Origin of the sequence: Streptomyces sp. Ru73, from assembly GCF_002920575.1 — a bacterium.
Taxonomy (GTDB): domain Bacteria; phylum Actinomycetota; class Actinomycetes; order Streptomycetales; family Streptomycetaceae; genus Streptomyces.
Map to the genome: position 1 here is coordinate 1 of NZ_PQSQ01000032.1, position 56771 is coordinate 56771.

51 protein-coding genes and 5 tRNA genes (1 of these 56 running past the window's edge) are annotated in these 56771 nt (G+C 71.4%); 39 read left to right on the forward strand and 17 right to left on the reverse strand.

What is annotated here, in order from left to right:
- Positions 1–277 precede the first annotated feature (277 nt).
- Positions 278–661, forward strand: a complete 384-nt coding sequence (locus tag C3486_RS16275) for a VOC family protein (RefSeq protein WP_103833435.1) — start codon at positions 278–280, stop codon at positions 659–661.
- Between the two features lie 215 nt (positions 662–876).
- Positions 877–1866 carry a PRC and DUF2382 domain-containing protein gene (locus C3486_RS16280; protein ID WP_103833436.1) on the forward strand — a complete coding sequence of 330 codons (990 nt, stop codon included), beginning with the start codon at positions 877–879 and terminating at the stop codon, positions 1864–1866.
- Positions 1867–1952: 86 nt separating this feature from the next.
- On the opposite strand, the gene C3486_RS16285 is transcribed toward C3486_RS16280, so the two are convergent.
- Positions 1953–3626 (reverse strand): cytosine permease, encoded by a 1674-nt coding sequence (locus C3486_RS16285; protein ID WP_258052813.1) that lies wholly within the window; start codon positions 3624–3626, stop codon positions 1953–1955.
- A 196-nt stretch (positions 3627–3822) separates the two neighbouring features.
- A complete protein-coding gene (locus tag C3486_RS16290; RefSeq protein ID WP_103833437.1) occupies positions 3823–5067 on the reverse strand; it encodes a helix-turn-helix domain-containing protein in 1245 nt (414 codons plus the stop codon).
- Between the two features lie 202 nt (positions 5068–5269).
- Here C3486_RS16290 and C3486_RS16295 point away from each other — a divergent pair, with 202 nt between their 5' ends.
- Together C3486_RS16295 and pruA are read left to right on the forward strand one after the other, a co-directional pair.
- A complete protein-coding gene (locus C3486_RS16295; protein WP_103833438.1) occupies positions 5270–6196 on the forward strand; it encodes a proline dehydrogenase family protein in 927 nt (308 codons plus the stop codon).
- An 83-nt stretch (positions 6197–6279) separates the two neighbouring features.
- Positions 6280–7911 carry an L-glutamate gamma-semialdehyde dehydrogenase gene (gene pruA, locus C3486_RS16300; RefSeq protein ID WP_103833439.1) on the forward strand — a complete coding sequence of 544 codons (1632 nt, stop codon included), beginning with the start codon at positions 6280–6282 and terminating at the stop codon, positions 7909–7911.
- Between the two features lie 85 nt (positions 7912–7996).
- Here the strand turns inward: pruA and C3486_RS37295 are convergent, their stop codons facing one another.
- Positions 7997–8134, reverse strand: coding sequence for a hypothetical protein (locus C3486_RS37295; protein ID WP_181138572.1), 138 nt, complete (start codon positions 8132–8134; stop codon positions 7997–7999).
- A 373-nt stretch (positions 8135–8507) separates the two neighbouring features.
- Between C3486_RS37295 and C3486_RS16305 the strand changes: the two genes are divergently transcribed.
- Both C3486_RS16305 and C3486_RS16310 read left to right on the forward strand, forming a co-directional pair.
- Positions 8508–9131: a TetR/AcrR family transcriptional regulator gene (locus C3486_RS16305; protein WP_103833440.1), complete on the forward strand. Its 624-nt coding sequence runs from the start codon at positions 8508–8510 to the stop codon at positions 9129–9131.
- 8 nt (positions 9132–9139) lie between these two features.
- Complete coding sequence (locus tag C3486_RS16310) at positions 9140–10180, forward strand: NAD(P)-dependent alcohol dehydrogenase (protein WP_103833483.1); 1041 nt, start codon at positions 9140–9142, stop codon at positions 10178–10180.
- Between the two features lie 9 nt (positions 10181–10189).
- Here C3486_RS16310 and C3486_RS16315 read toward each other — a convergent pair whose 3' ends face one another.
- Positions 10190–11809: a metallophosphoesterase family protein gene (locus tag C3486_RS16315; RefSeq protein WP_181138573.1), complete on the reverse strand. Its 1620-nt coding sequence runs from the start codon at positions 11807–11809 to the stop codon at positions 10190–10192.
- A 128-nt stretch (positions 11810–11937) separates the two neighbouring features.
- Here C3486_RS16315 and C3486_RS16320 point away from each other — a divergent pair, with 128 nt between their 5' ends.
- Both C3486_RS16320 and C3486_RS16325 read left to right on the forward strand, forming a co-directional pair.
- On the forward strand, positions 11938–12978 hold the full coding sequence (locus C3486_RS16320) for a 3-isopropylmalate dehydrogenase (RefSeq protein ID WP_103833441.1): 1041 nt from the start codon (positions 11938–11940) through the stop codon (positions 12976–12978).
- 273 nt (positions 12979–13251) lie between these two features.
- Positions 13252–14361, forward strand: coding sequence for a branched-chain amino acid aminotransferase (locus tag C3486_RS16325; RefSeq protein ID WP_103833442.1), 1110 nt, complete (start codon positions 13252–13254; stop codon positions 14359–14361).
- An 89-nt stretch (positions 14362–14450) separates the two neighbouring features.
- Here the strand turns inward: C3486_RS16325 and C3486_RS16330 are convergent, their stop codons facing one another.
- Positions 14451–15881, reverse strand: coding sequence for a cytosine permease (locus C3486_RS16330; RefSeq protein WP_103833443.1), 1431 nt, complete (start codon positions 15879–15881; stop codon positions 14451–14453).
- Between the two features lie 177 nt (positions 15882–16058).
- Between C3486_RS16330 and ureA the strand changes: the two genes are divergently transcribed.
- From ureA to cimA, 6 genes are all read left to right on the forward strand, one after another.
- Positions 16059–16760: an urease subunit gamma gene (ureA, locus tag C3486_RS16335; protein ID WP_103833444.1), complete on the forward strand. Its 702-nt coding sequence runs from the start codon at positions 16059–16061 to the stop codon at positions 16758–16760.
- The gene (locus C3486_RS16340) at positions 16757–18463 is read left to right on the forward strand and encodes an urease subunit alpha (RefSeq protein WP_181138574.1); all 1707 of its coding nucleotides are present in this window, start codon (positions 16757–16759) and stop codon (positions 18461–18463) included. Before ureA ends, C3486_RS16340 begins: the two co-directional genes overlap by 4 nt.
- A gap of 160 nt (positions 18464–18623) precedes the next feature.
- Positions 18624–19688, forward strand: a complete 1065-nt coding sequence (locus C3486_RS16345; protein WP_103833445.1) for an agmatine/peptidylarginine deiminase — start codon at positions 18624–18626, stop codon at positions 19686–19688.
- A gap of 34 nt (positions 19689–19722) precedes the next feature.
- The gene (locus tag C3486_RS16350) at positions 19723–20349 is read left to right on the forward strand and encodes a TetR/AcrR family transcriptional regulator (RefSeq protein WP_103833446.1); all 627 of its coding nucleotides are present in this window, start codon (positions 19723–19725) and stop codon (positions 20347–20349) included.
- Between the two features lie 74 nt (positions 20350–20423).
- The gene (locus C3486_RS16355; RefSeq protein ID WP_103833447.1) at positions 20424–21731 is read left to right on the forward strand and encodes an MFS transporter; all 1308 of its coding nucleotides are present in this window, start codon (positions 20424–20426) and stop codon (positions 21729–21731) included.
- Positions 21732–22052: 321 nt separating this feature from the next.
- Complete coding sequence (cimA, locus tag C3486_RS16360; RefSeq protein ID WP_103833448.1) at positions 22053–23669, forward strand: citramalate synthase; 1617 nt, start codon at positions 22053–22055, stop codon at positions 23667–23669.
- Between the two features lie 256 nt (positions 23670–23925).
- On the opposite strand, the gene C3486_RS16365 is transcribed toward cimA, so the two are convergent.
- The gene (locus C3486_RS16365) at positions 23926–24543 is read right to left on the reverse strand and encodes a YceI family protein (protein WP_103833449.1); all 618 of its coding nucleotides are present in this window, start codon (positions 24541–24543) and stop codon (positions 23926–23928) included.
- 266 nt (positions 24544–24809) lie between these two features.
- Between C3486_RS16365 and C3486_RS16370 the strand changes: the two genes are divergently transcribed.
- The 4 genes from C3486_RS16370 to C3486_RS16385 all read left to right on the forward strand — a co-directional run bounded on the left by C3486_RS16370 (position 24810) and on the right by C3486_RS16385 (position 29867).
- Complete coding sequence (locus C3486_RS16370; protein ID WP_103833450.1) at positions 24810–25331, forward strand: hypothetical protein; 522 nt, start codon at positions 24810–24812, stop codon at positions 25329–25331.
- 2 nt (positions 25332–25333) lie between these two features.
- Positions 25334–27748, forward strand: a complete 2415-nt coding sequence (locus C3486_RS16375; RefSeq protein WP_103833451.1) for a polysaccharide lyase 8 family protein — start codon at positions 25334–25336, stop codon at positions 27746–27748.
- A gap of 270 nt (positions 27749–28018) precedes the next feature.
- A complete protein-coding gene (locus C3486_RS16380) occupies positions 28019–29602 on the forward strand; it encodes an acyl-CoA carboxylase subunit beta (protein WP_103833452.1) in 1584 nt (527 codons plus the stop codon).
- Between the two features lie 52 nt (positions 29603–29654).
- Entirely contained in the window at positions 29655–29867 is a 213-nt protein-coding gene (locus C3486_RS16385) for an acyl-CoA carboxylase epsilon subunit (RefSeq protein WP_103833453.1), read from the forward strand.
- Positions 29868–29932: 65 nt separating this feature from the next.
- On the opposite strand, the gene C3486_RS16390 is transcribed toward C3486_RS16385, so the two are convergent.
- On the reverse strand, positions 29933–31231 hold the full coding sequence (locus C3486_RS16390) for an MFS transporter (protein ID WP_103833454.1): 1299 nt from the start codon (positions 31229–31231) through the stop codon (positions 29933–29935).
- A gap of 200 nt (positions 31232–31431) precedes the next feature.
- Here C3486_RS16390 and C3486_RS16395 point away from each other — a divergent pair, with 200 nt between their 5' ends.
- Positions 31432–33192 carry a dihydroxyacetone kinase family protein gene (locus tag C3486_RS16395; RefSeq protein ID WP_103833455.1) on the forward strand — a complete coding sequence of 587 codons (1761 nt, stop codon included), beginning with the start codon at positions 31432–31434 and terminating at the stop codon, positions 33190–33192.
- Between the two features lie 132 nt (positions 33193–33324).
- Here the strand turns inward: C3486_RS16395 and C3486_RS16400 are convergent, their stop codons facing one another.
- The 8 genes from C3486_RS16400 to C3486_RS16435 all read right to left on the reverse strand — a co-directional run bounded on the left by C3486_RS16400 (position 33325) and on the right by C3486_RS16435 (position 43723).
- On the reverse strand, positions 33325–33903 hold the full coding sequence (locus C3486_RS16400; protein ID WP_073447656.1) for an ATP/GTP-binding protein: 579 nt from the start codon (positions 33901–33903) through the stop codon (positions 33325–33327).
- The gene (locus C3486_RS16405; protein ID WP_103833456.1) at positions 33884–34498 is read right to left on the reverse strand and encodes a DUF742 domain-containing protein; all 615 of its coding nucleotides are present in this window, start codon (positions 34496–34498) and stop codon (positions 33884–33886) included. The genes C3486_RS16400 and C3486_RS16405 overlap by 20 nt, the downstream gene beginning before the upstream one ends.
- 84 nt (positions 34499–34582) lie before the next feature.
- Entirely contained in the window at positions 34583–34996 is a 414-nt protein-coding gene (locus tag C3486_RS16410; protein ID WP_030257992.1) for a roadblock/LC7 domain-containing protein, read from the reverse strand.
- A gap of 10 nt (positions 34997–35006) precedes the next feature.
- On the reverse strand, positions 35007–38180 hold the full coding sequence (locus tag C3486_RS16415; RefSeq protein WP_103833457.1) for a nitrate- and nitrite sensing domain-containing protein: 3174 nt from the start codon (positions 38178–38180) through the stop codon (positions 35007–35009).
- A gap of 330 nt (positions 38181–38510) precedes the next feature.
- The gene (locus C3486_RS16420; RefSeq protein ID WP_103833458.1) at positions 38511–39089 is read right to left on the reverse strand and encodes an ATP/GTP-binding protein; all 579 of its coding nucleotides are present in this window, start codon (positions 39087–39089) and stop codon (positions 38511–38513) included.
- Complete coding sequence (locus C3486_RS16425; protein WP_052864977.1) at positions 39070–39477, reverse strand: DUF742 domain-containing protein; 408 nt, start codon at positions 39475–39477, stop codon at positions 39070–39072. The genes C3486_RS16420 and C3486_RS16425 overlap by 20 nt, the downstream gene beginning before the upstream one ends.
- A gap of 79 nt (positions 39478–39556) precedes the next feature.
- Positions 39557–39970 (reverse strand): roadblock/LC7 domain-containing protein, encoded by a 414-nt coding sequence (locus tag C3486_RS16430; protein ID WP_030257979.1) that lies wholly within the window; start codon positions 39968–39970, stop codon positions 39557–39559.
- 9 nt (positions 39971–39979) lie between these two features.
- Positions 39980–43723 (reverse strand): nitrate- and nitrite sensing domain-containing protein, encoded by a 3744-nt coding sequence (locus C3486_RS16435; RefSeq protein ID WP_103833459.1) that lies wholly within the window; start codon positions 43721–43723, stop codon positions 39980–39982.
- A 371-nt stretch (positions 43724–44094) separates the two neighbouring features.
- On the opposite strand from C3486_RS16435, the gene C3486_RS36950 reads away from it, so the two are divergent.
- From C3486_RS36950 to C3486_RS16485, 12 genes are all read left to right on the forward strand, one after another.
- On the forward strand, positions 44095–44277 hold the full coding sequence (locus tag C3486_RS36950; protein ID WP_146075006.1) for a hypothetical protein: 183 nt from the start codon (positions 44095–44097) through the stop codon (positions 44275–44277).
- Positions 44278–44315: 38 nt separating this feature from the next.
- Positions 44316–44501, forward strand: a complete 186-nt coding sequence (locus C3486_RS16440; RefSeq protein WP_103833460.1) for a hypothetical protein — start codon at positions 44316–44318, stop codon at positions 44499–44501.
- A gap of 120 nt (positions 44502–44621) precedes the next feature.
- A complete protein-coding gene (locus tag C3486_RS16445) occupies positions 44622–45383 on the forward strand; it encodes a fumarylacetoacetate hydrolase family protein (protein ID WP_052864974.1) in 762 nt (253 codons plus the stop codon).
- A complete protein-coding gene (gene gltX, locus C3486_RS16450) occupies positions 45376–46857 on the forward strand; it encodes a glutamate--tRNA ligase (protein WP_103833461.1) in 1482 nt (493 codons plus the stop codon). Before C3486_RS16445 ends, gltX begins: the two co-directional genes overlap by 8 nt.
- 91 nt (positions 46858–46948) lie before the next feature.
- Positions 46949–47260 carry a hypothetical protein gene (locus C3486_RS38550; RefSeq protein ID WP_308461246.1) on the forward strand — a complete coding sequence of 104 codons (312 nt, stop codon included), beginning with the start codon at positions 46949–46951 and terminating at the stop codon, positions 47258–47260.
- Entirely contained in the window at positions 47260–47517 is a 258-nt protein-coding gene (locus C3486_RS38555; RefSeq protein ID WP_308461247.1) for a Uma2 family endonuclease, read from the forward strand. Before C3486_RS38550 ends, C3486_RS38555 begins: the two co-directional genes overlap by 1 nt.
- A gap of 27 nt (positions 47518–47544) precedes the next feature.
- On the forward strand, positions 47545–48267 hold the full coding sequence (locus C3486_RS16460; RefSeq protein ID WP_103833462.1) for an HAD family hydrolase: 723 nt from the start codon (positions 47545–47547) through the stop codon (positions 48265–48267).
- 87 nt (positions 48268–48354) lie between these two features.
- Positions 48355–48426, forward strand: a tRNA-Gln gene (locus C3486_RS16465).
- Positions 48427–48485: 59 nt separating this feature from the next.
- Positions 48486–48558 (forward strand) — tRNA-Glu (locus C3486_RS16470).
- A 64-nt stretch (positions 48559–48622) separates the two neighbouring features.
- A tRNA-Glu gene (locus tag C3486_RS16475) sits at positions 48623–48695 on the forward strand.
- A gap of 34 nt (positions 48696–48729) precedes the next feature.
- Positions 48730–48801: transfer RNA gene (locus tag C3486_RS16480), tRNA-Gln, on the forward strand.
- Between the two features lie 45 nt (positions 48802–48846).
- Positions 48847–48922 (forward strand) — tRNA-Glu (locus tag C3486_RS16485).
- Positions 48923–49057: 135 nt separating this feature from the next.
- Here C3486_RS16485 and ndgR read toward each other — a convergent pair.
- On the reverse strand, positions 49058–49774 hold the full coding sequence (gene ndgR, locus C3486_RS16490) for an IclR family transcriptional regulator NdgR (RefSeq protein ID WP_103833463.1): 717 nt from the start codon (positions 49772–49774) through the stop codon (positions 49058–49060).
- 172 nt (positions 49775–49946) lie between these two features.
- On the opposite strand from ndgR, the gene leuC reads away from it, so the two are divergent.
- From leuC to C3486_RS16515, 5 genes are all read left to right on the forward strand, one after another.
- Positions 49947–51377 carry a 3-isopropylmalate dehydratase large subunit gene (gene leuC / locus C3486_RS16495; protein WP_103833464.1) on the forward strand — a complete coding sequence of 477 codons (1431 nt, stop codon included), beginning with the start codon at positions 49947–49949 and terminating at the stop codon, positions 51375–51377.
- A 5-nt stretch (positions 51378–51382) separates the two neighbouring features.
- Positions 51383–51976 (forward strand): 3-isopropylmalate dehydratase small subunit, encoded by a 594-nt coding sequence (gene leuD / locus C3486_RS16500; protein ID WP_103833465.1) that lies wholly within the window; start codon positions 51383–51385, stop codon positions 51974–51976.
- Between the two features lie 136 nt (positions 51977–52112).
- Entirely contained in the window at positions 52113–52358 is a 246-nt protein-coding gene (locus C3486_RS16505; protein WP_030267010.1) for a hypothetical protein, read from the forward strand.
- A 125-nt stretch (positions 52359–52483) separates the two neighbouring features.
- On the forward strand, positions 52484–53176 hold the full coding sequence (locus C3486_RS16510; RefSeq protein WP_103833466.1) for an HU family DNA-binding protein: 693 nt from the start codon (positions 52484–52486) through the stop codon (positions 53174–53176).
- Positions 53177–53267: 91 nt separating this feature from the next.
- Complete coding sequence (locus C3486_RS16515) at positions 53268–53471, forward strand: hypothetical protein (protein ID WP_103833467.1); 204 nt, start codon at positions 53268–53270, stop codon at positions 53469–53471.
- Between the two features lie 230 nt (positions 53472–53701).
- Here C3486_RS16515 and cofC read toward each other — a convergent pair whose 3' ends face one another.
- Positions 53702–54409, reverse strand: coding sequence for a 2-phospho-L-lactate guanylyltransferase (gene cofC, locus C3486_RS16520; protein ID WP_181138575.1), 708 nt, complete (start codon positions 54407–54409; stop codon positions 53702–53704).
- A gap of 131 nt (positions 54410–54540) precedes the next feature.
- Here cofC and C3486_RS16525 point away from each other — a divergent pair, with 131 nt between their 5' ends.
- The 3 genes from C3486_RS16525 to C3486_RS16535 all read left to right on the forward strand — a co-directional run.
- On the forward strand, positions 54541–55332 hold the full coding sequence (locus C3486_RS16525; protein ID WP_103833468.1) for a 1-acyl-sn-glycerol-3-phosphate acyltransferase: 792 nt from the start codon (positions 54541–54543) through the stop codon (positions 55330–55332).
- A complete protein-coding gene (locus tag C3486_RS16530; RefSeq protein ID WP_103833469.1) occupies positions 55329–56330 on the forward strand; it encodes an NAD(P)H-dependent glycerol-3-phosphate dehydrogenase in 1002 nt (333 codons plus the stop codon). Before C3486_RS16525 ends, C3486_RS16530 begins: the two co-directional genes overlap by 4 nt.
- Before the next feature lie 227 nt (positions 56331–56557).
- A protein-coding gene (locus C3486_RS16535) for a D-alanine--D-alanine ligase family protein (protein ID WP_103833470.1) crosses the window boundary here: on the forward strand, positions 56558–56771 show its 5' portion. 923 nt of this gene lie beyond the right edge of the window; the window shows 214 of its 1137 coding nt (coding positions 1–214); its start codon is at positions 56558–56560; the stop codon falls past the right edge of the window.

A 56771-nucleotide genomic window follows, 5' to 3' on the forward strand; every position in this document is an offset into this window, starting at 1 on the left:
CCGGGGGTTGTCCACAGGGGGCGCGGGGGACGGCGGGGGCGGGCTAGGTTCGGGGGAGTGCGGTGGAGGTGGGGGAGGGGCCTTCGCCACTGGTTGGGGAGAGGGAGGGGCCCTGCCAGGGAACGGGGGGCCGAGCCCCCCAATCCCACCCCCAAGCACCCCCCACCCCACCCCCACCCCACCCCTGAGCTCCCCGCCCCCCGACGTAAGACCTACGGACGATATCCCCCCGCCCCCGCCCCTCCTAGGATTCGAGGCATCAAACGGGAGGTGTGCCATGGCAGTTGAGCTGAACCACACGATCATCCACGCCAGCGACCGGAAGCGGTCGGCGGAGTTCCTGGCGGACATTCTCGGGCTCCAGGTGCAGCCGGAGTTCGGTCCGTTTCTCCCCGTGGCGGTGGACAACGGCGTCACCCTCGACTTCGCGCAGGACGACGGCGAGATCACCCCGCAGCACTACGCGTTCCTGGTGGGTGAGGACGAGTTCACCCGCAGCTTCGAGCGGATCAAGGAGAAGGGCCTCACCTACTGGGCCGACCCGCACCGCACGCGCCCCGGTGAGATCAACCGGAATGACGGCGGCCGCGGCGTGTACTTCGCCGACCCGGACGGCCACTACATGGAACTGATCACGCGCCCGTACGGCAGCGGAAGCTGAGCCAGGGGGGTGTTCACCCGAATGGAGTAGTGCACGGGGACGCGGCACCGCGCCGGCCGGTGCCGCGCTCCGCCCTCACGAGCGGCTTCGGCGCCGGTACGGACCGGTAGCCGGCGCCCGTCCTCCGTGCTCCCGACTCGCTGCGCGGCTCCAGGAGGTGCGCAATGGGAGTGGTGCGTGCCTCTCCTGCAGGCGCGCGCGAAAGGAGAGACGCCATGAATGCACCTCTGGGTGACACCCCTCATGACCTGGCCGGGCTGACTGTGATCGACGCCGACGGCACCAAGGTCGGCACTGTCCAGCAGGTCTACCGGGACGACGCCACCAATGAGCCGGAGTGGATCACCGTGCGCACCGGGCTGTTCGGTACGAAGGAGACCTTCGTCCCGCTGGCCGGCTGTACGCGCAAGGACGACGCGCTCCGTGTGCCGCACACCAAGGACCAGATCAAGGACGCTCCGCGCATGGACGCCGACGGTCACCTGGATCCGTCGGAGGAGGAGCGTCTGTACCGGCACTACGGTCTGACCCGATCGGGCCGGGGCGGCATGGGCCGTGACACGGGCACGGGGCAGGCCGGAGGTACGGGCACGGCGGCGGCCGCGGGCGGCATGGGCACCGCTGGTGCCGCCGGGATGGCCGGGCACCACACCCGCCCCGAGGCCGACCGGCCGATGGCCGGCGCGGGCGCCGGGCAGATGGCGATGTCGCGCGGCGGCCCCACGGACGACCGGCACTCGCGCAAGGAGCAGAACCCCGAGATGACGCTCTCGGAGGAGCGGGCCCAGTTCGGTGTCGAGGAGCACGAGAGCGGCCACGCCCATCTGCGCAAGCACGTGGTGACCGAGAACGTGAGCCGGACCGTGCCGGTCAGCCACGAGGAGGTCCGCATCACCCGCGAGCCCATCACCGAGGAGGAGGCCCGGCGCAGCCGCGGCAAGCCGGCGCAGCTGGAGGACGGCGAGTACGACATCACCCTGCACCGTGAGGAGCCCGTGATCCGCAAGGAGACGGTGCCTTACGAGCGGGTGCGCCTGGAGACCGACCGGGTCACCGAGCAGCAGGAGGTGTCGACCGAAGTCCGCCGCGAGCAGCTGGAGTTCGACGACGGCACGGGCCGTACGGGACCGACGGGCCGGACCGGCCGCAAGGGAATGAAGGGGACCAAGGAGACCGGCGAGGAGGACGCGGGGCCCACCTGGTGACCCACGGGCGGTCCTCCGCTCACCGCACCGCATGCGACGCCTGCCCTGCTCGGCACGGGCAGGCGTCGCTTCCCTATGTGCGCGGGTCAGGCCGCTCCGGGCGCGGCGGGCAGGACGTGCGCGCCGGTCCGGTCGGTGCTCAGGCACAGTGAGCAGATCACCGCGTCGTGCGCCCGGCAGGCGGCCACGTCGGGGCGTTCGAACTCCTGCCGGCAGACGTGGCAGGCGTAGGTGACGGCGCTGGGGTTGCCGTCCGCGTCCAGCAGCGGTTCGGCGATGCCGTCGTCGGTCCGCCGCAGGTAGTAGCGGCCCCTGGTGACCACGGCCATCAGGGGGGTGAGGACGAAGGCGAGGACCGCGGCGGCGACCGGGGAGTACGGCTGGAGGGTGTCGCCGAGGGCGTGGAAGTACATCGCGATCGACAGGCCGGAGGCGGCGGTGAAGGCCACGACGCCGACGGGGTTGACCGCGTACAGCATGCCGCGGCGGAATTCGGGCGCGTGCGGGGAGAGCTTCAGCAGGTACTTGTTGACCATGATGTCGGTGGCGACGGTGACGATCCAGGCGATGGCGCAGTTCGAGTAGAAGCCGAGGACGGCGTTGAGGAAGCTGAACATGTCGGCTTCCATCAGGACCAGCGCGATGCCGAGGTTGGCCAGGACGAAGACCATCCGGCCGGGGTACCGGCGGGTGACCCGGGTGACGGAGTTCGTCCAGGCCAGCGAGCCGGAGTAGGCGTTGGTGACGTTGATCTTGATCTGGCTGATGACGACCAGTACGACGGCCAGCGGCACCACCAGCCACGGCGGCAGCATCGCCTCGAAGGCGCCCTTGAACTGCTGGATCGGCTCGGCGGCGGACGCCGGGGCGACCTCGGCGAGCGCGTAGACGGCGAGGAAGATCCCGACGGCCTGCTTCAGCGCGCCGAGCACCACCCAGCCGGGCCCCGCCATGACGACCGCTGTCCACCAGGTGCGCCGGTTGGCCCGCGTCTTCGGCGGCATGAAGCGCAGGTAGTCGATCTGCTCGCCGATCTGCGCGATCAGCGACAGGCAGACGCCCGCGCCCAGCAGTACGGAGGCGGTGTCCATGCCGCCGTCGCCGGACGTGCCCGGGTAGGCCAGGAAGTCCTTCACGGTGCCGGGGTCGGTGGCGACGAGGTAGACCAGCGGGCCGATCATCAGCAGCAGCCAGACGGGCGTCGTCCACACCTGGAGCTTGCTGAGCGCCTTCATGCCGTACACGACCAGCGGGATCACCAGGAGGGTGGAGACCAGGTAGCCCAGCCAGAGCGGCAGGCCGAGGCCGAGCTTCAGCCCCTGCGCCATGATCGAGCCCTCGGTGGCGAAGAAGATGAAGGTGAAGCTGGCGAAGATGACGCTGGTCAGGACCGAGCCGTAGTAGCCGAAGCCGGAGCCGCGGGTGATCAGGTCCAGGTCGATGTTGTAGCGGGCGCCGTAGTACGCGAGCGGGAAGCCGGTCACGAAGATGACCGCGGCGGCGACCAGGATCGCGGCCAGCGCGTTCCCGGTGCCGTGGGCGAGGCCGATGCCCGCGCCGATGGAGAAGTCGGCGAGGTAGGCGATGCCGCCCAGCGCGGTGGTCGCCACGACCATCGGCGTCCAGCGGCGGTAACTGCGCGGTGCGAAGCGGAGGGTGTAGTCCTCCAGCGTCTCCTTCGCCGCGTGGTCGGTGGCCGGCCGGCCGGTGTGCGGCGCGGCCGGCGCGGTGTCGGCCCCGGGGTACAGCCCTGTGTCCATGGCGGGGACCCTAGAAACCGTGTGTTACCTGCACCCACTCGCGCGATGACACGGGTGTTTCCCGGTGTTACGGAACGGGGGCGCGGCGGAGCGGGCCGTGTGCCCCGGTCCGGCGCCGACGCACGGGGGAGCGGGCCCGTGTGCCCCATCGCCGACGTGCAGGGGCACGGGCCCCGTGCCCCACGCGGCAAGTGCGCTACAGCCGGGCCGACTTGAGTGCCATGTGCAGCAGCAGCCGGTCGGCGCCCTCGTCCAGGTCCAGGCCGGTGAGCTTCTCGACCCGGCCCAGGCGGTAGTAGAGCGTCTGCCGGTGGATGCCGAGCGACTGGGCCGTACGGCTGGCCTGGCCCGCGCAGTCCAGGAACGCCTCGGCGGTGCGGGCGAGTTCGGCGTGCGCGGGGGAGAGCAGCGGACGAATCGTTTCGTCGGAGGAGCCGGCCGGCAGGCCGGTCAGCAGCCGGTACGCGCCGATGGCGTCCCACTGCGCGACCGGGCCCAGCCGCGGCTCGGCGTGCGCGGCGCGCGCAGCGGCCAGCGCCTCGCGCCAGGCGCCGGGCAGGTCGGCCAGCTCCTCGCGGGCGGCCCCGATCCCGGCGGCGCCCCGGCCGCCGGCCCGCGGGGACCGCAGCAGGTGCTCGGCCGCCGAGTGCGCGGGCGCGAGCCCGCCGGCCGTCCGCAGGCGCACGAGGGCCGCGAGGGTGTGCCCGGTGGCGCCCGGCCGGCTGCCCGCGCCGGGCGGGCCGCCGGGGCGCTCCCCGGTGCCCGCGGCGCCGGCCGGGAGCGCCGGCATCGCGCTCGCGGCGAGCAGCCCGGGCAGGCCGGGCAGCGGTGCCGCGTCGGTGTCGGAGGTGTCCCAGGGCGTCAGGGCCACCACGGCGAGCGACGCCTCGGCCGCGCCGGGCCGCAGCGCGCCGCGCAGCGCCGCCGCGGCCGCCGACCGTTCCGCAGTCCCGCTGAGCAGCAACTCCCGCAGCAGGTCGCCCAGTTCGGCGCCGGCCCGGGCCTCGGCGGCGAGCAGTGCGCCGATCCGTGCCGCGGTCTCCATTGCCTGCTCGATACGCGGGTCCGGTGGCGTGCCGCGGCCGCCCAGCTCCAGGTTGCTGAGGTGCCCGTCGTCCAGCAGCCAGACGTACCCGTGCACGATGCCGCGGTGGCGTACGGGCAGGCAGATGCGGCCCTTGAAGACCCCGGCCGCCGGGTCCGGCGGGATGCGCAGCGCGGACGTGGCGCGGGCGATGCCGAACCCCTCGAACCAGGCGCGGACGGCGGCCGTGGACCGGCGCTGCAGGATCGACCGGGTCCGCACGGGGTCCATCATCGAGTCGTCGTCGCCCTCGTGCGCGCCGAACGCGATCAGCCGGAAGTCGCGGTCCTCCAGCGTCGCGGGCGCGCCGAGTGCCGCCGAGATCTCGTCCACCAGCTGCTCGTAGTCCCCTGGCATGCCCCGCCTGGCTCCTCTCCGGTCACCTCTGCGTCAGCTGTCACTGCACATTCTCATACATCTGTCTGAGATCCCGGACACGAAGGCGTGACAGCTGTCGATGGCTACCGACGTACCGTGAAACTTACGTTTCTGGTGGCTCGTCCTGCCGGCGCGCCTCGCACGCTCGGCATACGTCATCCGTGAACCGTGGAGGTGCCCCGTGCTGGGTCCCGTGATCCTCGCCGCTGCACGCAGCGACAAGATGCGCCGTCTCGTCTCGGCCGCGCCGGTCACCCGCCCCGTCGTCGACCGCTTCATCGCGGGCGAGACGCTGGGCGACACCGTGCCCGCCGTCCGCTCCCTGACCGAGTCCGGTCTGGAGGTCACCCTGGACGTGCTGGGCGAGGACATCACCGACCCCGCCCAGGCGCTCCGCAACCGCGACGCCTACCTGGAGCTGGTCGAGGGCCTGAAGCCGCTGGGCCTGGGTCCGCGCGCCGAGATGTCGGTGAAGCTCTCCGCCTTCGGGCAGGCCCTGCCCGGCGGCCACGACCTGGCGCTGAAGAACGTCACCCCGGTCGTCGAGGCCGCCGCCGCGATCGGCACGACCGTTACCCTGGACATGGAGGACCACACCACCGTGGACTCCACCCTCGCCGTCCTCGGCGAGCTGCGCGAGCGCTTCCCGCAGACCGGCGCCGTGCTGCAGTCCTACCTCTTCCGCACCGAGGACGACTGCCGCGCGCTGTCCGGGGAAGGCTCGCGGGTGCGCCTGGTGAAGGGCGCGTACAAGGAGCCCGCCACCGTCGCGTACCAGGACAAGGCCGAGGTCGACAAGGCCTACGTCCGCTGCCTGAAGATCCTGATGGAGGGCGAGGGCTACCCCATGGTCGGGTCGCACGATCCGCGCATGGTCGCCATCGCCCAGGACCTCGCCTTCCGCGCCGGGAGGAAGAACGAGGACTACGAGTTCCAGATGCTCTACGGCATCCGCGAGGGCGAGTACCGGCGGCTCGCCGCCGAGGGCCACCGCATGCGCGTCTACGTCGCCTACGGCACCGACTGGTACGGCTACTTCATGCGCCGGCTCGCCGAGCGTCCCGCGAACCTCGCGTTCTTCCTCCGCTCGCTGCTCACCCGCGGCTGAGCCCCCCCGGGCCGGCCCCGTACCGGACCGGCCCGGACCCACGAACTCCGCACCCGCACCCGACAGAAGGAGACACGGCCGCCATGGACGCTGTGACCCACGTCCCCGCCCCGTACAACGAGCCGGTGCACGGCTACGCCCCCGGCTCCCCGGAGCGCGCCCGCCTGGAGGCGAAGCTCAAGGAGCTCGCCGAGAACCCCATCGACCTCCCCATGACCATCAACGGGGAGAAGCGGATGGGCGGCGGTGAGCGCTTCGACGTCGTCCAGCCGCACAACCACAAGGCCGTGCTGGGTACGTACGCGAACGCCACCAAGGCCGACGCGCAGGAGGCCATCGACGCGGCGCTGGCCGCGGCCCCGGCCTGGCGTGCGATGTCCTTCGACGACCGTGCGGCGATCCTGCTGAAGGCCGCCGACCTGCTGTCCGGCCCGTGGCGCGAGACGATCGCCGCCTCGACGATGCTGGGCCAGTCCAAGACCGCGCAGCAGGCCGAGATCGACGCGCCCTGTGAGCTGGTGGACTTCTGGCGCTTCAACGTGCACTTCGCGCGTGAGCTGCTGCAGGAGCAGCCGCTGGTGCAGCCCAACGGCGTGTGGAACCGGTTGGACCACCGCCCGCTGGAGGGCTTCGTCTACGCGATCACGCCGTTCAACTTCACCGCGATCGCCGGCAACCTGCCCACAGCGCCGGCCCTGATGGGCAACGTGGTGGTATGGAAGCCGTCGCCGACCCAGACCCACTCCGCCGTGCTGCTGATGCAGCTGCTGGAGGAGGCCGGGCTGCCCAAGGGCGTGATCAACCTGGTCACCGGTGACGGCAAGGAGGTCTCCGAGGTCGCGCTGCCGCACCCGGAGCTGGCCGGCGTGCACTTCACCGGCTCGACCAAGACCTTCCAGTACCTGTGGAAGGAGGTCGGCCAGAACATCGAGAAGTACCGCTCCTACCCGCGTCTGGTCGGCGAGACCGGCGGCAAGGACTTCATCGTCGCGCACCCCACCGCCGACCCGGCGATCCTGAAGACCGCGATCACCCGTGGCGCGTTCGAGTACCAGGGCCAGAAGTGCTCGGCCGCCTCGCGTGCCTACATCGCCCGCTCCACCTGGGAGAACGGCTTCAAGGACGACCTGGTCGCCGAGGTCGAGTCGCTGACCATGGGTGACGTCACCGACCTGTCCAACTTCATCGGCGCCGTCATCGACGACCGGTCCTTCGCCAAGAGCAAGGCCGCCATCGACCGCGCCAAGGAGGACCCGGCCTGCGAGATCGTCGCGGGCGGCACGTACGACGACTCGGTGGGCTACTTCGTCCGCCCGACCGTCATCGTCTGCTCCGACCCGGAGAACGAGGTCTTCAAGACCGAGTACTTCGGCCCGATCATCGCCGTCCACGTCTACGAGGACGCCGACTTCGACGCCACGGTCGAGCAGATGGAGTCGGCCTCGGCGTACGCGCTGACCGGCGCCGTGATCGCCAAGGACCGCGAGGTCGTCGCGCAGGTGTCGGAGAAGCTGCGCTTCGCGGCCGGCAACTTCTACGTCAACGACCGCCCGACCGGCTCCATCGTCGGCCAGCAGCCCTTCGGCGGCGGCCGTGCCTCGGGCACCAACGACAAGGCGGGTTCGAAGTTCAACCTGCTGCGCTGGATGTCGCCGCGCTCCATCAAGGAGACGATGGTCGCCCCGACCGACTACCGCTACCCGCACATGGGCTGACACCCCGGGCAGCCGCGGCCCACGGGCCGCACGGACTCCGCCCCCGTCCCGCAGCACAGGCTGCGGGACGGGGGCGGTCTCATGCTCAGTGCCCGGTGGCGCCGCCGTTGTCGCGGCGGTCAAGGGCGCGCTGGAGCGCGGCGGCGGCGTTCCTGCGGTCGTTCTCGCCGGACGTGCGCACGCGGTGACGGATCCTGCGGGCGGGGGCAGCGGTGTCGGCCATGTCCACGTCTCTCCTTAGATCGTCAGATCGATCCCCGAGATGCCAAGAAGGCGGAATGCGACGCCGGAGCGGGCGGGGCCAGGTCGCGCCAGGGGTCGCCTGTGCGTGCGCGCCGGCCAGGAGCCGCCATCGCTGGATGCAGCGAGACGTTCGGCTCCTACAAAGCTAGGACAGTAGGACCGTGATGTCTGCACAATTACTTGGGCTTCCTACTATCTGAGACGGCTCACTGCTCCGTGCGCCGCCCGCAAGCCTGTGACCAGCGGATTCACCGTTCCGTGCGGAGTGCCGTGTCGCATGGTTCACACCCATTTCGGCGCGTCCCGGTGGGACATCTGTCCCATGGGGACACGTGTGGGCGTACAGTGCAGATATGAGTGACGAAGCGCCCGAAACGGACCGGAGGGTGCAAGCCGCACGCCGGACCCGGGACCGGCTCGCCGCCGCCGCGCTCTCCCTCGCACTCGACCGCGGCCTCGCCGCCGTCACCGTCGAGGAGATCGCCGCGCGCGCCGACGTCACCCGCCGCACGTTCAGCCGCCACTTCACCGGCAAGGAGAGCGCCGTCGTGGACTGCCTCCGCGCCGACGGCGACCGGATCAACCGCGCCCTGCGCGCCCGCCCGGCCGCCGAACCGCCGCTGACCGCCTACCACCGGGCCGTACGGGACTGGCTCGTCGACCCGGTCACCCCCGCCTGGCACCGCCGCCCCCGCGTGTTCGACCTGCTGCGCCTCGCCGAACAGGAGCCGGCGCTCTTCGCCGCGCTCCAGCACACCCGCGTGGACGCCCAGGAGGACTCCGTCCGCATCGTCGCCGACCGGCTCGGCACCGACCCGGACACCGATCTGCGCCCCGCCGTGCTGGTGGGCGCGGGCGCCGGAGCACTGATCGCCGCGCAGACCGCCTGGGTGCGCGGCGGGGACACGGGGGCGCTGCCCCGCCTGGTCGACCAGGCGTTCGCTGCGCTCCTCGCCGAACGAGGAGGTTCGTCATGAAGGCCACGATGAAGGCCGTCCAGTACCGCGCCGTGGGCACCGCGCCCGAAGTGGTCGAGGTGCCCGTCCCCCAACCGGGGCCGGGCCAGGTCCTGCTGAAGGTGACCGCCGCCGGGGTGTGCCACTCCGACTTCTCGGTCATGCAGTGGACGGCCGACCAGCTGCCCTTCCCGCTGCCCCTCACCCTCGGCCACGAGGGCGCCGGCACGGTCGCGGCCCTCGGCGAGGGCGTCACCGCCGTCACCGAGGGCGACCAGGTCGCCGTCTACGGCCCGTGGGGCTGCGGTGCCTGCGCCAAGTGCGCCGAGGGCAAGGAGAACTACTGCCTGCGCGCCCCCGAACTGGGCATCCGCCCGCCCGGCCTGGGCGCCCCCGGCGCGCTCGCCGAGTACCTGCTCGTCGACGACGCCCGCCACCTGCTGCCGCTCGGCGGCCTGGACCCCGTGCAGGCCGTGCCGCTCACCGATGCCGGGCTGACCCCGTACCACGCCGTCAAGCGCTCGCTGCCCAAGCTGGTGCCCGGCTCCACCGCCGTCGTCATCGGCACCGGCGGCCTCGGCCACGTCGCCATCCAGCTGCTGCGCGCGCTGAGCCCGGCCCGGGTGATCGCGCTCGACGTCAGCGAGGCCAAGCTGGCCCTGGCCCGCGAGGTCGGCGCGCACGAGACGGTGCTCTCCGACGCCGGCGCCGCGGCGACGGTACGCGAGCTGACCGGCGGCCTCGGCGCCCAGCTCGTCCTGGACTTCGTCGGCGCGCCGCCCACCGTCACCACCGCGGGCGCGGTCGCGGCGGTCGAGGCCGACGTGACGATCGTCGGCCTCGGCGGCGGCGCGCTGCCGGTCGGCTTCGGCACCTCCGCGTACGAGGTGTCGGTGGCGGCGCCGTACTGGGGCAGCCGCGCCGAACTGGCCGAGGTCCTGGCACTGGCCCGGGCCGGCGCCGTCGACGTGCACGTCGAGACGTACGGCATCGACGACGCGCCGCTGGCCTACGAGCGGCTGCACCGGGGCGAGATCAACGGCCGGGCCGTGATCCTGCCGAACGGCTGAGCGCCGCGGTCAGCCCTTCGCCGGGGCGGCGGCGGACCGCGTCACCTCGAAGTGGTCGATCCGCTCGCCCGTCTCGGCCAGCGCGGTGACCTTCATCCGCGGCCGGTGGCCGGTCTCGACCTCCACCGCGAGGAACGAGAAGCCGGTGTAGCGCACCCGCGACCACGCGACCTTGTCGGTGTTCTTCCCGCCGCCCTTGACCCAGTGGTACGTCTCGACCTCGTCCAGGTCCTTCACGTGCCCCTCGTAGCTGTCCGGCACGGGGAACTTGTACAGCGCCTTGCCCGCGCCGCCCGCCGTGACGTACACGATGCCCTCGCGCGCCGAGTCGACGCTGCCGCCGACCGGCACCTTGCGGGAGACGTCGGTGCCCTTGAGCGCGTCGGTGCGCTCGTAGATGTGGTTGTGGCCGTTGATGACCAGGTCCACGCCGTGCTTCTCGAAGAGCGGCAGCCAGGCGTCCCGGACGCCGCCGTCCGAGGCGTGCGAGACGGTGGTGGAGAACGCGCAGTGGTGGAAGAAGACCACGAGGAAGTCGATGTCGCTCCGGCCGCGCAGCTCGCCGAGGCGGCGGTCCAGCCAGCGGGTCTGCTTGCCGTTGGTGTAGCCGGTGTTCGCGGTGATCTCGTAGCTGACGTCGTTGGCGTCCAGCGCGACCACGCCGACGTTGCCGTAGGTGAAGGAGTACACGCCCGGCGCGTGCTTGGGGTCCGGGCCGTTCTCCGGCAGCGACCAGCGGGCCAGCTGGCCGCCGTAGCCGTCGGGGGAGTACCAGGCCTCCATGTCGTGGTTGCCGGTCGTCACCATCCACGGCACGGACTTGGCGACCGTCTCGGTCTGCGCCAGGAACTGGTCCCACACCCGCGCGTCGTAGGTGTCCTCCGTCGAGCCCTGGCCGTCCGGGTCGGCGTAGCAGATGTCGCCCGCGTGCAGGTGGAAGGAGGGGTTCTGGCCGAGGATCAGCTGGTCGTTGGCGAGCGCGTCGTAGCTGACGCCCTGGTCGCCGAAGGCGGTGAAGACGAACTTCTCCGGCCGGGCCGGCGCGGTGCGGAAGGTGCCGACGGTGGAGAAGTGGCGCGCGTCGGCCGGGTCGAAGCCGTCGTGGCCGACGCCGTAGTAGTACGTCGTGCCGGGCTTGAGGCCGTCCAGCGCGGCGTGCAGGTAGTACTGGTCGACGGCCGGCAGCTTCTTCGTGAGCGCGGGGGTGTGCAGGTCGCGCACCTCGGCCTCGATCTTCCGGCTCAGGTCCCACGGCTTCAGGCCCACCCGGACGTACGGCCGCTTCACCGCGAACGGCACCTGCCAGGAGACCCGCATCTGCGTCTTGGGGTCGGCACCGAACTGCAGGTGCCGGCCGAACGGCGCCACCAGCGAGCCGTCCACCGTCGCGGTGGCCGGCGCGGAGAGCAGGGTCGTGGAGCGCGGCGACGCGCACGCGGTGGTGGAGCCGAGCAGGCCGCTGCCCGCGACGATGCCCGCACCGGCCGCCGAGGTGCGCAGCAGTCCGCGCCGGGACAGCTTGGTGCGCAGGTACTCGTGCTGCTCGGCCATGGACATACGGGCGGCGAGCCGCTCGGGGATGCCGAAGCGGGGAAGGTCGGGCGAGGCGGGGGTCTCAGGTGAAGCCATGGTGGGAACGTGTCATCGCCGGGCGGCCGAAGGGCGACAGCCGGGTGAATACCGGCTGTACGGCTCCCCACCTGTCCGTATGCCGGACACTGGGTGTCATCCCTCGGGACGAAGAGTAGGGTCCAGGCATGTCTCGCAGCATTCGCCTCGCAGTGATCCCCGGTGACGGTATCGGCCAGGAAGTCGTGGCCCAGGGCCTCAAGGTCCTCTCCGCCGTCCTCCCGCAGGACGTGAAGCTGGAAACCCAGGAGTACGACCTGGGCGCCAAGCGATGGCACGCGACCGGCGAGACCCTGCCGGACGCGGAGATGGAGTCGCTCAAGCAGCACGACGCCATCCTGCTCGGCGCGATCGGCGACCCGTCCGTGCCCTCCGGCGTCCTGGAGCGCGGCCTGCTGCTGAAGCTCCGCTTCGCGTTCGACCACTTCGTGAACCTGCGCCCGTCGAAGCTGTTCCCGAACACCAGCACCCCGCTGGCCGGCCGCCCCGACATCGACTTCATCGTCGTCCGCGAGGGCACCGAGGGCCCCTACACGGGCAACGGCGGCAGCCTGCGCACCGGCACCCCGCACGAGGTCGCCACCGAGGTCAGCCTGAACACGGCGTACGGCGTCGAGCGGGTCGTCCGGGACGCCTACGAGCGCGCCCAGGCCCGCCCGCGCAAGAAGCTGACGCTGGTCCACAAGAACAACGTCCTGGTCCACGCCGGCCACATGTGGAAGAACATCTTCGACAAGGTCGGCGAGGAGTACCCCGAGGTCACCACCGACTACCTGCACGTCGACGCCGCGACGATCTTCTTCGTCACGCAGCCGGAGCGCTTCGACGTCATCGTCACCGACAACCTCTTCGGTGACATCCTCACCGACCTCGCCGCCGCCGTGACCGGCGGCATCGGCCTGGCCGCCTCCGGCAACATCAACCCCACGGGTGACTTCCCGTCCATGTTCGAGCCGGTCCACGGCTCGGCCCCGGACATCGCGGGCACCGGGAAGGCCGACCCGACCGCGACGATCCTCTCCGTCGCGCTCCTCCTGCGGCACCTCGGTTACGACGCCGAGGCCGTCCGCATCGAGGAGGCCGTCGCCGCCGACCTCGAAGGCCGCGACGGCACCGCCCGCACCACCGACGAGATCGGCGACGCGCTCGCCGGACGAGTAGCGGGCTGACGCCGCTGCACCGACACGACAGCTGAAGCTGTTCCTGCCCGTAGCCCAGCGGCGAGCCTCTCAGGCACCCGGCCGCTGGGCTACTCGGCGGTTGGGTGCGACCATCGACCACAGGTCGCGCTCGAGCGATACGTCACCTCCTTCCTCTCCGCGGTCCCAGACGCGCGATAATCGGACACGGGACCGCGCACGGGAGGGAGCTCGGACGTCCACGTACCGACAGGACGTCGTGAGCGCGGCCGCCACAACCACACCGGTGAAGGACACGCACTCATGACGACGCCCACGATCGAGCTCAAGCCCTCCGCGAACCCGCTGTCCGCAGCGGAGCGGGAGAAGATCCTGGCCAGCCCCGGTTTCGGCCGGCACTTCACCGACCACATGGTGACGATCCGGTGGACCGAGGGCCGCGGCTGGCACGACGCGCAGCTCGTCCCCTACGCGCCGCTCTCGATCGACCCGGCGAACATGACCCTGCACTACGCCCAGACGATCTTCGAGGGGCTGAAGGCGTACCGCCGGCCCGACGGCTCCGTGGCCACCTTCCGCCCCGACGCCAACGCCCAGCGCTTCCAGCGCTCCGCGCACCGCCTCGGCATGCCCGAGCTGCCCGTCGAGACGTTCATCGCCGCCTGCGACGCGCTGGTCGAGCAGGACAAGGACTGGGTCCCGGCGCACGGCGGCGAGGAGTCGCTCTACCTGCGCCCCTTCATGTTCGCCGCCGAGGTCGGCCTCGGCGTGAAGCCCGCCAACGAGTACCTGTTCGTCGTGATCGCCTCGCCCGCCGGCGCCTACTTCCCCGGCGGCGTCAAGCCCGTCTCCATCTGGCTGTCCGAGGACCGGGTGCGCGCCGTCCCCGGCGGCATGGGCGACGCCAAGACCGGCGGAAACTACGCCGCGTCCCTGCTCGCCCAGGCCGAGGCCGCCGAGAAGGGCTGCGACCAGGTGGCCTACCTCGACGCCGTCGAGCACAAGTGGGTCGAGGAGCTGGGCGGCATGAACCTGTACTTCGTGTACGGGAACGGCGGCACGGACGGCCGGCCGAAGATCGTCACCCCGACGCTCACCGGCTCGCTCCTCGCGGGCGTCACCCGCGACTCGCTCCTCACCGTCGCCCGTGACCTGGGCTACGAGTCGGAGGAGGCCCGCGTCTCCATCGACCAGTGGCAGGCCGACACCGAGAACGGCACCCTCACCGAGGTCTTCGCCTGCGGCACCGCCGCGGTCATCACGCCCGTCGGCACGGTGAAGCGCACCGGCGCCGAGTGGCAGCAGAGCGGCGGCGAGCCCGGCGAGGTCACCATGAAGCTCCGCGAGGCGCTGCTGGACATCCAGCGCGGCACCGCGGCGGACACCCACGGCTGGATGCACCCCCTGGGCTGAGGCGCCACCCCCGGCCCCGCATACGGCAACGGGCCGCCCGGACGCGTCCACCGCGCGTCCGGGCGGCCCGTCGCCGTACCGACCGCCGCCTAGGGCACCTCGGCAGGCGCCTCCTCCACCGGCGCGACGGCCGCAGCGACCGGCGCCCCGCTGCGCGTGAGCACCGCGTACAGCGCGGCCGTGACCAGCGCCGACAGCAGGAACGAGACGTCGATGCCGCCGGTGTACGGGACGAGCGGCCCGGTGTAGAGCGGGGTGTCGACGGCGGCCAGGCCGACCACCGAGCCGGTCGCCCACGCCGCCGTCGCGGGCACGTTCCAGCCCGCGGTGTACCAGTACCGGCCGCCCCGCGCGCGGCGGTTGTAGACCTGCAGCGCCTCGGAGTCGTACACCCCGCGGCAGCGCGCGAAGCCCATGACGGTGATCACCGCCCAGGGCGTGCCGACCGCGGTGAGCAGCAGGACGAAGGAGGTCATCGCGTCCTGCGCGTCCCACGCGAAGTGGCCGAGGTAGACGAAGAACGTGGCGACGGCGGCGACCACGTACGTGGCCTGGGTACGGGTGGCGCGCGGCAGGATCGCGTCCAGGTCCAGGCCCATCGAGTACAGCATCAGCCCCGCGTTGCCGACCGAGCCGGCCGAGGCGGCGAGGAAGAGCGGGGCCAGGAACCAGAAGGGCGCGCCCGCGACGAGCGGCCCGGCGTAGTCGCCGCCCGCGCCGACCGCGAGCGCGGTGAAGGTGCCGAAGAGCTGGGGGACCAGCAGGCCGGCGACCAGCCCGAGGCAGGTGGCGAGGAAGACCTTCCGGGAGCCGTGCCGGCGCGGGGAGATGTACCGGGTGTAGTCGCCGAGCAGGGTGATGAAGGCGATCGGGCCGCTCAGCCCGGCCGAGACCACCGCGAGCAGCCAGGTGGGCCAGAAGCCGCCGAGCAGGTACGTGCTGCCGTGCACGGCGGCGGTGCTGAAGTGCGGCGCGTAGGCGAACAGGCCGACGAGCAGGATCGCGGTCATGCCGAGCGCGAGGACGCGGGAGAGGCGGAGCAGCAGCTTGTAGCCGTAGACCGCGCCGGCCGCCGTGCAGACGGCGAGCAGGGCGTAGACGGCCGCATAGCTCGCGCCGCCGTCGGGGAGGCCGACGAGCCGGGCGAGGGTGCCGACGACGGCGTCCCCGCCGACCCAGAGGGTGAGCGCGGTGTAGCCGAGCGAGAGCAGCAGGCCGATCACCGAGCCGACCAGCCGGCCGCGTACGCCGAAGTGCGCTCCGCTGCTGGTGGAGAGGTTGGTGCCGGTACGCAGCGAGACCAGCGCGAGCGGCGCGGTGAGCAGCGTGCCGACCAGGGTGCCGGCGGTCAGGGAGGTCACCGACGCCCAGAAGCCGAGCCCGAAGGAGACCGGCAGCCAGCCGAAGATGACCACGCCCAGGGCGAGGTTGGAGCCGAGCAGGATGGACACGAGGTCGCGCGGGCTGCTGGTGCGTTCCTCGTCGGGGATCGTGTCGACTCCGCGTTGTTCGATCGGCATGAGAGGACTCCTCTGAGAGGCCGGACAACTGTCGGGGGGTGCCGCTCCCGGGGCGGAGCGTTCCGGTTTTTTGAGCGGCGCTCAATGTGACCCATGCCCCTGTGCCCGGTCAACCCTTTCCCATCCCTCGATACTGTGGTTAGAGTGACGCTCTAATCGATCAGGAGGTGTGGTGGCATGCGGCTGACCCCGACCGAGCGCGACCGGCTGCTGCTCTTCGGCGCCGCCGAACTGGCGAGAGCACGCAGGGCACGCGGCCTGAAGCTGAACGTCCCCGAGGCGACCGCGCTGATCGCGGACACGGTCTGCGAGACGGCCAGGGACGGCGGCCGGCTGGCCGACGCGATCGAGGCGGCCCGCGCCGTCCTCGGCCCGGACGACGTGCTGCCCGGCGTCGCCGACGTGGTGACCGAGGTCCACGTGGAGGCGGTCTTCGACGACGGCTCCCGGCTCGCGGTCGTCAGCGACCCCATCGCCGGGGGCTCGCTGGGCGACGCGGCACCGGGCGCCGTCCTGCCCGGCCCGGCCGACGCCGCCCCCGAACCCGCGCTGACCCTCCGCGTACGCAACACCGCGACCGTCCCCGTCAGCGTCACCTCCCACTTCCACTTCTTCGAGGCCAACCCCCGGCTCGACTTCGACCGCGCCGCCGCCTACGGCATGCGGCTCAACGTCCCCGCCGGCTCCTCCCAGCGCTTCGGCCCGGGCGCCGAGGAGGAGGTCGGCCTCGTACCGATCGGCGGCGACCGCATCGCCATCGGCTTCGCCGGACTGGTGGACGGCCCGCTGGACGCACCGGGCGCGAAGGAAGAAGCGCTGCGGCGGGCCGCCGCCTGCGGCTACCTCGGGGCGAGCACCGAAGAGGAGGAGCGGGCATGACCACCATCGACCCCCGCGAGTACGTATCCGTGCACGGCCCCCGGGCCGGCGACCGCGTCGTCCTGGGCGACACCGGACTCGTCGTACGCGTCGAGTCCGACGCCCAGCGGCCCGGCGACGAATTCCTCGCCGGCTTCGGCAAGACCGCGCGCGACGGACTCCACCTCAAGGCCGCCGCCGTCCGCGACACCTGCGACGTCGTCATCAGCAACGTGCTGGTCATCGACGCCGTGCAGGGCATCCGCAAGGTCTCCATCGGCATCCGCGAAGGCCGCATCAGCGGCATCGGACGCGCCGGCAACCCCGACACCATGGACGGCGTCGACGTCGTCGTCGGCACCGGCACCTCGATCGTCTCCGGCGAGGGCCTCATCGCCACAGCGGGCGCCGTGGACACCCACGTCCACCTGCTCTCGCCCCGCATCATGGAAGCCTCGCTCGCCTCCGGCGTCACCACCATCATCGGCCAGGAGTTCGGCCCCGTCTGGGGCGTCGGCGTCAACTCGCCCTGGGCCCTGCGGCACGCCTTCAACTCCTTCGACGCCTGGCCCGTCAACATCGGCTTCCTCGCCCGCGGCTCCTCCTCCGACCCGGCCCCGCTCGTCGAGGCCCTCACCGAGGGCGGCGCCTCCGGCTTCAAGGTCCACGAGGACATGGGCGCCCACACCCGCGCCCTGGACACCGCCCTGCGCGTCGCCGAGGAACACGACGTCCAGGTCGCCCTGCACAGCGACGGCCTCAACGAGTGCCTCTCCGTCGAGGACACCCTCTCCGTCCTCGACGGCCGCACCATCCACGCCTTCCACATCGAGGGCTGCGGCGGCGGCCACGTACCCAACGTCCTGAAGATGGCGGGCGTGGAGAACGTCATCGGCTCCTCCACCAACCCCACCCTGCCCTTCGGCCGGGACGCCGTCGCCGAGCACTACGGCATGATCGTCTCCGTCCACGACCTCAAGACCGACCTGCCCGGCGACGCCGCCATGGCCCGCGACCGCATACGCGCCGGCACCATGGGCGCCGAGGACGTCCTGCACGACCTGGGCGCCATCGGCATCACCTCCTCCGACGCACAGGGCATGGGCCGCGCCGGCGAGACCGTACGCCGCACCTTCGCCATGGCCGGCAAGATGAAGGCCGAACTCGGCCCCCTGGAGGGCGACGGCGCACACGACGACAACGCCCGCGTCCTCCGCTACATGGCCAAGCTCACCATCAACCCCGCCATCGCCCACGGCCTCTCCCACGAGATCGGCTCCCTCGAAGTCGGCAAGATGGCCGACATCGCGCTCTGGCAGCCCCGCTACTTCGGCGCCAAGCCGCAGATGGTCCTCAAGTCTGGCTTCCCCGCCTGGGGCGTCACCGGCGACCCCAACGCCGCCACCGACACCTGCGAACCCCTCGTCCTCGGCCCGCTGTTCGGCGGCCACGGCGCCACCGCGGCCGACCTGTCCGTCGCCTTCGTCAGCGGCGCCGCCGCCGCGGCCGGCAACCCCGGCAAGGCGTTCGACTCACTGCCCACCCGGCGCCGCCGCGTCGCCGTCCGCGGCACCCGCGGCATCGGCCCCCGCGACCTGCTGCGCAACGACCGTGTCGGCCACGTCCAGGTCAACGGCGACACCGGCCTCGTCACCCTCGACGGCACCCCCATGCGCTCCGACCCCGCCGACTACGTCTCCCTCTCCCGGCTCTACTTCCTCTGAGCGCCTTCTCTGAGCCGCCCCCCGCCCCGCCGCCTCCCACCGGCCGCGGCGGCGGCCCGCCGGCGGGCGTACCCCCGTACCCCGCCGGCCCCCGCCACTCCGCCCGGGGCCTCGTCCCTGCCCCGGGCGGCCCCCCTTCCCACCTGCAAGGACGCAGCCCATGACGACGCAGCCCCTGCCCTCCACCGGTGCCACCCCCGCCGCCGACGGCTTCGCCATGCCCCCCGAGTGGGCACCGCACGAGCGCACCTGGATGGCCTGGCCCGGCGCCAACTTCACCTTCGGCGAGGAAGGCGGCACCACCCTCTCCGAAGCCCGCGTCGCCTGGGCCCGCGTGGCCCGCGCCGTACGCCGCTTCGAACCCGTCACCGTCGTCGCGGGACCCGGCCAGACCGCGAACGCCCGCGGCCTCCTCGGCCCGGACATCGACATCGTCGAACGCGACCTCGACGACGCCTGGATGCGCGACATCGGCCCCACCTTCCTCACCGGCAACGGCCAACTCGCCGCCACCGACTGGGTGTTCAACGGCTGGGGTGCCCAGGACTGGGCCACCTGGGAACACGACGCCAAGATCGGCGCGGAGGTCGCCGACCTCGCCGGCGCCCGCCGCTACACCACACCCCTCGTCAACGAAGGCGGCGGCCTCCACACCGACGGCGAAGGCACCGTCCTCCTCACCGAGACCGTCCAGCTCGACCCCGACCGCAACCCCGGCCGCACCCGCGAAGAGGTCGAAGCCGAGATCCACGCCCACCTCGGCACCACCAAGGCCATCTGGCTGCCCCGCGGACTCACCGCCGACTACGGCCAGTTCGGCACCCGCGGCCACGTCGACATCGTCGCCGCCTTCGCCCGCCCCGGCACCGTCGTCGTCCACACCCAGCCCGACCCGGCCCACCCCGACCACGCCGTCTGCACCGAGATCGTCAAGCTCCTGCAGACCGCCACCGACGCCAAGGGCCGGACACTGGAGGTCGTCGAGGTCCCCGCGCCCACCGTCATCGAGGAGGACGGCGAGTACGTCGACTACTCCTACATCAACCACTACCTCTGCAACGGCGGCGTCGTCCTCTGCGCCTTCGACGACCCCCGCGACGAGCACGCCGCCGGCATCTTCCGCCGCCTCTTCCCCGACCGTACGGTCACCCTCGTCGACGCCCGTACGATCTTCGCTGCGGGTGGCGGCATCCACTGCATCACCCAGCAGCAGCCCAAGATCTGACCGGACCACCGGTCAGCCGGTCCAGGAGGTCACCGTGCCCGGTCCCGCACGCCGCCCCCGGCGGCGGCTCAGCCAGCCCCGCGAACAGGTGCTCGCCGCGGCCATGACCACCATCGCCGAAGAGGGCCTGGACCGGCTCACCATGGCCGGACTCGGCCGCGAGGTCGGCATGAGCAGCGGCCACATCCTCTACTACTTCGGCACCAAGGACGAACTGCTCCTCCAGACCCTCCAGTGGAGCGAGGAACAGCTCGGCGCGCAACGCCGCGCCGAGCTGGCCCGCCGCGTCCCCACCCGCGACCGCATCGACGCCCTCGTCGACCTCTACCTCCCCCAAGGCCACCGCGACCCCCGCTGGACCCTCTGGCTGGAGGTCTGGAACCGCTCCCAGAACGCCGACGACCCCACCCGCGAACGCCAGCTCGACCTCGAACTCGCCTGGCACCGCGACCTCGTCGCCCTCCTCGTCGAAGGCGCCTCCAAAGGCGAACTCCGCGCCGTCGACGCCGAACGCTTCGCCACCCGCACCCGCGCCCTCCTCGACGGCTTCGGCACCCACCTCGTCGTCGGCCTGCCCGGCCTGAGCCGGCCGGACGTACTGGGACACGTACGCGACTTCCTGGACGAGTCCCTCACCCCGGCCGGCGACCCGGGCACGTAAAGCACGGAACGTCGCTAGATCGTTGTCTTGTGCACCCTTGCCGAAAAGTCCCAGGTCCGGCACCGTTCTCGGCTATGGGACGAGAGCAATGGAAGAAGATCTGGGTCGGCTCCGCCGGCAACATGGTCGAGTGGTTCGACTGGTTCGTCTACGCCAGCTTCGCGGTGTACTTCGCGGACTCCTTCTTCCCCAAGGGCAATGAGACCGCCAACCTCATGAACACCATGGGGGTCTTCGCCGTCGGCTTCTTCATGCGGCCCGTCGGCGGCTGGCTCCTCGGCCGCGTCGGCGACCGCAAGGGACGCAAGGCGGCCCTCACGCTCACCGTCACCCTCATGTCCGCCTCGGCCATCCTCATCGCCATCGCCCCGACCTACGCGGTCGCCGGCTACGGCGGCGTCGCCGTCCTCCTCGTCGCCCGCATGCTCCAGGGCCTCTCCGTCGGCGGCGAGTACGCCGCCAGCGCCACCTACCTCACCGAAGCCTCCGCACCCGGCCGCCGCGGCTTCGCCTCCAGCTTCCAGTACGTCTCGATGACCGCGGGCCAGCTCCTCGGCCTCGGCCTGCAGATCATCCTCCAACGCACCATGTCCGAGGACGCCCTGCACAGCTGGGCCTGGCGCATCCCCTTCATCATCGGCGCACTCGGCGCCGGCATCGTCTTCTACCTCCGCCGCAACATGCTGGAGACCGAGGTCTACGCCGAGGACGACACCGCCAACGCCGACCCCGACCGCGGCACCCTCAAGGCACTCTGGGCACACAAGCGCGAGGCATTCCTCGTCATCGCCCTCACCATGGGCGGCACCGTGGCGTACTACACGTACACCACCTACCTCACCAAGTACCTCTCCGGCAGCGTGGGCCTCCCCAAGCCGACCGCCTCCCTGGTCAGCTTCTGCGCCCTCTTCATCTTCATGTGCATTCAGCCGCTGGCGGGCAAGCTCTCCGACCGCATCGGCCGCCGCCCGCTGCTCATCACCTTCGCGATCGGCTCCACCTTCCTCACCGTGCCGATCATGACGCTGCTGCGGCACGCCGGCTCCTTCTGGCCCGCCCTCGGCCTCTCCCTGCTCGCCCTCGTCGTCGTCACCGGCTACACCTCCATCAACGCCTGCGTGAAGGCCGAACTCTTCCCCACCGGCATCCGCGCCCTCGGCGTCGCCCTGCCCTACGCCATCGCCAACGCCCTCTTCGGCGGCACCGCCGAGTACGTCGCGCTGTGGTTCAAGAACGGCGGCATCGAGTCCGGCTACTACTGGTACGTCGCCGGCTGCGCCGCCGTCTCCCTCGTCGTCTACCTGACGATGCGCGAGACCCGCACCATCGACCTGCACCGCGTCGCCGCGGACCGGACAGCGTCCAGCCCGTCCCGCGTGTGAGGACACACCCCGCGGGGCGGGCCGTTCGCATCCTGAGACGGCCCTCCCCGCGGGAACGAATCGTGCAAGACTGCCCCCATGCTCGCGTTCGCCATGATTATTGGCAGCAGGCGCGCCGGTCCGCAGTGACCGCCCCGTACGACACCGAGTACGGCGCGGCACCGTCGTCCCAGACCCGCGCGCAGACCTCTCGCACCCGCGAGAGGTTTTTTCGTTTCCGGCCCACCCACGACCGGGGACGGAGCGCGAGGGATCATAGGGGGACGGCGGCACCGGTCTTCCGGTAGACCGACCGAAGATCCCGACAGGAGCCAGACCAGCATGACGGACACCGCAGACGCTTCACTGTCCGACGATTTCCACGTGTTCGACACGACGCTGCGCGACGGAGCGCAGCGCGAGGGCATCAACCTGACCGTCGCGGACAAGCTGACCATCGCGCGCCACCTGGACGACTTCGGCGTGGGCTTCATCGAGGGCGGCTGGCCCGGCGCCAACCCCCGGGACACCGAGTTCTTCCAGCGCGTACGGGAAGAGGTCCCCTTCCGGCACGCGCAGCTCGTGGCTTTCGGCGCCACCCGCAAGGCCGGCGTACGCGTCGAGGACGACCAGCAGGTCAAGGCCCTGCTGGACTCCGGAGCCCCGGTCATCACCCTGGTCGCCAAGTCCCACGTCCGCCACGTGGAACTGGCCCTCCGCACCACGCTGGAGGAGAACCTGGCGATGATCCGGGACACCGTCACGTACCTGCGCGAGCAGGGCCGCCGGGTCTTCCTGGACTGCGAACACTTCTTCGACGGCTACGCGCTGGACGCCGACTACGCCAAGCAGGTCGTCCGCACCGCCAGCGAGGCCGGCGCCGATGTCGTGGTGCTCTGCGACACCAACGGCGGCATGCTCCCCGCCCAGGTCACCGCGGTCGTCCGCACCGTACTCGCGGACACCGGCGCGCGGCTGGGCATCCACGCCCAGGACGACACCGGCTGCGCCGTCGCCAACACGCTGGCCGCGGTCGACGCGGGCGCCACGCACGTGCAGTGCACCGCCAACGGCTACGGCGAGCGGGTCGGCAACTCCAACCTCTTCCCGGTCGTCGCCGCGCTGGAGCTGAAGTACGGCCGCAAGGTCCTCCCCGAGGGCAAGCTCGCCGAGACCACCCGGATCTCGCACGCCATCGCCGAGGTCGTGAACCTCACGCCCTCCACCCACCAGCCGTACGTCGGCGTCTCCGCCTTCGCGCACAAGGCGGGCCTGCACGCCTCCGCGATCAAGGTCGACCCGGACCTGTACCAGCACATCGACCCGGAGCTGGTCGGCAACACCATGCGGATGCTGGTCTCCGACATGGCGGGCCGCGCCTCCATCGAGCTCAAGGGCAAGGAGCTGGGGATAGACCTCAGCGACGACCGCGAGCTGGTCGGCCGGGTCGTGGAGCGGGTCAAGGAGCGGGAGCTCGCGGGCTACACGTACGAGGCCGCGGACGCCTCGTTCGAGCTGCTGCTGCGCGAGGAGGTGCAGGGCAAGCCGCTGCGCTACTTCACCGTCGAGTCCTGGCGCGCGATCGTCGAGGACCGCCCCGACGGCACGCACGCCAACGAGGCCACGGTGAAGCTGTGGGCCAAGGGCGAGCGGATCGTGGCCACGGCGGAGGGCAACGGCCCGGTCAACGCGCTGGACCGGGCGCTGCGGGTGGCGCTGGAGCAGATCTACCCGCAGCTGGCGCAGATGGAGCTGGTGGACTACAAGGTCCGCATCCTGGAGGGCGCGCTCGGCACCGGCTCGATCACCCGCGTCCTGGTCTCCACGGGCGACGGCCGCGGCGAGTGGTCCACGGTCGGCGTGGCGGAGAACGTCATCGCCGCGTCCTGGCAGGCCCTGGACGACGCGTACGCCTACGGCCTGATGCGCGCGGGCGTGGAACCGGAGCGGCAGGACTGACCCTGCCGCACACGCCCGTGGCCCCGGCCGGTTCGCAGGAACCGGCCGGGGCCACGGTGTGTCCGGGGGTTGTCCACAGGCACCCCCGCCGATCACGGCCCGGCGCTACCTTCGCGGTATGCGCGGTGGAGGCGGGGGAGGGGCCTGCGCCGGGGGGCTCACCTCATGCGGTCGGGGCCGGGGCATTTCGGTCCGGTCCGATTCGGTCTGTGGGGAGAGGGAGGGGCCCTGCCAGGGAAACGTGAGCCCGACCCGCTCAGCCCTGCTTGACCGCCGAGATGTCGAACGTCAGCTTCACCTTGTCGCTGACCATCACGCCGCCCGTCTCCAGGGCCGCGTTCCAGGTCAGGCCCCACTCGGAGCGGAGGATCTCGGCGCTGCCCTCGAAGCCGACGCGCTCGGCGCCGTAGACGTCCGTGGCCGCGCCGTTGAACTCCAGGTCGATGCTGAGTGGCTTGGTGACGTCCTTGATCGTCAGGTCGCCGGTGATCCGGTACGTCTCGCTGCCGGTCTGCTCGACGGCGGTGGAGCGGAAGGTCATCAGCGGGTACTTCTCGGCGTCGAAGAAGTCGGCGCTCTTCAGGTGGCCGTCGCGGTCGGCGATGCCCGTGTCGATGCTGTCGATCCGTACGTCGATGGTCGCGGTCGAGGCGGCCGGGTTGCTGCCGTCCAGGTGCAGGACGCCCTCGTGCTCGGCGAAGGAACCGCGGACGTTGGTGACCATGGCGTGCCGCACGGTGAAGCCGATGCTGCTGTGCGCGGGGTCGATCGTGTAGTCGCCGGTCAGGGCGGCCAGTGCCGGGTCCGCCGCGAGGGTCGCGGTGGCGGCGGGGGCAGCGGTCTCGGCGTTGCGCTTGCGGTTGAACAGAGCCATGGCTCCTCCTCGGGGGACGGGTCGGGGAGACCTCGGAGTGGTCGCCGAACGTCTTGTTTAACGTTCAACGAGATTCAGCGTAACCGGTACTGGTTCAAGTTTCAACCTTTCCGTCGCTGGGAGCCCCGGGAAAGCCGTACGGCCCGCGTCCGGGCCGGTCACGAGGGCTGGCGACGCGCGTAGAGGTCGGGCATCATCTGCGGTGCTCCACCTGCACCGCCGAAACGCCCGTCACCACGGTTCCCCGGTACACCGCAGGAGGTCCCATGCGAGTCCGCAGCAGAGTCCGCGCCGTCCTCAGCACCCTGACGCTCGTCCTCGGCGCCCTCTTCGCCCCCGGCTTCGGCGTCCTCACCGGCGCCGGCGAGGCACACGCCGTCACCAAGCTCACCCACGCCCAGGCCACCGCGATGTTCCGCGACGCCGGCATCACCTGGTCCTCGTCGGGCGGCTGCTCCGACCGCAACAACCCCACCTGCACCTCCTTCGACCAGCTCAACCAGCCCACCGCGCAGGGCGCCGTCACCCTCAAGAAGGCCAGCGGCTGCGCCCTGAACATCACCGGTGGCACCGAGACCGGCCACGCCAGTGGCACCTACAGCCACTGGAACGGCTACAAGCTCGACTTCGGCCTGAACACCTGCGTCAGCAACTACGTCACCGGCACCTTCACCTACATCGGCGTACGGAGCGACGGCGCGCCGATGTACCGGTCCGGCTCCGGCAACGTCTACGCCAAGGAGGGCTCCCACTGGGACGTCCTCTACTACAACTGCGGCGGCTGCTGACCATGGCCGCGCGCGCTTCCCACTGGTCCCGCAGGGGCTTCCTCGCGGCGGGCGGTGCGGGCGCGGCCGCCCTCGCGCTGCCCCCATCGGCCACCCTCGCGCTGCCCGCACCGGCCGCCCGCGCCGCCGGGCCCGCCGACGACGAGTTCGCCACCCTGCGGCAGCGCTGGCTGGACCTCCAGCTGGGCACCGGCTACGACCCGGCCGCCGAGCCGTACGCCTCCCGGCTGCGCGAGACCGGTGACCTCGCCCGGCGGTTCCGCCCTGCCATGGCGCCCGCCACCGCCTCGCTCTGGCCCGACTGCCCCTTCGACCCGCCCGCCGGCATCACCCAGAGCTACAGCCGGCTGAACACCATGGCGCAGGCGTACGCCCAGCCCGGTACCGGCCTCACCGGGGACGCCGGGCTCCTCGCCGACGTGCTCAAGGGCCTGGACCACCTCGAAGCGCGGGTCTACAACGCGGCCACCGCCCGCTACGGCAACTGGTGGGAGTGGCAGATCGGCAGCCCGCGGCTGCTGCTGGACACCATGACGATCGTCGACGACGCGCTGACCGACGCGCAGCGCGACCGGTACCTCGCCGCCGTCGACCACTTCGTGCCCGACGCGATGCTCGGCGACTACACGGGCACCAGCACCGGCGCCAACCGCGTCGACCTCTGCCGGGTCGTCGCGGTGCGCGGCGTCCTCGGCCGGTCGGCGGCGAAACTGGCGCTCGCCCGCGACGCCCTCTCGCCGGTGTTCCCGTACGTGACGAAGGGCGACGGGCTGTACACGGACGGCTCGTTCATCCAGCACACCTGGGTCGCGTACTCCGGTACGTACGGCTATGTGCTGCTGGACGGGCTGGGGCGGCTGTTCACGCTGCTGCGCGGCAGCAGCTGGGAGGTGACCGACCCGAAGCGGCAGATCATCTTCGACAGCGTGGAGCACGCCTACGCGCCGCTGCTGCACAACGGCCTGATGATGGACAGCGTCAACGGGCGGGCGATCAGCCGCGGTTATCTGCTCAACGACGACCGCAAGGTGATGCGCAGCGACCACTTCCACGGGCACGCGCTGCTGGCCGCCGTGGCGGTGCTGGGGCAGGGCGCCTCCGCCGCCGAGCGGGACCGCTGGAACGCCATGGTCAAGGGCTGGATCGAGCGGGACACCACGCTGGACGTGCTCACCGACCGGCAGTTCGGGGTGGCGGACGCCGCGCGGCTGGCCGCCGTGGCCGCAGGTCCGGGGCCCGCGGAGCCCGAGCCGGTCGCGCACACGCTGTTCCCCGCCATGGACCGGGCGGTGCACCGCCGCCCCGGCTTCGCCGCCGGCATCGCCATGGCGTCGGAGCGGATCACGTACTACGAGAACGGCAACGGGGAGAATCCGCGCGGCTGGCACACCGGCGCCGGAATGCTCTACTGGTGGGGCGCGGACTTCGGCGGCGGCCAGTACACGGACTCCTTCTGGCCGACGGTGGACCCGTACCGGCTGCCGGGCACGACGGTCTCCACCAAGCGGCTCGCCGACAACGAGGGCGGCGGCTGGGGCGAGCCGAAGCCGGCGGCGGCGTGGGTGGGCGGCACCACGGACGGCGAGTTCGCCGCCGTGGGGCAGGACCTGCGGGGCCTCTCCTCGACGCTGCGGGCGAAGAAGTCCTGGTTCTGCCTGGCCGACGCGGTCGTCTGCCTCGGCGCGGGGATCACCTCGCGGGACGGCGTGCCCGCCGAGACGGTCGTCGACAACCGCAACCTCGGCGCCGCGGGCAGCCCGCTGCTCACCGTCGACGGCGTCCCGCAGTCCTCGGCCACCGGCTGGACCGGTACCTTCCCGCGGGCCCGCTGGGCGCACCTGGAGGGGCACGGGGGGTACGTCTTCCCCGGCGGCGCGCCGCTGCGGGCGCTGCGCGAGGCCCGTACCGGCGCGTGGCACGACATCAACACGGGCTCGTCGCCGGACCGCATCACCCGCCGCTACCTCACGCTCTGGCACGACCACGGCACGGACCCGGTGGCCGCCTCGTACGCGTACGTCCTGATGCCGGGGGCCGGGCCGCGCACGCCGGCCGCGCGCGCCGCCGACCGGCACTGGCTGGAGGTGCTGGCCAACACCGATGTGGTGCAGGCCGTGCGGGTGCGTGCGCTGGGCGTGACGGCGGCGAACTTCTGGCGGGCCGGCTCGGCGGGCCCGCTGACCGTCTCGAAGCCGGTGTCCGTGCTGGTGCGCGAGCGGGGCCGGACGGCGACGGTGTGCGTGGCGGAGCCGCCGCGGACGGGGGAGCCGGTGGAGGTCGTCTGGGACCGGCCGGTGCGCGCGGTGGTGAGCGCCGGGCCCGGCGTCACGGTCCTGGGGACCGGCCGCCGGCTGCGGCTGCGGATCAGTCCGGGCACGGTCTGCGCCACGTTCCGCTGTACGGTCACCACAGGCTGACCCGGCCGCCGGGCGGTGCGGGCGCGGCCCCGCCGTCCGGTGCCGGTGCGGGCCGTGGCCGGGAAGTGCGGTCAATCTGCGGACGGCCACAAGACGACACCGGTGTCTTTTGTGGGCCCCGCACAGTGCCCGGTCGGTGGCTCTTCGCGTCCGGGCCGGTCCGGCGCCCCGCGTGCAGCGTGGTTCTGTTCTGCCTGCCCACCATTTCGCGCTCGACGTTGTACGAAACCGACATCGGTTCATGAGCAGGTGTCCGCGTACCGTCGATGCATGACCACTGTCGAAGATGCGCCCGCCGAGGCGAACGACGCCCGCGGGCGCGTCGCCGAGCTGCACGCGATCCGTGAGCAGGCCCGGCGAGGCCCGAGTGAGCGCGCCACCGAGGCCCAGCGCGCCAAGGGCAAGCTCACCGCCCGCGAGCGGATCGACCTCCTGCTGGACGAGGGGTCCTTCAACGAGGTGGAGCCGCTGCGCCGGCACCGGGCGACCGGCTTCGGCCTGGAGAACAAGAAGCCGTACACCGACGGTGTGATCACCGGCTGGGGCACCGTGCACGGCCGTACCGTCTTCGTGTACGCGCACGACTTCCGGATCTTCGGCGGCGCGCTGGGCGAGGCCCACGCCACCAAGATCCACAAGATCATGGACATGGCCATCCAGGCCGGTGCGCCGCTGGTGTCGCTGAACGACGGCGCCGGCGCCCGTATCCAGGAGGGCGTCTCCGCGCTCGCCGGGTACGGCGGCATCTTCCAGCGCAACACCAAGGCCTCGGGTGTCATCCCGCAGATCTCGGTGATGCTGGGCCCGTGCGCCGGCGGCGCCGCCTACAGCCCCGCGCTGACGGACTTCGTGTTCATGGTGCGGGAGACCTCGCAGATGTTCATCACCGGGCCCGACGTGGTCCGCGCGGTGACCGGCGAGGAGATCACGCAGAACGGGCTGGGCGGCGCCGACGTGCACGCCGAGACCTCGGGCGTCTGCCACTTCGCGTACGACGACGAGGCCACCTGCCTGGAGGAGGTCCGCTACCTCCTGTCGCTGCTGCCGTCCAACAACCGGGAGAACCCGCCGTCGGTCCCGAGCGACGACCCGGTGGAGCGGTCCGGCGACGCGCTGCTGGACCTGGTGCCGGCCGACGGCAACCGCCCGTACGACATGCGCAAGGTCATCGAGGAGATCGTCGACGACGGCGAGTTCCTGGAGGTCCACGAGCGCTGGGCGACCAACATCATCTGCGCGCTGTCCCGCATGGACGGCGAGGTCGTCGGCATCATCGCCAACCAGCCGCAGTCGCTGGCGGGCGTGCTGGACATCGAGGCGTCGGAGAAGGCTGCCCGCTTCGTCCAGATGTGCGATGCTTTCAATATCCCGATCCTCACCCTGCTGGACGTCCCCGGCTTCCTGCCGGGCGTCGACCAGGAGCACGGCGGGATCATCCGGCACGGCGCCAAGCTGCTGTACGCGTACTGCAACGCCACCGTGCCGCGGATCTCGGTCGTGCTGCGCAAGGCGTACGGCGGTGCCTACATCGTCATGGACTCCCAGTCCATCGGCGCCGACCTCACCTACGCGTGGCCGACCAACGAGATCGCCGTGATGGGTGCCGAGGGCGCGGCCAACGTGATCTTCCGCAAGCAGATCGCCGAGGCGGACGACCCGGAGGCCATGCGGGCACGCATGGTCAAGGAGTACAAGTCCGAGCTGATGCACCCGTACTACGCGGCCGAGCGCGGCCTCGTCGACGACGTGATCGACCCGGCGGAGACCCGCGAGGTGCTGATCCGCTCGCTGGCCATGCTCCGGTCCAAGCACGCCGACCTGCCGGCCCGCAAGCACGGCAACCCGCCGCAGTAATCCCGTTACCGCTCTGTACCGCAGCAACCCTGCGACCTTGGAGACGACGAAAGTGAACCCTGCCGATATCTCCGACCGTTCCCTGGTCCGCGTCGAGAAGGGCGAGGCCAGCGAGGAGGAGCTCGCCGCGCTGACCGCGGTGCTGCTCGCCCGCGCCGCCCACCGGCCGGCCGAGGTGCCGGCGCAGCCGCACGCCACGGCGGCGCGCTGGCGCCGTCTGGAGCGCCAGCGCGGCTTCCACGGCGCGCGCTCCTGGCAGCGGTAACCGCTGGTACGGACGAAGGGCCCCGCACACGTCGGTGTGCGGGGCCCTTCGGCGTGCCGGGGCGGTCAGGTGCGCACCGCGCCGGCCGCCTCGACCGCGGGCTCCGGGGGAGTGGTGTCCGCGGACGCCTCGGGCAGCTTCAGGTACAGGGTCAGCAGCGACGAGACGACGTACAGCGCGGCGAAGATGATGACGACGCCGGCCGGGCCGACCGGGGTGAGGAAGAGGCTGACGATCGCCGGGCCGACGAAGGCCGCGCCGCCCGCGCCGAGGTTCAGCAGGGCCATGGCGCCGCCCTTGTTCTCCGGGGCCAGTGCCGGGATCAGCGCGGAGATGGGCACGAAGCCGGCCAGGGTGATGCCGTAGAGCATGCCGCAGACGATCGCGACCGGGTAGTTGCTGCCGACGGCCTGCGGCACGAAGTACAGCGTGAGGGTGGTGACGGCGCAGCCCAGGCCGCCGAACGTGGCGATGGTCCGCCGCCAGCCGATCCTGTCGCCGATGACGCCGAAGATCAGGTTGAAGACGACGTTCGTGCCGTAGATCACGGCGAGCAGGGTCAGCCAGCGGCCTTCGCCGAAGCCCAGTTCCTTGCCGAAGAAGGTGGGCAGGAAGACCAGGAAGCCGAACTCGGGCGCCGTGTTGATGATGCGGACCACGCAGCCCACCGCGACCCGGGGGTGTGTCCAGGCGATCGAGAGGCTGGAGATGAGCGACTGCACCGGCTTGACGTCCGGCGGTGCCAGCCGGGTGAAGCCGGTCCGCTCCTTCACGCCGAACATGCAGAAGGCGCCGCCGACCGCGATGATGCCGAGCGCCACCCACAACGTGCCGAACTGGCCGAAGACCGGGTTGCTCGCGCCGGCCACCAGCGAGCCCAGCGTGGGCAGGCCGCCGGTGAACGCCATGTAGAACCACCCGACGGCGGCCCCCATCCGTGCCATGGGCGCCGTCGCCGTGATCCAGACCAGGAATCCGAAGGCGAACAGGGGGTAGCCGAAGCCGCGGAGGCCGTAGAAGACCAGCATCAGGGCGTAGTTCTGCGGGCCGAGCGCGAAGACCAGGAAGAGGATGTCGAAGACGATCCAGATCGCGAGCCCCAGCTGCATCACCCGCCGCGGCCCCCACAGGTCCGACAGCGCGCCGGAGAGCCATGAGGCGAGCATGACCGTGACGCCGTAGGCGGTGATGACGTACGAGGCGTGCACCTCCGTGCCGGCGCCGTGGTCCGCCATGTACGGCGCGATGAAGCCCGACTCGACACCGTCGCCGACCATGAACAGCAGCACGCCGAGGTAGCCGTAGACCAGCGCCTTGGGGATGCCGAGGCGGTCGGGCAGTGAGAGCGCCGAGGGGGGAGCCATGTCACGCCTCCGTGGGAGCGAGGGTGGTGAGGGTGGGACATCAGCAGCATGAATCCTGTGAACTTCACATGCAAGATGTGATGACAGGTTTTCTGGGCCGTGATTCTCACAGCACCGAGCGTGATTTACGCGCTGAGGGGTGACGAACCTGTGATCCGGGTGTTAAATCCAACAGGGACGGAACAAAGGAGTGTGCCCTGATGACCACGACGCCCGACGGCCTCGGACACAATGCCGCGACCTTCCGCGAGGACTGGCTGGAAGGACTGGCCGACGCCTACGCGCGCACGCTCCGGCGGGTGCCCGGCACCTTCGGCGTGGTCGGCCGCCACGCCCCGCGCCCCGGCAAGGTCGCCCTCGTCATCGGCGGCGGGTCCGGCCACTACCCGGCCTTCGCCGGACTGGTCGGCCCCGGGCTCGCGGACGCCGCCGCGGTCGGCGACGTCTTCGCCAGCCCCAGCGCCGAGCAGATCTACCGCACCGCCAAGGCCGCCGACGGCGGCGCCGGGGTCCTGATGTCCTACGGCAACTACGCGGGCGACGTGATGCACTTCGGCCTGGCGGCCCGCCGCCTCGCCGCCGAGGGCGTGCCCGTGCGCACCGTTCTGGTCACCGACGACGTGGCCAGCGGCCCACCGCCCGTGGAGGGCCAGGAGATCGACCCCTCGCGCGACCGGCGCGGCGTGGCCGGCGACTTCTTCGTCTTCAAGGTGGCCGGCGCGGCCGCCGAGCGCGGCGACGACCTGGACGGCGTGGCCCGGGTGGCGGCCCGTGCCAACGCCATGACCCGCACCTTCGGCGCCGCGTTCGCCGGCTGCACGCTGCCCGGCGCGGCCGAGCCGCTGTTCACCGTGAACAAGGGCACCACGGAGCTGGGCATGGGCATCCACGGCGAGCCCGGCATGCGCACCACCCGCAGCCTCACCGCCGCCGAGCTCGCCGACGAGCTGGTGGACAACCTCCTCCCCGAGCTGCCCCCGCTGCCCGAGGGCGCGGGCGGCCGGGTCGCCGTCCTCCTCAACGGCCTGGGCCGGACCAAGTACGAGGAGATGTTCGTGGTCTTCCGGCAGGTCAACCGGCGCCTGAAGGAGGCCGGGCTGGCCCCGTTCCGGCCGGAGGTCGGCGAGTTCGTCACCTCCTTCGACATGGCGGGCGTCTCGCTGTCGGTGATGGTCCTCGACGACGAGCTGGCCGAGCTGTACGACGCGGCCTGCGACACCCCGGCCTTCCGCAGCCTGCCGGGGCCCCGTACGGACGCCGACGACGTACGGGAGACCCCCGCGGAGCCGGAGGCGCGGCCGCAGGCCGGGCCGTCCGCGGCCGACCTGCCCGCGACGGCGGCGCTCCAGGCCGCGCTGGACCTGGTCGCCGCCAACGAGGAGGAGCTGGGGCGGCTCGACGCGGTCGCCGGCGACGGGGACCACGGCATCGGCATCGTCCGCGGGCTGCGGGCGGCGGTGGCCGCCGCGCGCGACACCGAACCGGGCCCGGCCGGGGACCCGCACTCCGCGGGCAAGGCACTGCTCTCCGCCGGTCTCGCCCTCGCGGACGCCTCCGGCGGCGCGTCGGGCGCGCTGTACGGGGCACTGCTGGCCGAGACCGGCGCGGTCCTCGTACGGGCCCCGGAAGGCGCCTCCTGCACCACGGCGCTGCTCGCGGAGGCGGTGGGAGCGGCGCAGCGGGCGGTGTCGGAGCTCGGCGGCGCCGCGGTGGGGGAGAAGACCATGCTGGATGCGCTGGACCCGTTCCGGGCCGAGCTTGCCGCCCGTACGGGCGAGGACCTGGCGACTGCCTGGCGTGCGGCGGCCGAGGCGGCCACGAAGGCGGCCGCTGCGACGGCGGAGCTGGTGCCGGCGCGGGGCCGGGCGGCCCGCATGGGGGACATGGGGTACGGCCACGCGGATGCGGGGGCGACCTCGCTGGCCTTGATCGTCACCGCCGTGGGGGGCACGCTGCGCTGACGGCCGCGGCGCCGCGGTGGTTGCTCGCGCCCACGCGGCGGAGCCGTGTCGACACCCTCCCGCGCCCCCTACGGCGCGCGAAGGGCCCCGCACACCATGGTGTGCGGGGCCCTTCGCGTACGGGCGGGCCGCTTAGCGCAGGCGGGCCATGAGGGCGTGCTCCACCAGGGTGATGAGCGCGCTCTTGGCCTCGCTGCGGTGCCGTGCGTCCGTCGTGATGATCGGTGCGTCCGGGCCGATCTGCAGGGCCTCACGGACCTCGTCGGGGGTGTACGGCTGGTGTCCGTCGAAGCCGTTGAGGGCGATGACGAACGGCAGGCCGCTGTTCTCGAAGTAGTCGACCGCGGGGAAACAGTCCGCCAGGCGGCGGGTGTCCACGAGGACGACGGCGCCGATCGCGCCGCGGACCAGGTCGTCCCACATGAACCAGAACCGGTCCTGACCGGGCGTACCGAAGAGGTACAGGATCAGGTCCTGGTCGAGCGTGATGCGGCCGAAGTCCATGGCCACCGTCGTGGTGGTCTTGTCCGGCGCGTGCGTGAGGTCGTCGATGCCCGCCGAGGCGGAGGTCATCACGGCTTCGGTACGCAGCGGATTGATCTCAGAGACGGCCCCGACGAAGGTCGTCTTGCCCACGCCGAAGCCGCCCGCCACCACGATCTTCGCGGAGGTGGTGGAGCGGGCTGCACCGCTAGAGCTTGCGAAGTCCACTGAGCACCCTTTCGAGCAGTGTCACATCTGGCTGTCCGCCGGCGGACTCGTCACCGCCGGGCTGATGGATGGCGACGAGTCCGGCCTCCGCCAGGTCGGCGACGAGGATCCGGGCGACGCCGAGGGGGATGGAGAGGAGCGCGGAGATCTCGGCGACCGACTTGATCTCGCGGCACAGGTGGCAGATGCGCTGATGCTCCGGCAGCTGGCCCTGCAGCTGAGCCTGGCCGGCCGTGGTGTGCACCAGTGCCTCGATGGCGAGCTGGTAGCGCGGCCGGGTGCGGCCCCCGGTCATGGCGTACGGACGGACCAGCGGGTTCTGCGCGCCGCCGGTCGGCGCCGACGGCTCGGCGCGCCGCTGCTGCGGCTGGACCGGTTCTATGCGGGGAACCCTCGGCCCCTCGTCGCCGTAGCCGTACGGCGGGGCTGCGGGGGTGCCGTACGGCGTGTCGTACGGCCGGGGCTGCGGCACGGACGGCCGCTGCTGCCGACGACTCGGCGCGGAGGGGAAGTTGAAGCGGTTGTACTGGGTTTCGCCCTGCGACTCGGGATGATGCCCGGAATCGTACGGGTATCCGCTAGGGGGCGTTGCCACGTCTCCTCCTCCAACTTGCTGATCCGACGCCGGTCGCGCCACCGCACCCTATGGTGCGGTGGCGAGAAACGCACTGCCTGTCTGTCAGTTGAGAAGACTGCCCTGCAGCTCGGCGCGCAGGTCGGGCGTGAGAACGCTGCCCGCGCGGTCGACCAGCAGAGCCATCTCGTAACCGACGAGGCCGATGTCGCACTCGGGGTGCGCCAGTACGGCCAGCGACGATCCGTCCGAGACGGACATGATGAAGAGGAAGCCGCGCTCCATCTCCACCACTGTCTGATTGACGCTCCCGCCTTCGAAGATGCGGGAGGCACCCGAGGTCAGCGAGGTGAGCCCGGAGGCCACCGCCGCCAACTGGTCGGCTCTGTCCCGAGGGAAGCCCTCGGACATGGCGAGGAGGAGACCGTCTGCGGAGACCACGACCGTGTGGGACACACCGGGGGTGTTGTCCACGAAGTTGGTGATCAACCAGTTCAGGTTCTGCGCCGCCTGGCTCATCGGGCTCACACTAACGCTCCTGATCGTAGGTGCTGCCGGGGCCGAAGCCCTGTTGGTCATTCTTGGGTGCCTCCATACCGGCACTGCGTCCCTGCTGGATGCCGCGGCGCAGGTTGCTCAGCCTGCCCCGGACGTCCTCGGGAGCACGGGAGACCTGGGGGCCGCCCTGCGGGGTCTGCTCCGCCGCGCCCTCGACCAGGTTGGCCTTGGGCACCCGCCGGGGAAGGCCGGAGGGAGTGATCCCGCCCGCCTTCGGCTCGCGAAGCTGCTCCGCTCGCTGCCAGCGCTCGTCGTTGGCGGTACGCCAACCGAAGCTGTCCTCCGACGTGCTCCGCTGTTGCGGGGGCGACGCCGGCTCCTCGGGCTGCTGCCACTCACGCTGGCTCTGTGCCTTGTCGCCTCCGCGGCGCGGAAGGCCGGCGTCGGTCAGCGAGTGGGGTTCGCTCGGGGTCGGACCCGGACGATCGAATGCTACGCGTTCCTGGGGCTGCGCGGGAGCGTCGGGACCATTGTGGTCCGATTCCGCTTGTTCACCGAAGTACCCCTGGAACGGCGCCGGTTCGCTCCATGCGGGCCGCTGGGGGCCCTGCGCGGGGTACTGCGCCTGCTCACCGGTGGCCTGCGAAGGCCCCTGGTCAAACAGGTTCCGGCCACCGAACGACGGGTCGTCGTAGGCGCCGGCGGGCTCGGCGTAAGCCGGCCCGGCGGTCTCCTGGGGGGCGTACGGCTGCTCCTGGAAGCCGTCGTACGCGGCGCCCGCGCCCTCCGCTTCGCCCCGCTGGGGGAGCCCGCCGAAGGGCTGCGCCGGGTCCTGCGCCGGCTCCTGGCCCTGACGGCCGCCGTCCTGCGGTGCGCCGTTCTGCGGTGCGCCGTTCTGCGCCTCGAGCGCCGCGCGGCGCTCCTCGCGGAGCAGCGAGCGGCCCACGGGGTCGAGGTCGATGCCCTCGCCGGACGGCCGGTAGTGGTCGTCGAAGCCGAGCTCGGCCGCGCTGCGCGTGTCGGGCTGCTGCGCGAACGCCTGCGGGTGCTCCGGCATGATCCGGGAGACCGTGAAGTCGTCCTCGAACTGCTCCTCGCCGCCACCGCCGTGCGTGATCGCCTCCGGCAGCATGACCAGCGAGGTGGTGCCGGCCGTCTCGCCCGAGGGGCGCAGCTGGACGCGGATGCCGTGCCGGTCCGCCAGCCGGCCGACCACGAACAGGCCCATGCGCTGGGAGATCGCGATGTCGACGGTCGGCGGGTTGGCCAGCTTGTGGTTGATGTCCGCGAAGTCCTCGGGGGTGAGCCCGATGCCCTTGTCGTGGATCTCGATCATCACGCGGCCGTCGGGCAGCCGGGTCGCGGTGACCCGCACCTTGGTCTGCGGCGAGGAGAACGTGGTGGCGTTCTCCAGCAGCTCCGACAGCAGGTGCACGAGGTCGGTCACGGCCTGGCCGTGGATCTCGCTCTCGGGGACGCCTTGGAGCTCGATGCGCTCGTAGGACTCCACCTCGGAGGTGGCCGCGCGGAGCACGTCGACCAGCGGGACCGGCTGGGTCCAGCGGCGGCCGGGCTCCTCGCCCGCGAGGATGAGGAGGTTCTCGCCGTTGCGCCGCATGCGGGTGGCGAGGTGGTCCAGGCGGAAGAGGCTCTCCAGCTGGTCCGGGTCCGCCTCGTTGTTCTCCAGGTCCGTGATGAGCGTCAGCTGCCGCTCGATCAGGCCCTGGTTGCGGCGCGAGAGGTTGGTGAAGATCGCGTTGACGTTGCCCCGCAGCAGCGCCTGCTCGGCGGCGAGCCGCACGGCCTCACGGTGCACCTGGTCGAACGCGCGGGCGACCTCGCCGATCTCGTCCGTGGTGTTGATCGGGATCGGCTTGATGCGGGTGTCGACCCGGCCCGGATCGGTCCGCGAGAGCTGGTCGACCAGCATCGGCAGCCGCTGCTCGGCGACGCCGAAGGCCGCGGTCCGCAGCTCCTGCATGTTGCGGGTCATCGAGCGGGCCATCATGCCGGCGATGAGGAAGGCGACGATCAGCGCGCCCAGCGCGATGCCGGAGTCCACGAAGGTGGTCTGCTGCGCGTCGGCGGAGATCTGTGCGGCCTCGTCCACCGCCTTGTCGGCGAGGTCCTTCTCGATGCCGTGGTACATCTCGAACTTGCCGGTGGCGGCCGCGTACCAGGTCTTGGGCGTGATGCCCTTGGCGGCGAGCAGCTGCGGCGAGGCGCCGGAGGAGATCGCCTGGACCATCTGGTCCATGGTCGGCGGGGCCTGGAAGGGCCGGCCCGCCGCGGCGGCCTGCCGCTTGGCCTGCGCCGCCTTCTGCTGCGCTTTCTTCTGGAGCGCGGCGGAGTCCTTCTTCAGGCGCGCCACGTCCTCCGGGGTGCCACCGGAGGTGTACTCGCCGATGGCGATGCCCTCCAGGTAGGCGTACGACGCGAAGGCGGTGAGCTGCTTCTTGCGCTCCTTGGCGCCCGTCGCCGGGTGCACCAGCAGGTGGGTGCCGATGGAGCGCTGCAGGGACTCGGCGGCCTTGGCGAGCGCCACGGCGTAGACGGTGCGCCCGTAGGAGGTGATGTTGCCGGTGCCCAGCCCCAGCTCGTTGGAGAACTCCATCAGCGGGTGCTGGACCTCGGTGTAGCCCTCCTCGGTCTGCACGCCGGTGAGCTGCGAGGTGTAGGCGACCTTGCGGAGCGCGTCGAGCTTGGGCTCGACCTTCTCGAAGACCGCGAGCCGGCGCTTCAGGCCCGGCTTGTCGGGCATGTTCTTGACCGCGTCGTGGAAGTCGGCGGCGGCGGCGTCGGTGTCGGCCCGCGCGTCCCGGACGGCCGGGTCGTTCTGCTTGCCCTGGAGGAGCGGCGCCGCGGTGCGGTCCCGCTCGTCGACGAGGGCCTGTCCGTAGGCGGAGGCCGCCTGGACGAGCTTGGCGGTGTTCTCGGCGTCCTGCGCCTCGTTCCAGGTGGAGACCGAGGTGTTCACGCGCAGCCCGGCGAAGATCAGCGCCAGGATCACGGGGAGCAGCAGGATCGCGTTCAGCCGGGTGGCCACGCGCCAGTTGCGCGGGGACAGCCGGTTGCCGCTCACCGGCTGGGCGGTCAGCGGACTTTCAGGCGCGTCGGTAGGCGACGCCGTATGACGCGGCGGCGGTGTGAAGTTGCCCCGCTGCGCCGCCTGCTGCGGCGCGGGGCCCGACTTGCTTCGCCTCACTCGACCAACAACCTCTCGGCGCCGGCACGGATCTCGCTGTGCCGTTTCGTTCTGGGCGTTACCTACTCCGGAGTTCAGCGAATTCCAGCACGTCAGGGCCGTGCGTTCCAAACAGTGCGGACAAGATGAGCAAGCCCTGCGAGGCGCCAGATAAAAGGGGCGTTAAGGGCGAGGCGCGGCAAAAGCGGGGGAGAAAGTGAACACAGTGAAGCCACCTGTGCGCATCCGGTGTCGAGGCCCCGGGATTTCTCTGTCGAAACGTTATGAACGCCGGGGCCCGGCGTGTCCAAGGACACAGCGCACCCCGGCGCAACTGACCACGCCGAAGCGCTACTTGAGCCGCGCCATCAGAGCGTGCTCGACGAGCGTGATGAGGGCGCCCTTGGCCTCGCTGCGGTGCCGCGCGTCAGTGGTGATGATCGGCGTGTCGGGGCCGATCTGCAGCGCCTCCCGGACCTCGTCCGGGGTGTACGGCTGCTGCCCGTCGAAGCCGTTCAGCGCGATCACGAACGGCAGCCCGCTGTTCTCGAAGTAGTCGACGGCGGGGAAGCAGTCGGCGAGCCGGCGGGTGTCGACCAGCACCACGGCACCGATCGCACCGCGGACCAGATCGTCCCACATGAACCAGAAACGGTCCTGGCCGGGTGTCCCGAACAGATACAGGATCAAATCCTGATCGAGGGTGATCCGCCCGAAATCCATGGCGACGGTGGTCGTCGTCTTGTCCTGGACGTGGCTGAGATCGTCGATGCCGGCCGAGGCGGACGTCATCACGGCCTCGGTACGCAGCGGATTGATCTCGGAAACGGCCCCGACAAAGGTGGTTTTGCCCACGCCGAAACCGCCCGCCACCACGATCTTCGCGGACGTGGTCGAACGGGACGCGGCGTCAGAGCTTGCGAAGTCCACTGAGCACCCTCTCCAGCAAGGTCACATCGGGCGTGCCGCCGGCCTCACCGCTGCCGCCGGGCTGGTGGATCGCCACCATGCCGGCCTCGGCCAGGTCGGCGACCAGGATCCTGGCCACCCCCAGCGGTATGTGGAGCAGCGCGGAGACCTCCGCCACCGACTTCACCTCGGCGCACAGGTGGCAGATCCGCTGGTGCTCCGGCAGCAGCCCGGGCAGCTGGGAGGGGTCTGCCGTGGTGCTGACCAGCGCCTCGATGGCGAGCTGGTAGCGCGGCCGGGTCCGTCCTCCGGTCATCGCGTACGGGCGGACCAGTGGCTGGTCTCCCCCGTCGGCGTACGGCTGGCTGGTATGGCCGTACGGGCCGGGCGAAGCGGGCGGCGGGGTCATGGGTCCTCCGGGCTGGACAACTGGCTGTCGTCGGGTCGGGCCGGTGGGGGGAACTGCGGCACGTGGAATCGGTGAGTGATCAGTTGAGCAGGCTGCCCTGGAGCTCGGCACGCAGGTCCGGTGTGAGGACGCCCCCCGCGCGGTCGACGAGCAGGGCCATCTCGTAACCGACGAGGCCGATGTCGCACTCGGGGTGCGCCAGGACGGCCAGCGACGATCCGTCGGAGATCGACATGAGGAAGAGGAAGCCGCGCTCCATCTCCACCACGGTCTGGTTGACGTTCCCGCCCTCGAAGATGCGGGAGGCGCCGGATGTCAGGGAGGTGAGGCCGGAGGCCACCGCGGCGAGCTGGTCGGCCCGGTCCCGCGGGAAGCCCTCGGACATCGCGAGCAGCAGACCGTCGACCGAGACGACCACCGTGTGGGACACCCCGGGGGTGTTGTCCACGAAGTTGGTGATCAACCAGTTCAGGTTCTGCGCCGCCTGGCTCATCGGACTCAACTAACGCTCCTGCTGGTGAGTGGGGTCCACGATGGGGTGCGTGCCGGTGTGCCCGGCCTGCCGGCCCTGCTGGATGCCCCGGCGGAGATTGGTCAGCCGGCCGCGCACGTCGTCCGGCGCCCGGGAGACCTGCGGCCCGCCCGGACGGGGCTCCTGCTGCGCGGTGCCCGCGACCAGGTTGGCCCGCGGGACCCGGCGCGGCAAACCGGAGGTGGTGACCCCGCCGGCCGCCGGCTGCCGGACCTGTTCGGCCCGGCGCCACACGTCGTCATTGGGCGAGGTACGCCACTGGGCCTGCGCCTGCGCGCCGCTGCCGGCCGGCTCGCGCCGGGGCAGCCGCGGCGCCTCGGGGGCGCTCTGCGGACGGCTGGCGGGCTCCTGCGCCGCGCTGCCGCCCGGCTGGGTGAACCAGTTCGACTCGATGGTGTCGAAGATCGGCGTCCGGCCGTCGCCGCCCGCGTCGCGCGGCGCGGGGCCGCCGAGCAGGTCGGCGTCGTCCGGCGCGCTGTGCGGCTGCTGCTGCAGCGGCACCTCGCCGGTACGGGGACCGCGCCCGAAGGCGTCGTCACCGAAGGAGCCGTCACGGAAGGCGTCGTCGCCGAAGGACCGGTCACGGCCGTACGCGTCGTCGCGCCCGTAGGAGTCCGCGTCGTACGCCGGGCCGCCGGCCGGGGCCTCCTCGCCGCGGCCGGACGCCGGGGCGCCCTCCTCGGCGGGACCGCCGTCCTGCGCGGGCTGCTGGACGAACTCGCCGCTCCACATCGGGCTGGTCGGCCCGGCGGGCGCCGGCGGCGGTGCCGGGGCCTCCTCGGCCGGCTGCCCGGCGGACGGGGCCGAGGGCAGCGCGAACTCGCCGCTCCACATCGGCCGGCCGCCCTGCGCCGGGGCACCGCCCTGTGCGGGGGCGTCAGCGCCGGGGCGCTGGCCGTCGAAGTCGGGACGCTCGAACTGCGCCGTGTCACCGGGCCCGGCGGCCGCCGGCCGCGAGAACTGTCCGGTGCTCTCCGGCTGCTGCGGCCCGCCGGACTCCGGACGGCCGTACCGGCCGGCGGCGCCGTGCTCCTCGTGGCCGCGCGGGACGTCCTCCTGGGCACGGCGGGGCGCCAGCGGCCAGTCGTCGGCCGCCTCGCCGCGCTCGCGCCGCGCACCCCAGCTGGAACCGGGCTGCTGGGCGGGCTGCTGCGGCGCCGACTCGTCGGCGCCGGCGGGCCCGGTCAGCTCGCCGGCCGGGCTGCGCGTGGGCAGCTGCGGCCGCTCGCCGCGCGGCGCGGGGGCACCGGTGGGCGGGGCGACGGTCGGCTGGTGGCTCGCGGCCGGCGGCTGGGCCGGCTCGGCGCCGCGCACCGGGAGCGAGGGACGGTCCTGGCCCGCGGGCGCCGCTGGCCGGTTGCCGAAGGCGTCCTGCTGCGGACGGCCCGGCGCACCGGGGGCACCGCCGGGCGCACCGCCCGGAGCACCGCCGGGCGCGCTCGCGCCGGGGCGGGTGGGCAGCGCCGTACGGGGGCCCGCGCCGACCTGGCCGCGCGGCTGGAGACCGGCGAGCCGGCTGGTGTGCTGGCCGCCGCCCTCACCGGCGCCGCGGCCGCCCGCGGGCTTGCCGCCCTGGCCGGGCTTCTTGGCGCCGGCGCCGCCGCTCTGCGCGACGTCGACCGGGAGCATGACCAGGGCCGTCGTACCGCCGGAGTCGGAGGGCCGGAGCTGGACGCGGATGCCGTGCCGCAGGGACAGCCGGCCGACCACGAAGAGGCCCATCCGGCGGGACACCGAGACGTCCACGGTCGGCGGGCTGGCCAGCCGCTCGTTGATCGCCGAGAGGTCCTCGGGGGAGAGGCCGATGCCGGTGTCGTGGATCTCGACCAGCACCCGGCCGTCGGGCAGCGCGTGACCGGTGACCTTGACCTTGGTCTGCGGCGAGGAGAACGAGGTGGCGTTCTCCAGCAGCTCGGCGAGGAGGTGCACGAGGTCGTTGACGACGCGGCCGGCGACCTCGGTGGTCGGCACGGCGCTCAGTTCGATGCGCTCGTACTGCTCCACCTCGGAGGCGGCGGCGCGCAGGACGTCGACCAGCGGGACCGGGCGGGTCCAGCGGCGGCCCGGCTCCTCGCCCGCGAGGACGAGGAGGTTCTCGCCGTTCCGGCGCATACGGGTCGCGAGGTGGTCGAGCTTGAAGAGCGAGGAGAGCTGGTCCGGGTCGGCCTCGCGGGACTCCAGCTCCGAGATCAGCGACAGCTGCCGCTGGATGAGGCCCTGGGACCGCCGCGAGAGGTTGGTGAACATCGCGTTGACGTTGCCCCGCAGCAGCGCCTGCTCGGACGCCAGCCGGACGGCCTCGCGGTGCACCTCGTCGAACGCGGTGGCCACCTTGCCGATCTCGTCCCGGCTGTGCACGCCGACGGACTCGACCGAGGTGTCGACCTCCTGCGGGTCCGCCTCGGAGAGCTGCTTGACCAGCTCGGGCAGCCGCTTCTGGGAGACGGTCTGCGCGGTGTCCTGCAGGCGGCGCAGCGAGCGGACCATGGAGCGGGAGACGACGAACGCGCCGACCAGCGAGATGCCGAGGACGAGCAGGATCACCGCACCGTTGATGATGGCGCCGGTGGTGGCTTCGTTGCGCAGCTCGCGGGACTTCTGCTCCATCTGGGAGAGCAGCGTCGTCTCGATGCGCGACATCAGGCTGATCTTGTTGGTGTCGAGGTCGTACCAGTCCAGGTACGACATCTCCTCACCGCGGATGCCCGACTCGGTCTTGAAGGAGCGGTCGGCGAAGGAGTTCGCGTGCTCGATGTCGTCGTTGCCGCTGTCCAGGCCCTCCATCAGGGAGGCGGCGCCGGGGTAGATGTTGGAGAACCGCTTGAGCGCGGACTCCTCGTTGTCCTCGGCGGTACGGCCGGCCAGCCGGTCGTTGGCGGACAGGTGGGCGCTGCCCTTGTGCGCGAGACCCGCGCTGACGAAGGCCCGCTGCATCGACGCGTACTCCTTCGCGGAGGAGAACGCGGCCAGCGAGCGGGTGCTCTGGATCATCTCCGGGTTGCTGGTCGCCTGCGCCATGTCCTGGGAGAGCGCCAGCAGGGAGGTGATGAGCTGGTTGTACGCGGTGATGGTCTGGGCGACGTTCTCCTTGTCGGAGTACGCCTTGTTCCGGACCTCGTTCAGGGTGCCCAGCTGCCGCTGGATGTCGACGATCGTGGCGCGGACGCCGGCCATCGAGCCGCGCGCGGCGTCGACGTCGTCGGTGTGCTCCTTGAACGACTTGATCGCGCGGTCGGTCTCCTCGCGCGGCGCCACGACATCGGTGTCGTCCTTGGTGTTGCCCGAGCCGGCCAGCGGGCCCGCCGAGCGGTCGCGCTCCTCCTGGAGGGCGTCGGCGAGCTCGGTGGCCTGCCGCGTCATCTCCGTCAGGAGCTGCATCCGGTCCAGCTGGTCGATGTTGTCCAGCTCGCTGCTGATCCGCAGGCCGCCCAGCGTGGTGGCGGCGACCACGGGCAGCGCGATCAGGGAGACCAGGCGCGTGCTGATGCGCCAGTTGCGCAGCGACAGACGGGCCCCGGGGCCCGTGGGGCCCTTGGCCTTGGGGCGCTCGGCGGCGGAACCGCCGGCCGGCGCCGGGTCGGTCCGGTCCGTCGGCAGGGTGCCGCTCGCCGGACCGTTGCTCTGGGCGCGCTGCTGCGAGGAGGCGCGGTCGGTCCCGCCGCGCAGCTCCGGGTCAGCCGCAGCGCTGCCATCCCTCTTGAAACGTCCCTGCACTAGCGTCGCAACCTCTGGACCAGGCGTCCCTCCGCGGTGACGGCGGGACGGTGTCGAGTCGTAGGGGGCCGCGGGCCCCATGGCGGTCGTGAGTGTGACCGGTGGACTGCTCCCTCTGGCGAAGAGAGCGGCACCCACCGCGCGGCGCTGCTCTGCGCCCCCTGCGCGCCGTGTGAAACATGCGGCGGTCCGGGGAATTCCAGCACAGTGCGGAAGCGGCAACAAGAGCAGAGCCGCTGGCTGTGACATGAGTGACGCAATGTATGGAGTGGGTTACGAGTCGTAGAAGCTCTCGCCCCTTATAACGGGCTTTTGCGGGCCTTCCGGGCGCTATAGCGCGCCACCCCGGGTGCGGTAAAGGGGAGTGGAACGTGCCCTTCGATCCGCCAATGTCCGTTTCGGCGACGGTTTTCGATCATGAAAATTGCGGCATTTGCCACACTGTTCGTGAGCAAACTCACAGGAAGATCGTCGACTTGACCGCCCTGCCGACGGGAATGCCGCGCATAGCCTTGCGTTTTACACAGGTGCCGCAATCGCCCAGCGGCACCTGAATCATGTCCACCCCACGCGAGACGCGAGGCACACCGCAGTGAAGACGACGATGATGTTCCGCTCCATAGCCAACCCCCGGCGCACCACCCTGGCGCACCTGAAGGACGCCGAGGAGCTGCAGACCGCGCCGGCCGAGGACACCACGCAGCCGGAGCCCGTCGTCGAGCTGCCCGCCCAGACCGCCAACCCGCGCCGCACGGTCCTGATGAACGCGCCCGAGTAGGACGCCACGCACAAAACCGGGCAGCACGCCCCGTACAAAAGGGACAGGGGCCGGAGCTGCCTCCCGCGATAGCCTGGGGTGTCCACTCCCGGCACCACATCAAGAGGGGCAGCGGCTTCCGTGCGCATCGCCAGATTCTCCATCGACGGCAACGTCGGCTTCGGCGTCGTCGAGGGCAACGACCTCGACGTCATCAAGGGACACCCCTTCGCCGAGTTCGAGCGCTCGGGCCAGAAGGTCCCCCTGGACAAGGTGCGGCTGCTGCCGCCCGTCCTCCCCAACAAGGTCGTGGCCATCGGCCGCAACTACGCCGAGCACGCCAAGGAGCTCGGCAACGAGGTCGACGACGTGCCGGTCGCCTTCTTCAAGCCCTCCACCTCCGTGGTCGGCCCCGGCGACCCCGTCGTGTACCCCGCCTTCTCGCAGGAGGTGCACCACGAGGCCGAGCTGGCCGTCGTCATCGGCCGCATGTGCCGCGAGGTGCCCCGCGAGCGCGTCAAGGACGTCATCCTCGGCTACACCTGCGCCAACGACATCACCGCGCGGGACGTCCAGAAGCGCGAGAAGCAGTGGGCCCGCGCCAAGGGCTTCGACAGCTCCTGCCCCCTCGGCCCCTGGGTCGAGACGGAACTGGACCCGAGCGACCTGACCATCCAGTGCACCGTCAACGGCGAACAGCGCCAGCTCGGCCGCACCAGCGAGATGGTCCGCTCCATCGAGGACCTGATCGTCCACATCACCGAGGCGATGACGCTGCTCCCCGGCGACGTCGTCCTCACGGGCACCCCCGCCGGGGTCGGCCCGCTCAACGTCGGCGACGAGGTCGCCGTCACCATCGAAGGCATCGGCACTCTCACCAACAAGGTGATCAAGCGTGGCTAACGCGACCCCCGTCCGCGTACGTTTCTGTCCCTCCCCGACCGGCAACCCCCACGTGGGCCTGGTCCGCACCGCCCTCTTCAACTGGGCGTTCGCCCGGCACCACCAGGGCACCCTGGTCTTCCGGATCGAGGACACCGACGCGGCCCGCGACTCCGAGGAGTCCTACAACCAGCTCCTGGACGCCATGCGCTGGCTCGGCTTCGACTGGGACGAGGGCCCCGAGGTCGGCGGCCCGCACGCCCCCTACCGGCAGTCCCAGCGCATGGACATCTACCAGGACGTCGCGCAGAAGCTGCTGGACGCCGGCCACGCCTACCACTGCTACTGCACCGCCGAGGAGCTCGACGAGCGCCGTGAGGCCGCCCGCAAGGCCGGCCGGCCCTCCGGGTACGACGGCAAGTGCCGCGACCTCACCGACGAGCAGAAGGCCGCGTACGAGGCCGAGGGCCGCACCTCGATCGTCCGCTTCCGGATGCCCGACGAGACGATCACCTTCACCGACCTGGTGCGCGGCGAGCTGACCTTCACCGCCGAGAACGTCACCGACTACGGCATCCTCCGCGCCAACGGCGCCCCGCTGTACACCCTGGTCAACCCGGTCGACGACGCGCTCATGGAGATCACCCACGTGCTGCGCGGCGAGGACCTGCTGTCCTCCACCCCGCGGCAGATCGCGCTCTACAAGGCGCTGATCGAGCTGGGCATCGCCAAGCAGATCCCGGCCTTCGGCCACCTGCCGTACGTCATGGGCGAGGGCAACAAGAAGCTCTCCAAGCGGGACCCGCAGTCCTCGCTCAACCTCTACCGCGAGCGCGGCTTCCTCCCCGAGGGCCTGCTGAACTACCTCTCCCTCCTCGGCTGGTCCTTCTCCGAGGACCAGGACCTCTTCACCATCGACGAGATGGTCGCGAAGTTCGAGATCGAGGACGTCAACGCCAACCCGGCGCGCTTCGACCTCAAGAAGTGCGAGGCGATCAACGCCGACCACATCCGCATGCTCGACGTGAAGGACTTCACCGAGCGCTGCGCCCCCTGGCTGCGGGCCCCCTTCGCGCCCTGGGACGAGGCCGACTTCGACCAGGCGGTCTTCGACGCGATCGCGCCGCACGCCCAGAGCCGCCTGAAGGTCCTCTCCGAGATCACCGACAACGTCGACTTCCTCTTCCTGAAGGAGCCGGTCTTCGACGAGGCGTCCTGGACCAAGGCGATGGGCAAGGGCGACCCGGTGGCCCTGCTCACCACCGCCCGCGACAGGCTGGAGACCGCGGACTGGTCGAGCCCCGACTCCCTCAAGGAGGCCGTCCTGGCCGCCGGCGAGGAGCACGGCCTCAAGCTCGGCAAGGCCCAGGCCCCGGTCCGCGTCGCCGTCACCGGCCGCACGGTCGGCCTGCCCCTCTTCGAGTCCCTCGAGATCCTCGGCAAGGACCGCACCCTGGCCCGCATCGACGCGGCCCTGAAGAAGCTGGCCGCGTAAGCACCCGCACCCGGAAAGAGGGGCGCCGACCACACCGGTCGGCGCCCCTCGCTCGTTCCCCGGGAAGCGTCCGAACCCCGGGGAGGGAACCATGAACACATCGGCACGCCGGCCGCACATGCGGGTGAGCGAATTCGAGGAGCTGGCCCGCTGCGCGTACAGCGCCGCCGAGAAGCTGCGCCTGGAGTTCCTCGGCGGACGGCTGGGGGCCGGGCCCCGGCCGGACGGGAACCGCAGCACGACGCTCGGGTGGCTCCAGCGGCTGTGCCAGGAGCACCGCCCCGAGCTGTCGCTCCACCCTTCGCGGGGCCTCAAGGTCGAGGCGCGGGGAGACGCGGCGTCCTGGCGGAACGGGACGCTTTCGTGGGGGACGGGGAGTGGTCCGACCCCGGACCGGTCCTGATGGCCGTCGAGGTGACGGCGTACGACGCGGACGCCGACCGCCGGGACCGGGACGAGAAGCCCCGCGCGTACGCCGAGGCGGGCATCCCCGTGTACCTGCTGATCGACCGCTGCAGCCGTGAGATCACGGCCTTCTCCGAGCCGGACGGCCCGCGGTACGAGCGGATGCGGATCGCCCCGTTCGGCAGGACGATCGCCCTCCCCGACCCCGTGAACCTCACCCTCGACGCCGAGCCCCTGAAGAACTGGGTCTCCTGAGCCCGCCCCGCGGGTAACGTGCGGGGCATGCCGATACGTGCGGTTCTCTGGGACGTCGACGACACGCTCTTCGATTACGCGAGCGCCGACCGCGCGGGAATGCAGGCGCACCTCCTCGCCGAGGGCCTGGCCGACGGGTATCCCTCCGTCGACCGGGCCCTCACGCGCTGGAAGGAGCTCACCGCGCTGCACTGGCGGCGGTTCGAGCAGGGCGGCATCTCCTTCGAGGCGCAGCGCCGCGACCGCGTGCGGGACTTCCTCGGTGCGCCGGAGATGGACGACGACGATGCCGACGCCTGGTTCGGGCGGTACCTCGCGCACTACGAGGCCGCCTGGGAGCTCTTCCCGGACACCCTGCCGGTCCTGGAGCTGCTCGCGGCGGACTACCGGCACGCGGTGCTCTCGAACTCCTCCGTGCACAACCAGGACCGAAAGCTGCGCGTCCTGGGCGTGCGCGACCGCTTCGAGGCGCTGGTGTGCGCGGCCGACCTCGGGGTCGCCAAGCCCGCGCCGGGGGCCTTCCACGCCGCCTGTGAGGCCCTCGGGCTGCCGCCCGCCGAGGTGGCGTACGTGGGCGACCAGCCCGACATCGACGCCGGTGGGGCCGTGGCGGCGGGCCTCACCGGCATCTGGCTGGACCGCCGGGGACTGGGCGGCCGGCCCGAGCTGGTGCGGATCACCGGCCTGAACCAGCTCCCCGGGCTGCTGCGCGGCGATACGCGTTTTGGAGCGCCGGACACCTTCGGGTAATGTTCTTTCTGCGCCGCCCGAGAGGGCCGAAAGGCCCGGCCGGGAAGCGCAAGCCGAACAAAATCCCCGTAGGGGGTTGCGTTTTGGTGGCCTATGGTGTAATTGGCAGCACGACTGATTCTGGTTCAGTTAGTCTAGGTTCGAGTCCTGGTAGGCCAGCAAGAGATCATCTTTTGCGTCATCGCACGTCGAAGCACGTCTCTTGAATTGCAGTGCCAGCCCCCGTTGTGTAGCGGCCTAGCACGCCGCCCTCTCAAGGCGGTAGCGCCGGTTCGAATCCGGTCGGGGGTACAGATCCTTGCACTCCACCACCTTCGGGTCGCTCCCGGATGCGGTGATGATGAGGATCGCTAGGGCCCCCGTTGTGTAGCGGCCTAGCACGCCGCCCTCTCAAGGCGGTAGCGCCGGTTCGAATCCGGTCGGGGGTACTGGTAGACCGGTCTCGATTGGTCTACACCACCATGGCCTATGGTGTAATTGGCAGCACGACTGATTCTGGTTCAGTTAGTCTAGGTTCGAGTCCTGGTAGGCCAGCGCAGTTGAGCAGTCGAACTGCACACTCTGCTGAAAAGCAGGCGAGCCCCCGTTGTGTAGCGGCCTAGCACGCCGCCCTCTCAAGGCGGTAGCGCCGGTTCGAATCCGGTCGGGGGTACCACAGGAAAGGCCCTTCACCTCGGTGAAGGGCCTTTTTGCGCATCCTCCACCGATCCCGGCCTCACAAGAGAAGAGAGTGTGCAGGCCCGCTGCCTGCCGCCGGCGGCGCTGGCGACGACAGGCGCGGGGGAGAGGGTCAGCTCGTACGCCGCAGGGCCTCGCTGAGGCGCGCGGCGGCGTCGATGACGGCCTGGGCGTGCATCCGGCCCGGGTGGCGCGTCAGGCGCTCGATCGGCCCGGAGACCGACACGGAGGCCACCACGCGGTTCGACGGGCCGCGTACGGGCGCGGAGACCGAGGCCACGCCCGGCTCCCGCTCACCGATCGACTGGGCCCAGCCGCGACGCCGTACGCCCGAGAGCGCGGTCGCGGTGAAGCGCGCCCCCTGGAGGCCGCGGTGCAGCCGCTCCGGCTCCTCCCAGGCCATCAGGATCTGCGCGGAGGAGCCCGCCTTCATCGGGAGCGTGGAGCCCACCGGGACGGTGTCCCGCAGGCCCGAGAGCCGCTCGGCGGCGGCCACGCAGATCCGCATGTCGCCCTGCCGGCGATAGAGCTGGGCGCTCTCGCCCGTCACATCGCGCAGGTGCGTGAGCACCGGGCCCGCCGAGGCCAGCAGCCGGTCCTCGCCGGCCGCAGCGGCGAGCTCCGCCAGCCGCGGTCCGAGGATGAACCGTCCCTGCATGTCCCTCGCCACCATCCGGTGGTGTTCCAGAGCCACCGCAAGCCGGTGCGCCGTGGGGCGCGCGAGCCCGGTCGCTCCGACCAGCCCGGCGAGGGTGGCCGGACCGGACTCCAGAGCGCTCAATACCAGAGCCGCCTTGTCGAGAACGCCGACGCCGCTAGAGTTGTCCATGCAACGATACTCGCGTCTCACACTGTGAAACGCAAGTTCAATTTTCCGCGGAAGTCGCCACTCTTGGTCCGAGGCCCTGGACCGGGGCCCGTGTACCGCCCGGTACGAGGGACACGAGCGGCGCGCAATCAGACGAGTTGGGCCGGCGAAGCCGCCGGCCGGAGGGACAGCGATGGGACGGACACTCGCGGAGAAGGTCTGGGACGACCACGTCGTCAAGCGCGTGGAAGGCGAGCCGGACCTCCTCTTCATCGATCTGCATCTGCTGCACGAGGTGACCAGCCCGCAGGCCTTCGACGGCCTCCGCAAGGCCGGCCGCACGGTGCGCCGTACGGACCTCACCCTCGCCACCGAGGACCACAACACCCCCACGCTGGACATCGACAAGCCCATCGCCGACCCGGTCTCGCGCACCCAGCTGGAGACGCTGCGCAAGAACTGCGCGGATTTCGGCGTCCGGCTGCACCCGCTGGGCGACGTCGAGCAGGGCGTCGTCCACGTGGTGGGACCGCAGTTGGGACTGACCCAGCCGGGCACCACCGTGGTCTGCGGTGACTCGCACACCTCCACCCACGGCGCCTTCGGCGCGCTGGCCTTCGGCATCGGCACCAGCCAGGTCGAGCACGTGCTGGCCACCCAGACGCTGCCGCTGTCGCCCTTCAGGACGATGGCCGTCACCGTCGAGGGCGAGCTGCCCGACGGCGTCACCGCCAAGGACCTGATCCTCGCCATCATCGCGAAGATCGGCACCGGCGGCGGCCAGGGCTACGTCATCGAGTACCGCGGCTCCGCCATCGAGAAACTGTCGATGGAAGCCCGCATGACCATCTGCAACATGTCCATCGAGGCGGGCGCCCGGGCCGGCATGATCGCCCCCGACCAGACCACCTTCGACTACCTCGAGGGCCGCGACCACGCCCCCAAGGGCGCGGACTGGGACGCGGCGGTCGAGTACTGGAAGACGCTGCGCACCGACGACGACGCGGTCTTCGACCACGAGGTCGTCATTAACGCCTCCGAGCTGGCGCCGTTCGTCACCTGGGGCACCAACCCCGGCCAGGGCGCGCCGCTGTCCGAGCGGGTCCCGGACCCGGCGTCCTACGAGGACGCTTCGGAGCGGTACGCCGCCGAAAAGGCCCTGGAATACATGGGGTTGACGGCCGGTCAGCCGCTGCGCGACATCAAGGTGGACACCGTCTTCGTAGGTTCGTGCACCAACGGCCGCATCGAGGACCTGCGCTCCGCGGCCTCCATCCTGGACGGCCGCAAGGTCGCCGACGGCGTGCGCATGCTGATCGTCCCCGGGTCCGTCCGGGTGGCGCTGCAGGCCGTCGAGGAGGGCCTGGACAAGGTCTTCACCGCGGCCGGCGCCGAGTGGCGGCACGCGGGCTGCTCCATGTGCCTGGGCATGAACCCGGACCAGCTGGCCCCGGGCGAGCGCTCCGCCTCCACCTCCAACCGCAACTTCGAGGGCCGGCAGGGCAAGGGTGGCCGCACCCACCTGGTCTCGCCCCAGGTCGCCGCCGCCACGGCGGTTCTCGGCCACCTGGCGTCCCCGGCCGACCTGTCCGACGCCGCCGTCCCCGCGCCCGCTGGAGTCTGAGAACGATGGAAGCTTTCACCACCCACACCGGCCGGGCCGTCCCGCTGCGCCGCAGCAACGTGGACACCGACCAGATCATCCCCGCCCACTGGCTGAAGAAGGTCACCCGGGACGGCTTCGAGGACGGCCTCTTCGAGGCCTGGCGCAAGCAGCCCGACTTCGTGCTCAACCAGGAGGCGTACCAGGGCGCCACCGTCCTGGTCGCGGGCCCGGACTTCGGTACCGGCTCCTCCCGCGAGCACGCCGTGTGGGCGCTGCAGAACTACGGCTTCAAGGCCGTCATCTCCTCGCGTTTCGCCGACATCTTCCGCGGCAACTCCCTCAAGAACGGCCTGCTGACGGTCGTTCTGCCGCAGGAGACCGTCGAGGCGCTCCAGCAGCTGGCCGAGGCGGACCCCGCCGCCGAGGTGACCGTCGACCTGGTGAACCGCGAGGTCCGGGCCGAGGGCGTCAAGGCCGGCTTCGAGCTGGACGAGAACGCGCGTTGGCGGCTGCTGGAGGGGCTGGACGACATCAGCCTCACCCTCCGAGAGGAGGAGGCCATCGCCGCGTACGAGGCGAAGCGCCCGGCCTTCAAGCCGCAGACGGTAGTGGCCTGACCTCGGGATTTTCTGGCTGAAAGACATCTTGCATACGATGCGCTCCTTGCTACTTGGCAAGGGGCGCTTCGTCTTGTTGAGTGGCGTGTTGAGGCCCCGTGAAGCGACAACTCACCGCAGATGGCACAATTAGCGCATGGAACGCGACGGCCAACTGGAGCTCTACGGTCTTGTCGCCGACCGCCTCAAGGCCGCACACACACGCGTGCGGACACTGCAAGTCCCGGAGGGCGTACGGATGGCGCTGACCCGGAAGCTGCTCGTCATCACGGCTGCGGCAAAACACGATCTGGCCGGCGCGGCACGGCGTCTGGAGCGGTTCATGAACGACCTCGACGAAGGCCGTTATCCCGAAGACGTGGATGCCGACGGAACTCCGTGACGGTCGAGTTCGTTGCGGCACAAGGGTGATTAGCCCGTTTCGTGTTTGATTTGCGGTATATATCTGCCTAACGTGCGAAAAAGCTTGGACACATTCGTTCCAGCAATGTCTCCGAAGGGGAAGACGTGAACAAGGCGCAGCTCGTAGAAGCCATTCAGGAGAAGCTCGGCGGACGCCAGAACGCGGCCGACGCGGTCGACGCGGTCCTGGACGCCATCGTCCGTGCCGTGGTCGGCGGCGACCGCGTGTCGGTCACCGGTTTCGGTTCGTTCGAGAAGGTCGACCGCCCGGCGCGTTACGCCCGTAACCCGCAGACGGGTGAGCGGGTCCGCGTGAAGAAGACCTCCGTGCCGCGTTTCCGCGCCGGACAGGGCTTCAAGGACCTCGTCAGCGGCTCCAAGAAGCTCCCCAAGAACGACGTGGCCGTCAAGAAGGCCCCGAAGGGCAGCCTCCAGGGCGGCTCTTCCACCCGCACCACCGCCAAGGCCGCGGCCAAGAAGGCCACCGCCAAGAAGTCGGCGGCGAAGAAGACCACCACGGCCGCCGCGAAGAAGGCCACCACCGCCAAGAAGGCGACGCCGGCGAAGAAGACCACCACGGCGAAGAAGGCGACCACCGCCAAGAAGGCCACCCCGGCGAAGAAGACCACCGCCACCGCCAAGAAGGCCACCCCGGCCAAGAAGGCGAGCACGGCGAAGAAGACCGCCACCGCCAAGAAGACCGCGCCGGCCAAGAAGACCACCGCGAAGAAGGCCCCGGCGAAGAAGACCACCGCCCGCAAGACCACCGCCAAGAAGACCACCGCGCGCAAGCGCTGACCGTCCGGCGGACCCTCGCGACGGGCCGGGCTCCCCCGAGGAGCCCGGCCCGCGGTGCGTTGTCCGCGCCCCGCCCGATTAGGCTCTGACCATGCAGGCCACCGCATACACCTACGACGCCGACAGCCGCACGGGCAGCGTGCTGCTCGACGACGGCACCCCGCTGCCCTTCGACACCGCCGCCTTCGACGCCGGCGGCCTGCGGCTGCTCCGCCCGGGCCAGCGCGTCCGCATCGACGTGACCGGCGACGGCGAGAACCGCCGGATCACGCTCATCACCCTCCAGACGTTCTGACAGGCGTGCCGGCAGACGTGCTGAGAGACATTCCGAGAGACGTTCCGGGCGCCCGGCGGACCTCCTGAGGGCCCGGCGGCCCTCCTGAGTGCAGGCCAGGGATGCTGAGAAGCGCCCGGCAGCGCTCCTGAGAGCCCGGTGCGGCCCTTCCAGCCCTGGTACGGCCCCTTCCGGCCCGGTACGGCCCCTGCAAGTCCCGGTACGGCCCTTCGCCCCACATCGGCCCCGATTCAGGCCCCCGAAGCCCCCAGCGCCCCCGGAGCCCCCAGCGCCGCGATCCCCGCCGATATCGCCGCCGTGTGCCGGGCCGTCCGCGGCCCCACACCCAATTCCAGCGCCACCCGCAGATCCTCCGGAGTGTCCACGTCCTGCCGCACCGACGGCACACCGGACAGGACGATCTCCCGGGCACCCGAAGCCGAGTGCCGCGCCCGGGAGGCACCACCGAATGCCGGTGCCAATTCCGCACCCGGCGCCGCCGTCAGCAGCGTCGTACCGATTTCCGCCGCATCCGCGAGAAATGCACGGGGAAATTGCGCGGCCGCCGCCAGCACCCGTTCCAGTTCCGCCGGCCGCAGCGCGGGAAGGTCGGCGTTCAGCGCCGCCACCGGCGCAGCCGGCCGTACGGCCCGCACGGCACGCGCCCCGTACGCGATCGCGGGATTCAGCCCCGCCGCCGGTACATCGGCCACAATGCGCGCACCCAGCTCCGCCAGCTGCGAACCGGCCAGCGGATCATCCGTGACAACCGCCACATCCCGCACCACCGGGCACTCCAGCGCCGCGCCCACCGTGTCCAGCGCGAACGCCAGCGCCAGCCGGGGCCGGAAGCGGGCGTCCGCCGCGGCGGACAGCCTGCTCTTGGCCCGCACCAGCGGTTTCAGGGGCACCACCAGGCTCCACACCGCGTCCGCTCCTTCTTCTCGCATCGGCAGCATTGTCACCTGCCGCCGCCGCCCGCAGCAGGACGCGGGGATACGGTGTCCTCGACAGACCGGGTACCGGGGGCGACACTTGTGCGGCTGCCGGGTCGCCGCAGCTCAGCAGGTCCCATAAGGAGGGTGTCCGAGTGTCCCGCCACAGAATCGGCTTCTGGTACCGCCTCGCAGCGGTCATCGCAAAACCGCCGCTCGTGGTTCTGTTCAAGCGGGACTGGCAGGGAATGGAGAACATTCCGGCCGAGGGCGGATTCATCACCGCGGTCAACCACAACTCGTATCTCGACCCGCTCTCCTACGCGCACTACCAGTACAACAGCGGACGGGTCCCGCGATTCCTCGCCAAGGCCGCCCTCTTCAAGGGCGGCTTCGTCGGCGCGGTCATGCGCGGCACGGGCCAGATCCCGGTCTACCGCGAGTCCACCGACGCGGCCACCGCCTTCCGGGCCGCCGTGGACGCCATCAACCGCGGCGAATGCGTCGCCTTCTACCCCGAGGGCACCCTCACCCGCGACCCCGACATGTGGCCCATGCAGGGCAAGACCGGTGCCGCGCGCGTCGCGCTGCTCACCAAGGCACCCGTCATCCCCGTCGCCCAGTGGGGCGCCAACGAGGCGATGCCGCCGTACGCCAAGGAGAAGAAGCTCCGGCTCTTCCCGCGCAAGACCCTCCGCGTGAAGGCGGGCCCGCCGGTGGACCTCTCCGAGTTCTACGGCCAGGAGCCCACCGCCGAGGTACTGCGCGAGGTCACCGACCGCATCATGCGCGCGGTGACCGACATCCTGGCCGAGGTCCGCGACGAGCCCGCGCCGGCCGAGCCGTACGACCACCGCAAGGCCCGCGCCGAACAGCGCCGCAAGACCCAGCAGATGCAGCAGAGGGACACGCCGCCCGGCCGTACTCAGGAGGATGAAGGCAAGTGACGCGCTGCGCCGTCTACGGCACGGGGTCGTGGGGCACCGCATTCGCGATGGTGCTGGCCGACGCGGGCTGCGAGGTGACCCTGTGGGGCCGCCGCGCGGAGCTCGCCGAGGCCATCAACACGACCCGCACCAACCCGGACTACCTGCCGGGCGTGGAGCTGCCGCAGACCGTACGGGCCACCACCGACCCCGCCGAGGCCGCGGCGGGCGCGGAGTTCACCGTGCTGGCCGTGCCGTCGCAGACGCTGCGCGGCAACCTCGCCGAGTGGGCGCCGCTGCTGCCGGCCGACACCGTGCTGGTGTCCCTGATGAAGGGCATCGAGCTCGGTACGGCCAAGCGGATGAGCGAGGTCATCGAAGAGGTCGCGAAGGTGCCCGCCGAGCGGGTGGCGGTGCTCACCGGCCCGAACCTCGCCAAGGAGATCGCGGCCCGGCAGCCGGCCGCCGCGGTCGTGGCGTGCGCCGACGAGGCCGTCGCCACCCGGCTGCAGGCCGCGTGCCACACCCCGTACTTCCGTCCGTACACCAACACCGATGTGGTGGGGGCGGAGCTGGGCGGCGCGGTGAAGAACGTCATCGGCCTGGCGGTGGGCATCGCGGGCGGCATGGGGCTGGGCGACAACGCCAAGGCGTCGCTCATCACGCGCGGCCTCGCGGAGACCACGCGGCTGGGGCTGGCGCTGGGTGCGGACCCGGCCACGTTCGCGGGGCTGGCGGGCATGGGCGACCTGGTCGCCACCTGTTCCTCGCCGCTGTCGCGGAACAACACCTTCGGTCACAACCTCGGCCGGGGCATGAGCCTGGAGGAGACCATCGCGGTCACCAAGCAGACGGCGGAGGGCGTGAAGTCCTGCGAGTCGGTGCTGGACCTGGCCCGGCGGCACGGTGTGGAGATGCCCATCACCGAGACGGTGGTGAACATCGTCCATGACGCCAAGCCGCCGCTGGTGGCGCTGAAGGAACTGATGTCGCGGTCGGCCAAGTCGGAGCGGCACTGAACGACGGTTGTCCACAGGCCCCGACGGCCACGGTCCGTGAGCGCTACTTTGCGGGTATGCGTGGCGGAGGTGGGGGAGGGGCCTTTGTCATGGGGGCGGGAGTTCTCCCGTTGGTTTGGGGAGAGGGAGGGGCCCTGCCCAGGAACGCGGGGTCTTGGCCCGGAGAAGCGCCCCACGCCCCCCAAGTCGTTCGCTTCGGCCGTACCAACAGGTAGTCTCGTCGCGATATGAGCAGCGAGACCTCCACCCAGAAGCCCCGCGTCGCCGTCGTGTTCGGCGGCCGCAGCTCCGAGCACGCCATCTCCGTGGTCACCGCGGGTGCCGTCCTGAGCGCCATCGACCGCGAGAAGTACGACGTGCTGCCGATCGGCATCACGACGGACGGCCGCTGGGCGCTGACCGCCGACGCGCCGGAGCGGATGGCCATCGCGGACCGGAAGC

Excerpts from the sequence above, each read along its gene's own strand:
- C3486_RS16275 (WP_103833435.1), top strand. The coding sequence starts at position 278 with ATGGCAGTTGAGCTGAACCACACGATCATCCACGCCAGCGACCGGAAG.
- C3486_RS16280 (WP_103833436.1), top strand. The coding sequence starts at position 877 with ATGAATGCACCTCTGGGTGACACCCCTCATGACCTGGCCGGGCTGACT.
- C3486_RS16285 (WP_258052813.1), bottom strand. The coding sequence starts at position 3,626 with ATGGACACAGGGCTGTACCCCGGGGCCGACACCGCGCCGGCCGCGCCG.
- C3486_RS16290 (WP_103833437.1), bottom strand. The coding sequence starts at position 5,067 with ATGCCAGGGGACTACGAGCAGCTGGTGGACGAGATCTCGGCGGCACTC.
- pruA (WP_103833439.1), top strand. The coding sequence starts at position 6,280 with ATGGACGCTGTGACCCACGTCCCCGCCCCGTACAACGAGCCGGTGCAC.
- C3486_RS37295 (WP_181138572.1), bottom strand. The coding sequence starts at position 8,134 with ATGGCCGACACCGCTGCCCCCGCCCGCAGGATCCGTCACCGCGTGCGC.
- C3486_RS16305 (WP_103833440.1), top strand. The coding sequence starts at position 8,508 with ATGAGTGACGAAGCGCCCGAAACGGACCGGAGGGTGCAAGCCGCACGC.
- C3486_RS16310 (WP_103833483.1), top strand. The coding sequence starts at position 9,140 with ATGAAGGCCGTCCAGTACCGCGCCGTGGGCACCGCGCCCGAAGTGGTC.
- C3486_RS16315 (WP_181138573.1), bottom strand. The coding sequence starts at position 11,809 with ATGGCTTCACCTGAGACCCCCGCCTCGCCCGACCTTCCCCGCTTCGGC.
- C3486_RS16320 (WP_103833441.1), top strand. The coding sequence starts at position 11,938 with ATGTCTCGCAGCATTCGCCTCGCAGTGATCCCCGGTGACGGTATCGGC.
- C3486_RS16325 (WP_103833442.1), top strand. The coding sequence starts at position 13,252 with ATGACGACGCCCACGATCGAGCTCAAGCCCTCCGCGAACCCGCTGTCC.
- C3486_RS16330 (WP_103833443.1), bottom strand. The coding sequence starts at position 15,881 with ATGCCGATCGAACAACGCGGAGTCGACACGATCCCCGACGAGGAACGC.
- ureA (WP_103833444.1), top strand. The coding sequence starts at position 16,059 with ATGCGGCTGACCCCGACCGAGCGCGACCGGCTGCTGCTCTTCGGCGCC.
- C3486_RS16340 (WP_181138574.1), top strand. The coding sequence starts at position 16,757 with ATGACCACCATCGACCCCCGCGAGTACGTATCCGTGCACGGCCCCCGG.
- C3486_RS16345 (WP_103833445.1), top strand. The coding sequence starts at position 18,624 with ATGACGACGCAGCCCCTGCCCTCCACCGGTGCCACCCCCGCCGCCGAC.
- C3486_RS16355 (WP_103833447.1), top strand. The coding sequence starts at position 20,424 with ATGGGACGAGAGCAATGGAAGAAGATCTGGGTCGGCTCCGCCGGCAAC.
- cimA (WP_103833448.1), top strand. The coding sequence starts at position 22,053 with ATGACGGACACCGCAGACGCTTCACTGTCCGACGATTTCCACGTGTTC.
- C3486_RS16365 (WP_103833449.1), bottom strand. The coding sequence starts at position 24,543 with ATGGCTCTGTTCAACCGCAAGCGCAACGCCGAGACCGCTGCCCCCGCC.
- C3486_RS16370 (WP_103833450.1), top strand. The coding sequence starts at position 24,810 with ATGCGAGTCCGCAGCAGAGTCCGCGCCGTCCTCAGCACCCTGACGCTC.
- C3486_RS16375 (WP_103833451.1), top strand. The coding sequence starts at position 25,334 with ATGGCCGCGCGCGCTTCCCACTGGTCCCGCAGGGGCTTCCTCGCGGCG.
- C3486_RS16380 (WP_103833452.1), top strand. The coding sequence starts at position 28,019 with ATGACCACTGTCGAAGATGCGCCCGCCGAGGCGAACGACGCCCGCGGG.
- C3486_RS16390 (WP_103833454.1), bottom strand. The coding sequence starts at position 31,231 with ATGGCTCCCCCCTCGGCGCTCTCACTGCCCGACCGCCTCGGCATCCCC.
- C3486_RS16395 (WP_103833455.1), top strand. The coding sequence starts at position 31,432 with ATGACCACGACGCCCGACGGCCTCGGACACAATGCCGCGACCTTCCGC.
- C3486_RS16410 (WP_030257992.1), bottom strand. The coding sequence starts at position 34,996 with ATGAGCCAGGCGGCGCAGAACCTGAACTGGTTGATCACCAACTTCGTG.
- C3486_RS16425 (WP_052864977.1), bottom strand. The coding sequence starts at position 39,477 with ATGACCCCGCCGCCCGCTTCGCCCGGCCCGTACGGCCATACCAGCCAG.
- C3486_RS16430 (WP_030257979.1), bottom strand. The coding sequence starts at position 39,970 with ATGAGCCAGGCGGCGCAGAACCTGAACTGGTTGATCACCAACTTCGTG.
- C3486_RS38550 (WP_308461246.1), top strand. The coding sequence starts at position 46,949 with ATGAACACATCGGCACGCCGGCCGCACATGCGGGTGAGCGAATTCGAG.
- C3486_RS38555 (WP_308461247.1), top strand. The coding sequence starts at position 47,260 with ATGGCCGTCGAGGTGACGGCGTACGACGCGGACGCCGACCGCCGGGAC.
- C3486_RS16460 (WP_103833462.1), top strand. The coding sequence starts at position 47,545 with ATGCCGATACGTGCGGTTCTCTGGGACGTCGACGACACGCTCTTCGAT.
- ndgR (WP_103833463.1), bottom strand. The coding sequence starts at position 49,774 with ATGGACAACTCTAGCGGCGTCGGCGTTCTCGACAAGGCGGCTCTGGTA.
- leuC (WP_103833464.1), top strand. The coding sequence starts at position 49,947 with ATGGGACGGACACTCGCGGAGAAGGTCTGGGACGACCACGTCGTCAAG.
- leuD (WP_103833465.1), top strand. The coding sequence starts at position 51,383 with ATGGAAGCTTTCACCACCCACACCGGCCGGGCCGTCCCGCTGCGCCGC.
- C3486_RS16505 (WP_030267010.1), top strand. The coding sequence starts at position 52,113 with ATGGAACGCGACGGCCAACTGGAGCTCTACGGTCTTGTCGCCGACCGC.
- C3486_RS16515 (WP_103833467.1), top strand. The coding sequence starts at position 53,268 with ATGCAGGCCACCGCATACACCTACGACGCCGACAGCCGCACGGGCAGC.
- cofC (WP_181138575.1), bottom strand. The coding sequence starts at position 54,409 with ATGCTGCCGATGCGAGAAGAAGGAGCGGACGCGGTGTGGAGCCTGGTG.